Source organism: Persicobacter diffluens, assembly GCF_036244895.1.
In the GTDB taxonomy this organism is placed as follows: Bacteria; Bacteroidota; Bacteroidia; order Cytophagales; family Cyclobacteriaceae; genus Persicobacter; species Persicobacter diffluens.
Genome location: NZ_BQKE01000006.1, coordinates 172,758 through 230,428 on the forward strand (window position 1 = coordinate 172,758; position 57,671 = coordinate 230,428).

Consider the following 57,671-nt stretch of genomic DNA (forward strand, 5'->3'; position numbering starts at 1 on the left):
TGCCGAAATTGAAATTTGATCAACATTAACCCCCTTTTGATGAAGCTGATGGTCTTTAACGGCCTGAATAAAATCATAAGGTCTTTCCGCCTTAGAAGTAATCCCCCAGACTTCCATTGAATTACCCGCATTGAAGTAGTTCCGTCCTACATCAATAAGACCGAGGGCTGAATTTTCAAGCACCTTTTGAGAAATACTTTCTCTTTCAATCCGTTCTATTTCAGTAAAATCCCCTATCTCCTTAATACTTTTGGGGTTAAATCTTTTTTCTTGAGTAGAAATCCTGAAATCGGAATTATCCAAAAAATATTGCACATACCAAAAATTTGGACTATCCTTTGATCTTTCGAGTGTTTCACTCTCTTTTGACAAATTAAAACTACGCATATAATCCTCCAATTTTGTAATAAATTCGAATTTATCATGCACATATAAATCCCTGATTTCCAACCGCCCTTTACTTTCCTGTATCATCACATCAAATTTATCAAAAGAGGTATCAATCCCTTTCAAAATCACTTTATGCCCTGATTTAAGAGCCTCTTGCTGATCGTCTGTTAATTGAACTTTTCCGGTCTTTTGCTGATCTTCCACGGTATCTCTTATCCCTAAATCCTTAAAAAGTCCTTCTATAGCATGATTAATGCGATGGTCTATGATCATATTATCAGCATCGTTAATCACTGATAAGTATTGAAAATCAATTGGTCTGAAACTAGGATACCCTTTTCTGATCCCCTCCCCGTCCATGAAATAATCTTCCGGACTTTGAATATACACTCTCCCAAACTCTGTAAGCCTGGACGCAAACTTATTCGGCTCCAAAGGATTAATCTCGCTGAGAATAGTACCTGTTATTTTGGAGATCGAAGAATGTTGTAACTTCACATCCAGTTTTCCCAGGCTGGAATCAACACCTTTGACCCAAACACCCGAACCTGATAATAAAGCTTTTTTCTGAACTTCTGATAAAGCGACATTACCCACCTTTGTAACCCCCTTTACACGATCATTTGAACCCTTGAAATTAAATACCGGATCTATTCCGAGTTCATTACGAAGCTTTGGTACTACCGGAAATTCCGGATTGAAATAACTCCTGATGGTATCCTCAATCCTTGCAAATATGTTTTTTCGTTCTTCCATTTGATTAGTTTAAAAAGAGTTAAACATGGGTTCCTTTCAGGTAGCTAATTCAATGGTACTTTCAGCCCCACCAATCCCCCAACCCTCCAGGTATCATCATCCCAAAAGACCACCTCATTTTTTTGTCGAAGAAAGAGCACAATGCCCTGTTTGGTAGTATAGGAGAATTCAAAGCCTGCCGTAGCACCGGCAATAAATTGGTGAGTATTAGTCCCTAGGCTTGCCCCGGTTCTGAAGCTCAGCATCATATTCCGACTTCGGAATAACACAGGCTTATAGATTATTCCTCCTTTAAAGCTATTGACAATCTCTCTTCTCTCCCCTACAGTGGGTTCTCCTTCTTCTGTAGTCGGAGGAATAGTGAAAGTGGTCATCCGGTCACGGTGGGCATAGTCAAAGTTCACCTCCCACATGCGGTAATACTTCTGCCCAAACTCCAGGGACATTTCTCCGATCAACATTTCTGGGTGATAAAGTCCTCCGGCCATTGAGAAATAATTATATCCCTGCTGTGCAAAGCAGGGAAAAGACGCGAGCGTCAGCAATATGATGATCCAGCTTCTCATAGTGTGTCTGCATTAAGTACATCTGAATAGTCTACCCGTAGATTTACCGTCCTGCCGGAAATCTGATTCTCTGAAACCTCGATAGAGAACACCTTTTGATTCGGGAAAGTGAACTTCTCGAACACAAATACATTTCGATACTTCTTTTTGAAGCTCTTGGTATTAAAGAGGGCGAACTCCGGGTGCAGCTCAACCTGTTGAAAGTTAGTTGCCTTCTGTATCTTTTTATCTTCGATCTTAAATCGGATCTGATCAATATCGTATTTGATATTGGTCTTGTTGAATAAGGAGACGTCTACGAAGAAGTAGTTCCCGACCGTATAAATGTTATTTAAACGGGCTTCGAATTTATAATCCTGTGCTTTTACAATGTGGTACTTCGGCTTAGTATTCATCACCTTCATACCAATTTGTTCCAGTTCAGGACGAGCAATCTCAACATTAGGGACAATCAGGTCAATTCCTTCATTACGACCGATTAATAGGTTTTTGGTAGCCAATTTGGGTTGAGTAGGAAAAAGAAGGAACTGCGCCATATAGCTCTCACATATAACAGTGACCACTCCCAACTGATCGTTATTTTCTAAATCTTCAGGCAGTGGTTTCAGCTTCAATACATTTGCTGTTGCCATTTCTCCAGCCAAACGGTCGGTGGAAAAATCAACGGTCTGAATGTTTTCCGAAAAGACCAGGTGAGTGGTCACCTCCGGATTAATGTGCACCATGATCAGTTCACTTCCCTGAAGGTCCTTTTCAGGAATCTCCTGCGCCACGGCTATTGTCGACAGAAGATGGATTAATAATATTAGTAATCTTTTCATCTTATTGCTGTTTAGGATCGATGAGGTATACAATAGTGTTGTACTTCAGGCTGGCCTTATTCTTTTTGACCGCCTTTTGAAAGGCTCTGCTGGTAGTTGAGACCGCACTTTGCCCGATTTTATAGAAGAACTGACCGGAGCTTTCCGGGTCACCTGACATGGTCATTCCCTGTGTTGATTGACTTGCCAACTCTTTGGTAAAATCTCTGAATTGTGATTCCGGCACAAAAAGCCCTTCCATCCCATCATTGTCGTACAGGTTCAGTTTTACCGGGATGGGTTTGCCTTCATGCAGCAGGGAAGAGACCTCTATCTTCACTCGTTGAGAGGAAAAACCTTTGACGGTTCCAAAAAGGTATTGGCCTTTTCTGATCAGTGTTTCCCCAGCGTAAACATCCTCTAAAAGGCGAATTCTGACACGGCTATTGGAGGTCACTTTTAGTCCCTCATCCAGTATCGCGCTGATCATATTGTGCTCATTATTGCTGTTGAGCGTATTGAAATGGCCGCTTACCGTACTTTTACTTTTACTAATCGGTACTATGGCCGCTTCTTTAGCTTTCTCCTCTTCAGCCAAGTGCTTTTGAAACTCCTCCTGCTTTCGCTGATCCGGAGTTTTCATCATCGAATCAATTACCGCCAAACGCTTCTTAAACTCCTCAACCTCATCTTCCTGCCTTGGTGCGGGTGACGCCTTTGGTTGTGGTTTAGTTTTTTTAATGAGGGGCGGATTATTGTTTTCCGGTAGCAGGTATTCCTTTCCATTTTGCTGCACAAAAAGATCTATGCCACGCTTTGGTTGTTTGGATTGTAAGGCTTTTTCTACCTTTTCTTGCATGGTTGGTTGATCATCGAGGCTAAACATCAGGCTGTCTAACTCCTGTGAAGTTAGCTCTTGTTTCAGCTTTTCCTTCCCTTTCCGATTCACATCCAGCCCCCTGATTGCAGTGTGGTCCCCTTTCTTTTGGAAGCGGGACTTAAGCGCCTCCATCTTGGTTTCAATCTGCTTTTTGTTGAGATGGGGCTCGGGAATTGTAAAGTCTATCCCCTCAATTACCCTTACTTCTTCTTCCGGCTCTTTCGCCCATGAGACGGTATCTTTCACCAGATAAAAAAAGAAGAATGTGAAAGGATAAAGCAGAGCAGGTATCACATATTTGGGATGTCTCCAGTTAATCTGTCTCATTTTGAATCTCCTTTTCAATTTGTTTCAGTAATAAGGAATCCTCGGTGGTCAGGCTATCTTTTTCCAGTAGTCTGGTTAACTGTGATTCCAGTTTATGCCAGCGGTCGATCTCAGCGAAATCCTGTTGAGTCTGCATCACTTTTTCCTCCAAAGGAGCGAAGTCCGCCCGCACCTTAGGTCGTGTTCGATAATAAATTTCATTCGCAATAAAACTCAATACAAACAGCCCTGCGATTATCAATAGCGTGGCCACTTTATGCTTTTCGGTGTTTCGCTGAAGCCTGTCAAGAAATTCATTAGGCTTCTTATCCTTAGAATATTCGTTTGTTTTCATTGCGCACGGTTTTGTTGAGTAAAGTTTGATACTTGGTGATCATCACCCCGTGCGGATTATTATCCGTCCGGGGACCATCTTCAAGCAGACCAGTGGTTACGATTTGCCGGATAATCACACTTGTTTTCCGCTCTATCCGCTGCGTGCCGTAATAGATAAATTCATGGGAAGACGGATTAATCGTGATGGAGTCCGTTTCGATTGTACAGGTGGAAGAAGTGTTAATTACCTGGCCGTATAAGCCCTTTTCCTTAACATTAGTGTATTCAGCGTACACACTCTCGTCGCCCAGATACATTGCCTTTGCAATGTTTCTTTCAATCGTCTTATCATCCGGAGGAAGTGTCCAAAAAAGCAAATGGAACAGGTTTACGTGCGACTGGTACTCAACCACCCGGTTAGCTTCAACTCCTACCTGTTTGGCCAATATGGGAGTGGCTTCGTCCAGAACATAAATGTTCTTTCGTGTCTTGTCCAGCTGGATATTGGTAAACATCAGAATAAGGATCACAATCAAAATGCAGGAGACAAAGCTCCCACCACTTACCCATATGGCCAGTCTAATCTTATTTTCTATCTTTTGTAAAAACATAACTTTTAGTTTTCTGGTGAAGAAGTCAACTTATTCAATGCTGCTCCGGCTTTAACTGCTCCGGAAGAGCCCGCAGTTAATGCCAAATGCCCAGCTCTAATTACATTCCCTAATGCATTACCCAATCCGGAGGTACTGACAATCCAAGTGGAAACAGTCGGAACAGTAAACATCAATAAGGCACCGATGATAAACGACATTGCCGGCAGTGACATTGAAAAATTCATTTGATGCACATAAGAGATATAATGCTCTTCATTGTCTAAGATTTGTTGCAGAGCCGAGATATTAGATCGGTTCGCATAATCCATCATAAACATTGACATCAATGCAATGGTATAAGCCACAAAAGAGTACAAACTCACTGAAATGTATCGGGCTATCCACTGGATATAACTATCCGAAAAGCCCGGTAATATGGACATCGCAAAAGCATAAGGCCCTAACAAACCTAACATCACCAGGAACACCTGTTGAATGATCAGAATCAAATAAAAAGCAATCTGATAAAACGAATGCGCTAAATCAGTCCCTGCATCCCTGGCTGTTTGTTTAAGCAATGAGACAATTAAAATTCCCGCCCCTGAAATCATCTCACCAATACGGCTCAGGTCCACTCCCAATTTCTCAAAAAAGCCCTTCTCCTCCTTTTCTGAGCCCCCGTTTACTTCAAGAGTCCCCGTCAGAAGTTTCATCGATAATTCCACACTCAAATCCCGGACTAATTTATGGTCAGCCTTAATGGTTTCAATTTTCCTTTCAAATTGAACTTCACCCAAACGACTCAAGCCATTCAAAGGGCCATCCAAAATGATCAAAAAACTTCCCCAGTTTATAATCACCAAACCAATCGCAAAAGGGCGAAGCAGCGGCATAATCTCCCAGTCACGGTCACCCACAATCATTCCATAGCTTTTAACGGCCATAAAAAGCATCGTGAACACTCCGGCCAGATAACGACCATAACGGGCATGTTCCATTAATTCGGTATAACCGAAAATATTCCTGATTTCCCTTATGAATTTCAGGAATTCCAAATCAAATAATTCTGAAAAGCTGAACATATTATTACTGTTTTGATATGACCTGTTTGGCAAAATCCATCGGGCTTAAGCCAGAGGCTTTAAAATCTCTAACCAACGATTTTACGGCATCCTCAAAGCTGCCATGCATCTTCATGTAGAGCTTGATGGCTTCTTTTTCTACCCGCTCGGTTGAGAAAGTAAAATATTCCTCCGCACTTACTTCCACCCCGTAAACCTCTCCTGAAGAGCCTCTTTTAATGTACACTTCCTTGAAAGGCCCCCGGTCTTTGGTGTTATCCAAATTATTGATGGTGAATATCTTATTCTGCTCGGTTTCATTTAGTCCAAGTACATTGGCTATTTCTTCATAGCTATCTTTGAACTTGGACTGATCAAGCAGGCAAAAGATATCTGAATTCCCAATCACACTCTTTTTCAGGGTTGGAGAAGATATAATATCTTCTAATTCCTGCGTCACCAATACCGCCTCTCCGTACATCTTCCGGCAGGTTTTGTACAGATATTGAATATAACCCACCATCATCGGGCTGGCTATAGCCTTCCAGGCTTCTTCAATGATCAGGGCTTTGGGACCCTTCTTCTTTCTCATTTTTTGGAGAGAGATATCCATAATGATTAAGGTAAGGATAGGAAAAAGCACCGGATGATCTTTGACATTATCGATCTCAAAAACAATGAACTGCTCATCAAAAAGAGAAGAATCCATCGTGTTGTTTAGGAGGAAATCATATTGCCCTCCTTTATAGAAGGTTTTGAGGATATATAGATATTCATGCAAATCAAAATCGACCTGATTCTCTTCTTTGATCTGCTTAATTCGATCGCGGGAAAACTCATAAAAAGTGTTGAAGCACAGCTGATCAATGGTCTTTTCTTCAAAGTATGCCGTAAAATAGTCCCTTAGGGTTTCGGTTAAAATGGAATCCTCCAATTTCTTTAATGTTCCATCCGCCCCTTTCCAGAGAATACCGACCAAACTCACTAAACTCTGAAGCTTTTCTTCTTCTTTTAGATCCTCAGGAGTGATCAAAAAAGGGTTAACCGTGATCGGATTGTCTTCAGAATAAGTAATATAACGGCCTTTATAATAATCGCACAGGCCACTGTAACTGTGCCCCACATCAATCAACATGATATCCATCCCGTATTTATAGAACTGCCGTAGAAGGGCGTTCATAAAAAAGGATTTTCCTGATCCTGATGGTCCCAAAACAAACTTATTCCGGTTCGTGGTACGGCCAGAGGAACGCGGGTATTCATTGGTATCACAAACTACAGGTACTCCCTGACGGTCGGCAAAATAAATTTTGAAGTCAGTTGGGTCGTCCTGTGGCAATCTTTCCTTTGCCATTAAGCAGACCGCAGCATTGGCCGTAGTCAGAAAGCGGTCGTAATGCTTCAGGCTTCCGGCATTGCCGGAGATGTTCGCTTTAAATAGCTCAAACTGGTTATAAGCCGTTTCCGAAGCCTTAACCCCGATGTCTTTTAATTTACTGTCAATATGATTCAAAACGCCCTCCAGTTTAGCCTTGTGCGTTTTCACCAGAATTGAAAAATGGCTGTTAACCAGCGTTAAATTAGAGTTTTCCAACTCCTTTTGAAGCGCCTCAATATCCTGAACAGCATAATCATTAGCAGGGTCAGGAATGCCAATATGCTTTCTCTTCTTTGCCTCTAGCTTGGCTTTCGTCTTACTCCTGTTGACTACCTCAATAATTTGATTGTAGATAATAAGTTCATAATCAGGTACGGAATACAACAAGGACATCAAGTCTACCGGAAAGTCCCTTTCGTTGATGTTTTGGATTCTACAGGCCGAAAGCTGCGCGGGAAGATCAACATTGTCCGTATCGATCAGGCTTCTAACAGCAACTCTTCTGTCTTTGGCCAAGCCTATCCATTTCTCGGTAGCATGAAAATTTTCGATGCTTAAAACGGCTCTGTCAAAAGAAAAAGAAACTTCTCGTAAAACGGTTTGTCTAATCGAATCAGAGAGATAAAGATCTGGTTTAAATCCCGACGCCTTCAACTCCGAATAAACCTTTTGGATCGTCGCTTTGAAATCCTCAAAATTCTTCGGATCGAAACTATACAGTGCACTACGATTTACCTGGTGAGTAATCGTGAGTATAGTCTTGATTTCTGTATACCAGCGGCCTTCGAAATGATTGTGATAGCATTCCGAAAGGAAATCACTCTGAGGCTCCGCCTTATATTGCTTACGAATGAGGATATCCTGCTTTTGGAGAATATCCCCTTCCTTCAGGTTACCAATGATTTTGAGCATGGCAGAATGAAACAGCTCATAGGATTCCGCTGAGGCACAATATTGTTCCACCGTATTGGTGATTTCAAACATCGCTGAAAAATCGCCCTCATCTTGGTAAAAGATCGAATAGCCTTCAAATTGATCCATCCCGATGATGGGCAATTCAAAAGCCTGTTTCTTTAGTTTTGTCATAAGATTTAAGTCTTAAGCTCCGCGGGAGCATGATATGATAGTTCTTATCCTCAGGCTTGGTATGCAGTCCTTTTCGCTGCTTATAAGCAGTATACCCTATCCCTCCGCCCGTCAAAACAATGACCGTAAAGATTCCCGCCATCATACTAAAAGCCCCAACGGCCATTCCAATTACAAAGCCGCCTATTAGTGAGCCTCCAAACCAATAAATGTAGCGTCCCTTAGCAAACTTGAAAACAAGGGGCCGTTGCAGCCCCCTGAAAACCGGATGTCGCTTAAACATCGATTTATATGGAGAAAAAAGCCTTAATCACAGTCCCCACCAAGACCAGGAATAAACAAGAGCCAACCCAACCGGTGACAGCCTTGTTTACATCCTGATCTCCATTGTTCCACTTGTTGTACACCCGGATTCCTCCGATGAATCCTACCACCCCACCAATGGCAAGAATCAGATTTCCAAGTGGTTCAATGTAGGTCAGCAACTCCGTGGTAGCAGCATCGATACCTACAGAGCCCTGAGCAAAAGCAGAGACATTTGCCAACATCGTCAGCATTAAAACGATAAAAGCGGTACCACATTTACGCACTTTGTTTCCAATAGCCCCGAAAATTTGGGCAAAAGATTTCATGACAGTTTTCATAAGAAAATTGTTTTGTTGTGAATAATATGAATGAAAATGTATTCCTCTGAGTGAGGTAGATTAATTTACTTGCCCTAATCCTCGCTAACTTGCCACTTCGAAGACATTCTTTTTATTAAGCTCCTTCATGAACTCATCAGACCGGGCATAATATTCCTCCAGTTCAATGCCTTCATCGTGGATTTTTTTAAAGATCACCTCTTGATCCTCTTCATGCTTTGCTTGGGTTTCCTTCGGTTTAAAGTCTTCCATCTTCACCTGTTCAGGCGGAGCGCTATCCTCAGCGACCAACGCCCCCATGTCAAAGGTTAATCCAGAGGCATCACTATCTAAACTTTGTCGGCGATTTTTCAAGTATTCCATGAATATCACCACCCCAAAATAAATCCCAAAAATTCCGTTCACCAATAAAAAGAAATTACTCCAACTCATAATCGTTATCGTTTAATTGTTAGTGAGTTATTTGTTTTGATTAATCCAAAGTTGAGAAGAATTTTTGAGAACAGGCTGGAACTTTATACCTATTTTTTTGGGACTTTATACCTATTTTTTTACGCAACTTTTTGGCAAAATACGCATAAAATCAGCCTAAAATTAACGTATAAGCACATATTGATATGTTTTTATTTCTATGCGTAAGTTTTTACTAATTTTTTATTGAAGACTAACTTGACTTTTTCATTTGAAAAATTGGGGTTTCCTTTTGCGTTAATTGGTAGGCTTAGGTATTGAAAACATGCAAATCGTGTATCCTCTACGTTTATTGAACTTATTGTGCTAAAATATAAGCTCCTAAATAAGTAGTGAAGAGGACTGAAGGGGGAGAAAAATCAATTTTGGAAAGGAACACAAAACTCATGATCAAAATAAATATTTAATCTTTGGTAAAATTGCACATTTACAATGTAAACCAACCTCCATACAAGCCATTCAAAGGGCTATAAAATCGCCCTAGAAGTACCTAAAGCACTGATTTACATCTAATAACGGTATGAGTAAATTGTCATAATAATTATATTATTCGTATATTAAAGTAAGGAAAGAAACCGGTTCCCCATTCTGATCAAATTGATTTTCAGTCTTTAAAAATCAGCAAATATGAAACCTTACGAAAAGATTACAGATCAAATCATTGATTTGTTGGAGCAGGGCGTATGTCCTTGGAAACACTTCCTAAACTCTCCTTACGTTTTGCAAGCCCCTCAGAATTTCACCTCCAAGAAGGCTTATCAGGGATTCAATAATATGTGGCTTGGATTCTTCCAGAGCTTCAAAGGGTATGAGTCTAACGAATGGGTGACTTTTAAACAGGCTAAAGCGTTTAACGGATCGATCAAAAAAGGATCTAAAGGGGTTCCGGTTATTTACTATGACTGTGTTTTTGTAGATGAAAAAGGTAACAAAACAGACCAGGAAGTTGCAGTTGGAAAAATCCCTTTTATTAAAGTTTACACCGTCTTTAACATGACGCAAACCGAAGGAATTCCATTTAGTAAAATTGAACTGGAAGCCAAAGAAAACAATCCTATTGAATCAGCGGAAGTCATTGTGAATAATATGCCAAATGCCCCTGAAATCAATTTTGGAGGCGCCAGAGCATTTTATAGACCTTCTACTGATGCTGTACATATTCCAAAAATAGAGCACTGTAAAGGACCTGAACAGTATTATGCAACTCTTTTTCACGAACTGGTACATAGCACAGGCCATGAGTCCAGGCTAAACAGAAAAGAGGTGACCGGAGCCGTAAACTTTGGTAGTCAGGTTTACAGCAAAGAGGAATTAACCGCGGAGCTTGGAGCTGCTTTCCTTTGCGATCAGGCGGGTATTTCTGAACATGTCATTGAAAACCAAGCCGCTTATCTAAAAGGATGGCTAAAGGCGCTTAAAAACGATAAAAAGATGATTTTTGAAGCCTCAGCTAAAGCAGGTAAGGCAGCTCAATATATTATCGGGGATAATCTTTTTTGACAGGGGGAGCCCGCTCCCCCTCCCTTTCTCCTTCCATATTTTCCTACTCAAAATTTTACTGATATGTGTTTCAATGCGAATCAACAAAACATACAATTCGCCTACATTGGTGATGGTTTCAAAGCGCTTACTGGTATTTACAGAAAGTATGTGGCTCTAAATGATAAAAACAAAGTACTTGCATTAAAGGGGAAATCACAGCCCTTTACTCCCCGTGGTGGTATTTCTGAAATCCGCGAGTTTTTAAAAACCGCCCAGCCCGACGACTATCACTTTATAAACTATCAATTTTCCTGTAAGTATAGTCTCTTCTCACTCCAATTATAGGACAGAAGGTCGGTGCTATGGCGGCGGCCATACAGCAAAATCAACCAGCGCAAGCGCTGGTACAATCTCTCCAACCCTCAAATCTTACACTAATGATCAATTCAATTTCACTTATACCCCAAATGCTCGAAGTACTGGATTTTCGAATCATCCTTACTCCTACCATCAGGCAAAAATGTCAATCACTCAACCGGTATGACCAGCTGATCAAATACTATAAAGACCCTTATACAGGAACCATCATCGGGCTATTTGATGAATTCAAATTGCCTTTTATCAGCCCTGTAGATCCAGAGAGCGATTGTGCTTCCCTCCCTTATGTCATTGAAGGAAATATTTTTATCGAATTGTAATTATGAAAAATCTTGAAGTATATTTTATAGATCTGTTTTGCGGAGCTGGTGGAACAAGTTCAGGCGCACACTTAGCAGGAGCTAAAGTTTTAGCTTGTGTAAATCATAATGCTAATGCCATTAAAAGTCACACTTTAAATCATCCTGAAGCTGTGCATTTCACTGAGGATATCCGTGATTTCCGAGTAGTGGAAAAAATCAAATTATTAGTTGACCAAAAAAGGAGGGTAGAGCCGGAATGTATTATCATCCTTTGGGCCAGTTTGGAATGTACCAATTTTTCTAATGCCAAAGGCGGAATGCCTCGCGACGCTGATTCAAGAACCTTAGCTGAACATATGTACATGTACATAGAATCGCTTAATCCTGACATGTTTATGATTGAAAATGTCCGTGAGTTTATGGCTTGGGGACCACTAGACGAAAATGGTAAACCCGAGAAGCGAAAAAATGGAAGGGATTTTATCCGATGGAAAGAACAAATCGAAAACTACGGTTATAAATCTGATTACCGAATATTAAATTCGGCCGATTATGGTGCTTTTCAGGTTCGAAAAAGGCTTTTCATGCAATTTGTGAAAAGCGATTTTTCTATCAATTGGCCAACCCCAACCCATAGAGATCCAAATTTAAAAACCAGCGCACCCCTTTTTAATACTCCTGATTTGAAGCCATGGAATTCGGTAAGGGAGGTTTTGCGATTAGAGAAAAAAGGAAATTCCATTTTCAATCGAAAAAAACCGTTAGCCGAGAAAACACTGTCTCGAATCCTGATGGGACTGGAAAAATTTGTCGCTAATGGAGATGGTCAATACCTGACAGGATATTATGGACAAGGAAGAGCCCACAGCATCAATCAACCTTGTCCGACTATCACTACCAAGGATCGATATGCAGCCATTTCTGTAGAGTCCAATTTCTTTTTGGATGAACAGTATGGCAATAGTACTCCAAAATCCATCCATCGGCCAGCAAGCTGTATTACCACAGTTCCCAAGCTGAATCTTGTGGAAACAGAATTCTTACTGAACCCGCAGTACAATGACAAAGGACGCTCTTTGGACAGGCCTGCTTTTACACTCATTGCCAGCATGCACAAGTCTCCTCCTTATTTGGTATCCATAGAACAGGCCAAACAAGCGATAAGCATTGAAAAAGACGATTCTCCTGTGATGATGAAGATTAAAGAATTCATGATCACATATAATATCCGAGACATCAAAATGAGAATGTTGCTGATCTCAGAATTGAAGCAAATACAAGGATTTCCAAAAAACTATCAATTAGTCGGCACTCAGGGAGATCAAAAAAAGTTCATCGGAAATGCAGTTGAGGTCAATCAGGCTAAGGCGCTGATTAAAACGGTTCTTTCCGGAATTCAGGAATATCACAACCGAAGAATAGCTGCTTAATCAATTAGCCCTACTTCCAAGAAAGTAGGGCATTCACTCAAATGCTCAACCCTTTTTTTTCAAACAATGGGGTGGTCCAAATAAAAAAGTTCCTGAACGATCATTGGATGGAAAATCCTGTACAGAAATACCTGTCATTTTTAAACAACTAAATTATGAATACTCAAATGCAATTTACCCCGGCTCCGATCGACTCCGGAATAAGTCATGTTTTTGATAATGAATTTGTCAGATACCGCCTATTCATGAATTGGGCTGATTACTGCAAATCTCAGGGAATGAACTATGTCAATGCCCAGCAGATCGCAGATGAAATAAAAATGAAAATCGTTGACAACCTTATTTCCCTAATTGACCTAGGGGAAACCGGACGGCCGATAGCTGAAAAAATGTTCAATAATATCCTCTACAACTCAAGATAAATCCCCGAAAAATCCGGACTGTAACTAAACGAACAAATTATCATAATTCTTAAACTGAAAAGTCATGCCCGCACTGAATCCTTCACCAAACCAACAAAAGAAAAACTCAAATCCAATAGTTAGATCTCTATTGAGTAAATATTTTGAACCTACAATAGCTATTGCCTCAGCCGCTCTTTTTATTTATGTAATCTACAAATTCCTTAATGCTATGTCCCTGCAATACTCTCAGATTGAACTGGAGGCCAACAAGGAGATTATTGAAAACCTGCCAAAAATTGAGCCTATGGGACACATCAGTGGTTTTGCAATTGTTCTGCTATTGGCAATCCCTATCCTGGCATTTCTTTTCTGGAATCGATATGGTAGGGGACATATGCGGGTAGTATTCCTATTATTCCTTCTACCATATGGTATTGGATTAATTCTGATTGTCGCCTACATTATATACATAGAGAAGAAATATCGCAGAAGTGAACGAATTTTAGATAATTGGGCTTACGGAAAGGGAAAAAAGGGAGTCTAAAAAACTCCCCCTTCGCTTAAATTTTGACGAATTCACCGGGTTTACGGTGAATTAGAACTAATATATCCAAAGTTTCAAAATCAGATTTTATGAATACAAAAAACAGCAGCGCCCCCTTTATTATTAAATTATTACAATTAAAATTGTAAATTTTATCATTTATCGATACATTGTCGACATAATCACCTTGGATATGTCTCTATAAAAACCGATTAGCCGGAGGGCCTTATGAAAAATTAATTAAACCTACAATTAATTTTCTATGATTTTTTTTAACAATGAAAACCCACATAAAGTAAGACGGAAAATTTTAGAGATTGCATCTAACCATAATGTCGAAAGTCTATTCAAGCGATGCCATAAAAAATGCATCAAAAAGGCCACTACTGTTCATTTTTCGAGAAAATGGGATGGGTATGATTTCGTAGGAATTTCAAAAAAAATGAGTGGCGGAGCCACCGCCATATTATTTGTTAAGATTCCTACGACCTATGGGAAAAATTATTACATGTCTACTGAAGTAACATCACAACAGACTTCCTTCACCTGTGGGCATGTTATTGATAGGGTTACAACTAGATCAGAAAGACAAATAACGAAAATGATTGATATTGCTAAATTCCTCAATGATTGTGAAAATTCTACAGATATTACAATCGATGGAAATTCTTTCGAAGCAAATTTTATACGATTGACCAAGTATGGTGTTTTACTTGGTGACCGAGTTAATGGAAATCAAGGAATTTGTTCTAGTCGAGATATAATTCCCATTTTCAAAACATTTATTTCTGAAAAGATGCTCTTGCCTTTTCAGAAAGAAAAGATTGCTAAGTGGTTCAACCAACTACCTAAGGATGAAATTCTATGGGCAGAGGAAAACATTTTCATAAACTGGGAAAATAAACTGTACTAATCGTCATTGTCTCCAAAGGGATAAAGATTAATGTACTAACCGGAATGTATTGGGCCTTCGTATTACGATAAATCATATTCATCCTATTTTCTTCAATTAAAGGAAGATAATACTAACTTTACTCCAAATTCTATCTAAAAATCAATTTTCGGGAGCCCCTTCAGTAAATGTTGGGGTATTTTTTGATCTTATCCAGGTCTTTTTCAAGTGGGATATATCTAATTGCTTAACATGAAGGGGATTATTTTCCTGGCTTGAAAAAGCTAGAACAAGGCTAAATTATTTTTAGGGTATTGAAGTAGTTTTTTTATTGAGCTGAAAATGAAAAATAGGTATTTTCTATTACAATATGGATAAAAATAAAGCCCGGCTATTCAGACCGGGCTCTCAAAATTTTACTAAAATTGAAGATGGAAATATTCAATCGCTAATTGAACATTTCGCCCGCTTGCCTGCAAGCGAGCGCATTGTTCCCAAAGGCTATTTCAAATTTCCTTCCTGGTCCAAACTATAGATGGCCATTTTTCTATTGGCATTTTCGTTTTTGTTATCAAAGTTTACTGTTGCTAAAAATCCGGGGCCTGAGGAGCGTAAAAATAGTTTATTAGCTTCGTCCTGCCATTCGGATCCATAGGTCTGCTCCCAGATGAGGTTCATATTGGCATCTCGTTTTTGAAGTAGGCAATCGGTTTGGCGGGCATCAATTACCCGATTGCCAAGGATGAAATAGTTTCCCTGTGCATCCTGACAAACATCTGCGGCAAATTCAATCCCATTATTGGCAAGGTCTTTAGTGTTGATTAATTCTGCTTTTAGGCTAATTTCTCTGAACACCATTCTCCTATTGCTTCCTATTCCAACGGTGGCTAAAAATTTCACACTATTTTCTGTAATCTCAGCACTTACCGCTTCAATATTCTCTCCGGGATTTCCGAAAATTTTAGTGTAGACCACCTGTCCCAGGCCATTTATTGCGGCAATTCTCAAATATTTTTCTCCCTTGTTTTCTACATTACCAAAAAAATAAAATTGATCATTAATCTCAGCAGCTTCGATTAATTGTTCAAAAGGCTCCAGTTGATGATTTTGTGTTTCCCAAACCACTTCGCCAGCCGCATTTTGTCTTTGAAAGATCATGCCTTCGTAGCGTACGGTTTGTGAATAATCGGTGAAGTTTCCGGCTATGATTAAGCCTCCATCTGTTGTATTGAGTAATTTTTGACCGGAGCATTCCTGACTACTCGCGAGCGGGAGGTTATAATCGATGATCTTTCCGGAGGAGAGATCCATTTTCCAAATTGCCAGTTGGCTGATGCCCATTTGTTCGACCATCCCGGTTGCTAAAATCTGATTTTCTTTGAGCAGCCAGTCTGTCATTTTTTGGTTATCTTCTTCTTTCCAGTTGTGGTGCCATTCTTCAATTCCGTATTTATTCAGTTTGGACCAAAACAAAGCCCTATTGGTGTCTACTAAATTGAGATTGCCGGCCACCAAAATCCCGTCATCACTTAGGGTTTTTATGGCAACGGCCTGGTCTTGTCCGTTGTACCCCAATAGGCGTAGGAAATAGTCATTTTCTGCTATATCCAGGTTTTCACTGCAGGAAAAAAGCAGCAATAGGAGGCTGAATATAAAGGTGTTTTTTAAAGTCATTATTAATATATCATTTGGAAAAATGATCCGAAGGCCATCAGCCTTCGAATCTCGAAATCCATTTTACAATTCTTTAATGGGTAATCACTAATCGTTTATGGGTGATTAATTTCCCTTCTTTCATTAACATTAAAACATAGAGGCCATCGGCGAGACCGTCTACTGCTATCATTTGGGAGGTTTGCGATGGGAACTGAAAATCTCCCTTTGCTACTTTTACCCCTGCGGTAGAATAAATCGCCCAGGCGTCTGCTTTTCCTTCTCCCTGCCATTCCAGGGTAAATTTCCCCTGGTTTGGATTGGGGTACAACTGGAGCTGTTTAGCAAGCTTTTCGGCATCCAGCGGACGCTGCGGAATGAGTTCCGCAGGAATATCAAATACTCTGGCCTGATAAATGATATCCGTATCCCATCCCTGAACAGTTTGGATCATTTTCACATCCTCCGCATAAGCCCAGGAGTGATCAGGCTGCCATGGTATTTGCCCCTGAAAATGAATATATCCTTCTTCATCAAATTCCTCCGTTTTCACATTTAGCCCTGCGGCATCAGGTAACATTTCTTTAACCACATTTCGGAATACCTGACCTGTTTGAGGAAGTTCCAACTTGCCAGCCACCATATGAGTATGCAAAATCAATCGATGGTCTTCTTTTTCAACCGGAAGGCCCGCAACGGTTTCAAAACCCACATTTATGAAAGTCTTTCCCGTTTTTGGATCCAGGTTGTCCAGGAAGTCGCTTTCGGAAATATCATCGATAAATGCTCGGGCTTTCTCCAGTTTTTCCTGACTGATGGCTTTTTGCAGATAAGCACTTTCCGTCCATTTCTCCCGCTCGTAGATATGGCCGTCCACCATCACCCTGTTGGGCTCCGGAATGCTATAATGCAATGCCCGGGCACCTGCCGGCATCCAGCCTTCATCGAATAGGTGCTCAGTAGCCTGGCTTTTATCCTGATATCCATATTGCAAAATCACCAACTCATTTGGAGAAACTGATACCGCATCAAAAAGTGCATTTGCCTCTTTGGGGTCCGCATTTTCATGGGTGAAGTGTTCCGCCACCACCAGGCGGTTGCGGGCACTTATTGTGAATTCTTCCAACTTCACTCCTGAATAATCGGCCGTGGCGTCAACGGTGTTATTAGAGGCAAACCAAAGGCGAAAACGTACTTGTCCATCCCCCGGATTTTCTGCCCCTGTATTTGCGGTCATGGCATCCCTTTGAACCTCATCCAAAGGAATACGGGCAAATAGTTCCCCAGTCTTACCGGACCAGCCCTGAATTTTCCGGTCTACATTATCCTGAGGCAGACTTAGTACGGTTTCATTGGTAAACCAATCCAAACCTTCTCCAATATTGCCAACCGTATTCCAGGTTTTCCCTTCATTACAGGTATATCGCAAACTTATCCCATCCACTCCCGGAGTGGAATTTATATTGAGTTTCATCGATAGCATCGGAAGTTCCAATTGGGATAAATCAATAGTGGGACTTTCAATCCAGGAATTTTCTGCCGCATAATAGGTATTCTCCTTTGGGGCTTCTTTATCTCCATGATTTCCTGTATTTGTTTGCCAGCTGCCATCGGTCAAGCTCCAGGAGCTTAATGCATATTCGGTATCCCATTGGCCAGAGTGTAGCCAGCCGGCGTTCCCTTCGGAAAAATTAGTTTCATAGGCATTGTCTATTACCGGTGTTTTCAGGGGAAATATTGGAATACGATATTCAACGGTATCTTTACAACCCACTACTTCTGAGGTTAATATAAGTTTTACATTATACGTGCCATCATTCACATAATTGAAGTATTCAAATGGGTCTGAGGAATAATAAGTAACTTTTTCACCATTACCAAAGTCCCATTCCCATTTTTCAATTTTTCGATTGGTCAGGGAAGTTTCAATACTGGAGTGATCCTCAAAAGTAGTAGGGAAACCTAATGTGTAGGCTTTTGAATCAAAAGCAGCTTTAGGGTTTGCACCCAATTCTACCTTCATAGAAGTAGTATTCTCACAACCAAATTCAGAATAGGCCGTTAGCTCGACCTCGTATTCATTGGGATTGGTGTAAAAATGCTTGGGGTTTTCATAGGTACCGGAAGAATTGGTTTCCGAACCAGTATCTCCAATTTCATCTTTAATACTTTTTTCTACTAGGCCATTATCTACAAAAAATCCATTTCCAAAATACCAGGCATAACGGGTAATTTGGCCACCATGCTCCGGATTTAGTAAATCTTCCGGCATGGCAGAAGTATTAATAAACTCAAATGGTTTTTCGTCATTTTCACAAACAAAGGGTAAGTCGGAGGATGTTGTGAATGCAGGTTCAGGTAATGCTTTAATTTCAATATAGGTAGCAGCTTCACTTACACAACCATTATTATCGCGGACGTCATAACGAATATTGAAATGCCCAACGGTACTTTTCGAGAATGATTTTTTTTCTCTTCCATCTGACAAAAGGGCATTAGCGTCTTCTACTAAGCCGTCCACTTCCTCTGCAAAATACTCAACATGAGGAAAATCACTCCAGTTTAAGTTATTGCCTTGAAAATCCTGCACTACAGTATTAAGAAGTACACTTCCGGATCCGTTACAAGCCGGGTCGTCAAAAGTACCAATAGTGGCCACCGGATTATTAAAAATTTCAAAATCGAAATAAAGGTTACTTTCACAGCTTCCGCCTGTATCGCCATTTCGGGAGGAGAAATATTTCAGGTGTAAAGTGTATTTCCCCGTGATCCTTGGATCAATCCCAAGACGACCTTCTTCAATAACAAATAAATCCTGATTAAAAGACTCTCCTGCCTCATCCAAAAGATAATAATCAAACAGCGAAAGGTCATCGTAGCGGTCTCCTGCTTCTTCATTGTCAAGGTTCTGATTCAAAATCATGACGGGGTCGATCATCCAGTAATCAGTATCCAAACAAAGCTTCTCCTGAGGATTCTCGATAACAAAATCCATCTTGTCTTTTCGGATCCTAAGGGTTGCCGTTCGATAAGTGAAATTGTAATCTTCATTACTCAATACTATATAAACCAGATATTCACCGTGCTCACGTAATTCCAAATCCTCCCCTTCCTGTTCTTTAAATTCACTATCAGAAGGTTTTTGCACATGGTATTTGATATCCAGAGGAGTCGGATAAGGATTTCCATTTTTATCGGAAATGGTGATGAATTGAGCCAAATTAACCTCTTCATCTTTTTCACAGGCGTAGTGATAGGTAACCATTTCAAGTTTTGGCTTCCTGAAAACGATATCCTGAACCACATTACTATATATTTCACAAGAAATTGCCTGCTCGTCGACATTCCCGTCTTTATCATTAATATCCACATACACCAGCTGCAAATCATAAACACCGGATTCCGCAAATGGATATGCTTCAATATCGGCATGGTCATAAGATAAACGGGCAATTTCAGCCCCCTCGTGTTCGCTGATAATGAGTTGAACATAAGCGGGATCAAAAACCTCCAGATCTGGAAAAACTAAACCATCTATCCGCTCTTTATAATTGACCGTAATGGCTTCGTCATTTTCAAAATAATAACTTTTGGCCTCCCAGTTCATCTGTTTCTCCTCTAATGCCTCAACATCTAGCTTAATGACCGGTCGGTCTGCATCAAAATCATTTCCACAGCCGCCGCTAAACCTTACTTCCAGTGCTTTACCATCAATGGTATTAGGAAGAACGGCAAAATAATCATCTACGGGTATTTTTTCCCAATCACCGGTTCCAACCCTCCAAAGGCTTTCATAAGAAGCATTTCCTGCATGCATTAAAAGATTGTCTTCACCAGGGCAAAATTGCAATGGAATAACATTGGTATTGTGTTCACTCTCATAGCTACGACCATCAAAAGAGATAATAGGGCGAGGTACCCCATTGGTAATTTTAATGGATTTAGTAAAGAGACTGGAACAACCCGATTGTTTATAACTCAAGGTAAGGTCAATATTCACCTCATCCTTATCAACAAATAAAGGTTCTAGCGAATTGAAATTTACACGGTATCTGCTTACTCCTGATTCATCATCATCATCATCAACTGGTGTTGCTAAAACATAATTTGTATTAGGGTCCTCTTTTACCTTGGTACTAATGGAATTTATGGTTAAAAAGCGATGGAAAATCCATTCCAAGCCCTGGGTAGAACTACAGTATGCACCTCCAATTTGAGAAAAATCTACCCAATCAATATCTCCAATATATAAGTTGGAAGGAATGGTATTTCCTTCATGTATTAAATTAAAAGAAAATTCGAATGCTTTGATATAGGATTGTAAATTCAAATTCACCAATACTCTTCTGTAGGTCGCATCACTGGTTGGTGGACTGGTACTGGTGGTCCACCACCAGGTTTGAGCACCGGTAGCAATCTCTGTACGGATATAACCTCTAAAGTCGAGCGCTATTCGCTCTGCCAAAGCCTCCCTAAAGTCATGATGTTTAAAATGTAGTTCCCCATTTGAATTCAAAGAAAAATGATTGGCAATAAGAGATTGATAAACAGATGTGGATAATCCGGCCAGTTTACTGGAATAAGAGGATAGAATTAAATTTTTGCCTCTTACTACGTCGCTATTTGAAATGGCGTTTAATCCATAATTTAACCATGGATTAAATACATATTTATTAAAATTGACAGAAGAACTTAAAGGAACGTTTACATCCGATTCTCTGATAAGGGTATAAGAATCTCCAAAGCACAAAAAGTCATTTGCAAAGCGGTCAGCAACTACCCGGAAGTTTAAATATTGAGTAGTAGAACATCCTCCGGTAAGGCTAATGGCACTTACTTCAACCGTAATATCAGTTCCCTCATCAATATTAACCTGACTCGGGTCAAAATAGTATATATTGTTTTCAACAAAAACCCCTCTTCCACTAGCATGCAGAATAGCATCTTCTAAATCATTTGGATTATAATCATTGAAATACTGGCCGGAAAATATTTCAATCTTTTGGCTCGTAGCCCCATTAAAAGAAAACACCTCAGACTTAGGCTTTAATACCGGACCTAAATCAATTCTTAAGGGGTAAGGGGCGTTGTCTAACTTACAATTTTTGAACTTTGGAATTAACACATAGCTTCCGGCTTCCAGACCAGGCACTAATGCGGTTCCCTCGTCCAGACTCAGCGTATGCAAAGGACTGTCCTCTTCGTAATCAGCCTCTTCCGGAAAAACATTTACGGTATATCCGGTCCCCTCTCCTTTGCTATCTACCCGCACATTAATCCCTTCAAAATTACAGGCAGGATTGGGATTATAGGATATATAACAGTAAGGCGCGGCATAGGCAAGCAAAGGACTCTGGCTTAGATTTTTTGCATCACTGTCAATTTCCAGGGCCTGAATCATATTGGATGCGGGCTGATCATTTCCAATATTATTACCTGTGAATTTGACCTTTAAACCGCTAATCTCCATAACTTGTCCGTCAACGGAAGGCGTAACAGTTAACTCGGTATTGTTAGCGGATAAAGTAAAATTAGCATCAACGGAAGCAGTTAAATCATCCGTTTCGTTATCGAAGGCATAATTGTCTGCTAGCTTAAATTGGATTTCTTCTTGTGCGGCAAAATTCCCCGTTAATTTTAAAGCTCCCAGGCTTGTGGCATCACAGCCCACTACCGTATAAAGGCCGGCAGCATCATCTATTGTAATCTGATATCGGTCATCGGTCAGTGTGATTGTGTATTCCTTGGTTCTGATGTCACGGGCATCGACAGTATGATCAGCACTTTCGATGTCCAAAAAAGAGACCGACAGATTAAACTTTTCCCCGGAAACAACAGTACCGTTAGGGTAGCCCTGTAATTTTTGTTGGCCGGGAAGCCATTCCAGCCAGGTTGGGAGATTTTGGAATTGGTAATACACCGTTTTTGAGGTACCCGCAGGGTGAGTGACATCAAATTCGTAAGTTAAAAATTCTTGACTTTCGCCCGAAATCAGGCCGTTGTCATTGAGGTTGGGTTGGAAATGAGTTTGTATTTGGGCCTGAACACCTTCATTCACAGCTTCGCTAATAGCATTCCGGTAAAGGGCAATATCCAAAGCTCTGGGGTTTGGAGAGGGATAGTCCGTTCCGGTGAATGCATAGCCAATACTTTTGAAAATGTCCTCATATACCCCTTTAGGCGCATATCCGGTAACGGTTAGTGCACCGGGAGTATCGTCATTGTAGGTTAAATCGTAAATTGTCGAGGCTTCAGTATAAGTTAATTCATCGCCGCTCTGACCTCCTGCAATGGAAAAGGTCATTTGGTGGATGAGGGTGGTGGCTCCAGAAGCGGGGTTACCAATGGATAGTGAAGGAATGAAATCCACTGACTCGTTTCCATATTCAAAATTGAATGTAGGTGGGGTTTCTGGCCAATCCGCTCCACTAGATTGCTGTACATTAAAATTACCTCCAGTTCTCATTCTAACAGTAAAGGTGAATGGATCAGGTTTCCATTTTTCATTTTCAGTATACCGTAGTTTGAACTGGAAGCGAACCTGATTATTATTCTCAAAATCAGGCTGCCCTTCAGCAGAAAATGCCAAGCGCCCATCTTCTACATCCTGATGAGTCCATTGATAAACCGCATTTCCAGCTTCGAAATCAGGATTGTTTTCATCATAGGGTAGAATAGGTAGCCAATCATCACCCTTCAGAAGGTAAAGTTCCCCTTCAAGGGAAACTTCATCATTTGAATAGGTAGGGAGGGTTTGAAGCGTATAAATATATTTTTCCGGATCGGAGACATTATCACCTCCGGTAGTTAAATTAAAATTATCAGCAATTAGTATTGCTGTTGAAAAAAGATTGACATTCCGAGTTATTAAACTTAATTCTTGCCCGAATAAAAAATTGGGTAATTCTAAAAAGAATAAATAAAATATAAATATACGCCTCATTGAATGATTACTTTACTAGTCTAACAAATGCATCTCCAGGTTGTGAACCATAAACTGAGAGATTATCCGGTTTTACACTGATAATTCTCATTACACTTTGAGAATTATTAACCTCTGGAGTTAGCCAGATTTTGGTCACTTCTTTTAGATTAAAGATATCTATTTCAGGCCCACTTTCATCAATAGGGATTCCCGTTCCTAAAAAATTCAATCCCGAAGAATTAGTTCCCAAAAAGTCACCAGAGAAATTCCAAAATTGCACATCGCTACTTACAACATCATTTATAATATTGGAATAACTACCATACCATTCATCACTATCTTTTATCCCCCCTAAAGTTGTAAATAAAGTTCTGGCCTCTTCCACTGAAGGCACATGCCAACCAGATTGCTCCAAAGCGGTTTGTAATGAAATCATCTCCGTATCATATACATAGGAGTGTCCGTAAATTTCAGAGAAATTTTCAACTTCGCCTTCATCACCCATATACGGCCTATCCCCATTATTTTTTTTCTCCGTTCTCAAATTCTCCGCCATCCAGATTTGATCCCCAATTTTCACGGTTTTGTAGACATTATTGTCTTCGAAATCACCGAAAACGCCCAAAGTCATGGTTCCAAATTTTCCAATTTCAACCGTTGCCTCGCTGGAGGCATTAGGTTCTGCCGCTTCTGCATCAGTACTTTCCGCTTTAGCCGTTAGCTCATATACCTCTAGCATCTGGTCTTTGAAAAGTTCACTTAACTCTTCCGATACATAAGCATCTCCGCTTGCGACAAGGGTGATTTCAGTTGCTGTACCCTCCATATCCACGAATAACTGTGGGTCATCCATGTTCACATAGGTCTTCCCTTCTTCCTTTACCCAGTTCACCTCAAATTTCACGACATCACTTTCCGTGAAAAGATCTGCAATGCTTTCATCTCCCTCCGCATATATACGCTCATAATCTGTAGCAATGGTAATTGCCAAACCAGGAGTGAATTTTTCCTCCGGTACTTCAGGATCTGTGCCATTTCCAGGATCCGGATCATTTTTATCATCACCGCAAGAGGTTAAAAACAGGGCTGCTGTAGCCAAAGCTAATAATCCCTTTTTAAAGGGAAAATTCATGAATTCCATCTTCATAATTCTTAGTAAAATTAAATTTTAAGATTTTACTCCAATTTGTTTTATTACTTTACTAAGTAAATCTTACACAAATATCACATGCGCGCAAGCGTTCTTCTTGTTTTTTATGTAAAAAATCATGCCTTCTAAATTTATATGGCAAGGATATCGCTTTAATGCAAGCTGAGAGATAAAAACAAAAACCACTAAAATCTGGTTTAATGCCTATAAATCAGTGGTTAACAAAGTAAAACCATCTCCAATAATGAAATTTCAATTTTAATCAATTGAATAAATTTTCATAATCTAATTAAGCCATAAAACGTCTTTTTACTACAATTCCCCGGAGACATACTGCCGTTTACATCAAAGAAATAATCATTTGAAATCAATCAATTATTAGTTTATTTATATTTTATAAACGATTAACGGCTGATATAGTGCATTCCCCAAAAAGAGATTACCCCTAAAAATTAAATACCTGCATGTATTCTAATGATCCTTTTATTTTTTATGATCCATTTCCTTTTGGTGATAAGATTAGGATGAACAAAAGATCAATAGAGGGGTAAATGCTTTTGTATTGTAGGTTTATCAGACGGGTGGCCAAGTGGATTATTATGGGGTATGCATAATAATCAGCCGGGGTGATTATTGAAGTGGAGTCTGGGAACGGAAATTCCGTGGACTTAGTCGTAGTCGCCGCGGTGATTTCTACTGGACTATTTGATGCAGCGTGCGAAGACTACGACTAGTGGGGCGGGAAAAAGGTGCTGTATTAGCTCTGTTGAATATTTTCGATATTTCCGTCATTAAAACATGGAGTGTCGAAAAAATCGATTTTTTTCATCATAGGTTAAAAGAGTGGCGGAATTTTCAAATTTTTTCGACATGCTGTGTTTCTAGTGACGATTAGGAAGATTTTCCCTGATCCCTCCATTTCGCAATACTCACCCGGCTCACCCCAGTGAGTCGGTGAATCTCCGTAACCGACTTACCTGATTCCAAATGCGCCATCACACTATCGTACTGATGGTGCTTCCGGATGTTTTTCGAGCCAGGCTTTCTGCCCTTGAATTTCCCCTCGACCTTCGCCAGGGCGATACCCGCAAGGGTCTTCTCTTTGATTACCTCCCGCTCAAATTCCGCAAACTCAGCCAGTACCCCGATGATCATCCGGGTAGCAGGGGTCAGGGACCAACGATCATTGAAGCATACCAATCCCTGATTCTTAATAATCACCTGCACCTTCCTACGCCCAAACCAATTGATCGCTTGCTTCACATCCTCTGCCTTCCGACCGAAACGGTCCAGGCGGGTAACCTCCAACTCTGAGATCTTACCCGCTTCAATGGCGCGGGTAAGTTTCTTAACGGCTGGCCGCTCAAAAAACGGGATGGTGCCGGAGCACTTATCGATGAATTCTTTGCCTTCTCCTTTTTGGATCGCGATGTTCTGACCTTCGCTGGATACTCGGATGTAAATTGCCTTCATTTTGAAAAAATTTGAACGGGTAGGGTAGTGATTCTCGGTAAAGATCAAAAAAAATCAGAATACCAGCAAGTTATGATATTCTGATTTTGGATAGGGGTAGGGTATAATCTAAATTTAGCCAAATTTCAATTTAAGCCTCAATTTATAGCAGGGAGCTATGCCCAAAAGTGGTGTTCAGGAAGTCGAAGTTAAGCGGCCTGTTTGATCTCTTCGCCGTCTTTAAATTTAACTTCTCTGATTACTTTTTCAATGGTTTTATAGCCCCGTATTCGATTCCAGTTTTTCTCCGCACACATGCCGAGTTTGAATATCATATGGAGCATTCCGTCCCGATCCAAGCAACCCTTTGATCGCTTCGTACGATGTCTGATCGTCCCAAAAGCGGACTCTATCGGATTGGTGGTTCGGATGCTTTGCCAATGTTCGGCGGGAAAGTCGTAAAAATTCAGCAATTCATCACGGTCTTTTTGTAAACAAATTGCAGCTTTCGGATACTTTGCCTCATAAGTATCTATGAATAAGTCAAATGCTTTATCGGCTTCGTCTTTGGTTTCGGCCATCCATATTTGATGGATTTTGTCCTTAGCCTTTTGTTGAGCCGATTTGGGTAAGCAATTCAAAACATTGCCGGTTTTATGCATCCAGCAGCGTTGCGCCTTTGTTTTAGGGAATTCTTCATACAACTAGACATTTATTGATTTGGGGCAAATTTTCCGATCATGGCTTAAGAAGTGAATCAGGATATACTCGCCCCAATTTTCTATTCTGTAATCAGCTTCTGCGATGCATTCGACTCCTTTTCGAAAAACGGAAATGGATCTGTACCTTTTACCATTGGCATAAGTTTTCAGACTAACACTTTTGTACTTTTTCAACCCATGAGCTATGGATACCGAATATGCAAAAACGACAATAGCCATCATTAACCGGCATCTATCTGCTCCCTGAACATTCATTTTTTCAAGGTCAAAACCATTGGTCTTCAAATGTCTGAAACATGTCTCAATTTGCCATCGCTTCCGATAGTCCTCAGCTACTTTATATGCGTTTTTAGATAGATTTGTCAGAAGGAAAATCACAGGTTCCTTTTCCGCATCTTCACTTTTCTTGATGACCATCCAGCAATTGTCTCCGGCTTCAAACTTCATCTTAGCGGACATCGTTTTGCCCTTCACCTTACTATTTATGACTTTTGAAATCATTTGCGCTTTCGTCATAGATTTTTCATTCCACTGATTCTTAAAGTTGCATTCTTTTACCCGAAGCACATATTTAAAGCCGTTATCCTCAAGGTATTTGATGAATTTCTGTCCTGCGTATTCACGATCAGCCAAGAGAATTTTGCCTTCAAGATTGAATAACTTTGACGCCTCTTCAAGCAACTGAATTCTTTCTTCCTGATTACTGATGCCCTTCTTTTCCAGATTCATGAAATAGATCGGCACAGCTACTCCATTATACAAAATTGCCAAGGTCATGAAATGAAAAGTGCGATCCCCTTGCTTCCAACTGGTGCCATCCACCATCAAAAAATCCCCACCTTTATGCATATGCATGGCGGATAATTGCAATAGATCACTCCATAAATGGGTGTCAGAATATTCCGTAAATATGCGGGTTAAGCGTTTGTAATGACCAGAGGCGGAAGTACTCTGATTTTCTAAAATGCTACCTATGCAATCTTTCACTTTATTAAGACATACGGTTCCTTTTCGGATGATACCTAAACTTAAAGCGAGTACATTTTTCCAGCAAGCTTTACCCCATTTTGGAAATTCTTGCGTAAGTTTGCTGTGAAGCGAATTGAACATAGATCTTTGTTGGTGTGGGAACCCAAAGTTACTATTGTTGATTCGCTTTTTACGTTTTTAGGCAAAAATGTCTAGCTGTATGCGAAAATAGGTGGACAAATAAATACCCCCTTTTTACTTTTTATCCGGCACCTAATCAACTGTTACTTAACTGCTTTAGCTTCATGGTGCCATGTAGCCAACCCGCCGAATGAGGGATCCATTCCTCATCGGTGAACGATTGTGGCCGGTCATTTTTTTTGGTTGCCATTACATCCAATACGAAAGGTGCACCCACTGAAAAACCGCTGGTGATAACGCCTCTCGACTGGAACCAAGTACCGAAAGTACGGTTACCAATTCCGCAAATCATCCCTACTGGAATAGCCGTATTTTTAGGTTGGTCGGTGCTGCAAACCACACAACCCACGTCTTGTGCCTCCTGTGTCAAACCGGAGTTTAGCCCTGCAATCCACTGCAAATTACCATAGGCAATCTGCTCAAATTCATCTTCTTGATAATGTTTGCTCAAGGCAAAACAGGTCTCTGCTAAATACCCGTAAATGCTGTTCATCCCGTGGAACGGTCCGGCAAACCATACGCAATCCCCATTCAGTTTGACGGTATTTGGCAACAAAGAGAACGGATTTTGTCGCGCCGCAGGAATCAGGAATCCATAGGCAAAATCATGGATAATGTCTTCAGCCAATTGTTTATCTTCTTCACTGAAATCCCCATTGACAATCTGTAGTAAGTCCAAAATACGTGGTGGAATCAATCCGCCCGAATCTACGCCATAAACATGGTCAAGGATCGAATGCACCCACATGCTTTCAAGGTGATCGGTAGTATCAAATTCTTTGAATACCCCATAAATTCCCTGTACCGCATTTTCCGCTTTGAGCTGTCGGTCACGCAATTGTTTCAGATAAGTACTGACTCCCTGCTTGGAGATTAACTTATTTTTGTCCCCCTCAACAATAATCGCCACGAAATTGAACAATTCCCGTGTTGGCCACTCCCCTTCTGGTGGAAGAATATCAGCATCAATACCTCTTTGAACCGTACTGAACCCAAACTGAGGAGACGTTGTGCTGCGCAGATATTCCCATCCTTTCAAAATGTAAGACTTAAGATTTTTCTTCTCTGCATAGTCGGGCAATGCCTGATAAGTCTGAATCAATGACAAAACCGCTTTGGAGGCATCATTAGGCAATACGACCTTTTTGTTTTCCAGTAAATCGTGTACAAAACTCCCTGTTGCATATCCTTTTGCTGCGGCATAATCGGCGGTAGCAACCATATAATTGGCTCCAACAATAATTTGCTCTTCCAATGATTTTTTGAACTGCTCATCATAAAGTTCACCGCCGTTGAGGTACATGTTCAGCAAGCCCATCAACATAGAAGACTGCGCTGGAGACTCGGCCCATTTGGTCCCTGCATCCTGCCAACCCATTTGCAATCCTGTAAAGTGAAAACGACGCTGAAGCATATCTACCGAACAGTAGTTGTAAGTGTCGTCCCACAAAATGTCTTTTTTAACCGTGCATCGCCCATCGCGGATCATCACTTCTGCACCTAATCGGTGCTCCACATGGTAATTCCCTTCGGCAACGCCTTTAAAAGTGGCGATCCACCACTGCGCCCCCCATACATTTCCCCATTTGACCCAGTTTTGTTCATAAGCTGTATCAGATTGCTCGCCGACCAAATGACAGCTCCCCTGTTCAAATTCATAGGCTGCCGGCAAGCGTAAAATAACTTTGATCGGGCGGTCAGGATGATAACCAATCTGAGAAAACAGCAATCCAAAAACCTCTTCTTGGGAGGTTGCAGTTGCTGCTAATTTATTGATGTATTGATATAGGCTACTGTTCAAAACGATTCAGGTTTATGTGAAAAATCTTCAATCTCTTGTTGTGTCGGGATAGAACTTTGCGCGCCCAATCGCTGGACCGTAATCCCCGCTGCTGCATTGGCAAAGACAATCGCCTCCGGAATGGACGTACCATCAACAATCGCCTTGGCGAAACATCCGCAGAAGGTATCCCCTGCTGCAGTGGTGTCCTCAACCTTTACTTTATTGGCCGGCACAAAACCCGCCCCTTCTGCATTGGCATAAGCAACGCCGTCACCACCCATGGTGATGATCGCACATTTAACACCCAGCTTCAACAGGGCCATCATGGCTTGCTGAGCATTTTCCGGCGAGATCTCAGCAATTTCGGTGATAAAGGCCGCTTCCACTTCATTGACAATCAGATAGTCAATGCCCTGAAAAATCTTTTTGTCCTTCGGGATCGCCGGCGCATAATTCCAGACAATTGGCGTCTTGTGTGCCACCGCTTCCGAGATGATCAACTCGTTGGTTTGCTCAGGGATTTCATTTTGCAAAACCACCACGGAGGCATCATGAATCAGTGCCTCATTTTTTGAAACAGCAGTGGGGGCCAACTTTTGGTTTGAGCCCGAGTCCACTGCCAAATAATTATGCCCTTCTTCACCAACCATCACAAAGGCGCATCCGCTGTTGACTCCATCAATATACTCGACATGATCGCAATTGATCTGATCGTTCTCAAAATTGCTGATCATCTCCGCAGTATAATTATCCTGCTTCCCCACTGCGGTAATGAAAGTAACCTCCCCACCCGAACGGGCGGCTGCCACGGCCTGATTTGCTCCCTTGCCCCCAAAATACTGGTGGAAATTTGCATTCGTAACGGTCTCACCGACTTGAGGCAATCGTGGCATTTTCATTACCAAATCCACGTTGGATGAACCAATAACCAATATATTCTTCATAGTTAAAAATGATGTGTGGCTGATAAAAAATAGGTGCCTTCAGGCTTAGTCAGCTAACTGAGCCATCGCTTCTTCTAACATATCGATTGTTGCTGTCGCTCCTGCGCGGTGGCAACCAATTTCTTTGACTTCCAAAAGTCTTTTCAGGCTACGGATACCGCCTGAAGCTTTGATTTTTACGTTCGGTCCAACGCTCGCTTTCATCAATTTAAGCACCTGATCAGTAGCACCTTCATAGCTGAAACGGCCATCATCACCTTTAACAAATCCAAAACCGGTGGAAGTCTTTACGTAATCCGCTTCTACCTCTGTACAGATCTGACACAACTTAACGATTGACGCCTCTTCCGTGATATAATCCGTCTCAAAAATCACTTTCAAAGATGCTCCACGCTCATGACAAGCGTCTGCCAAAGCCTTGATCTCTTCTTTCAAATAAGCCCAGTCTTTTTGCATCGCCTTGCCGATGTTGATGACCATATCGATCTCCTGTGCACCATCCTTGATCGCTTGTACCGTTTCGTAAACTTTTACATCGATTGATGAAATTCCGCCAGGGAAACCTACCACACAACCTACTTTAACGGCTGTTCCTGCCAATAATTTTTTGGCTTGGTCCACTGCGAAAGGCTTCACACAAACGGAAGCAACATTGTATTTGGCCGCTACCTGGCAGCCAATTTCCAAATCTTTGTCCGTTAATTGTGGGTGAAGGATCGTATGATCGATCATGGATGCTAATTCTTGCACATTGCTCATAGTTGTAAATTTATTTTTGCTCAATTAATTCATTATCGAGCTGGTTTTGGATTAATAATATTCTAATTAAGAGGACTCAATGAAGACCACCTCCATTATCAGTCGTTTCCTTTATTTTGTTCCGATAGAGTTCCCTCTTAAAAAGTTGATCTTATTGTTGATGTATTCTCCTCCATATTCCTGCTTGTCATAGAGCTTTAGTGATTGTATGACTTTTTTGATGGAAGCATTGTTGATCTGATTCACTTCGATACAGTTCATCACCCTCAGGGCCACGAAAGGATTTTGATGTTGTAGGAGTTGCTCAATCTTCGCTAAAGCATCGGCCGTAAAGCCGTGCGTGTAAAGTACCTCTGCAGTACTCGCTTGCACTGCCGCATTGGTATCATCGAGCATATCTTTGAGTTGATCAACGATATGCGGTGGCAATTTCTTTTGTAACATACACCCATTCACTCCCCAAAACCGGACAGCATCCACTTCACTTTGCATCAGTTTACTCAAAACAGAAAAGTCATCTGTGGAAGTTGCATCCCATGCCGCTGCTCTGATTACTTTCATGGGCTGTGTCTTAGCATATAAAGTGTATGGGATTTTTTGTTTTTGACAATGAGCATAAAAATCAGCCTCAGGAATAAACCCAATGTCATTGGTTCGTTCCATTTCCTGTTTCAACGCTTTACGGAATCGGTTCAGTATTCTTTTGAAAGAAGGGTCAGCAGCAAGGTTATGAATGTTTTCAGGGTCTGCATCGCAGTCGTACAGCTCTTCTATTGTCCGTGGCTCAAAAAATGCCGACGAAAATTCATCCGTCTGCTGATTATTAAATGCTTTTTCCCAAGCCTTGACGCCTTCGGCTTTCCAAAGAAAATTAATGTGAATCCCGTTTGGATGCTGTGGATAAAAATTACGGACATATCGATATTGCTTATCGCGCAGGCTTCTTACCAAGTCAAGACTTTCATCCATCCGCCCACGGAAGCCATAGCTGTATCGATCCTCCTGCTTGCCAAAAATATCATGCCCCTGATAGGATTTCGGAGGGTTAACGCCCCCCATAGACAGGATAGTGGCTGGCATATCGATTAGACTGACTAATTGCTGTTCGATATTTTTGAGTTCCTTACCCCGGAACTTCGGAGGAATATAAATAATCAGTGGTATTTTAAGCCCAGACTCAAAGGTAAATCGCTTGCTTCTTCCCTGCACCCCACCATGATCACTTGAATAAATGATGATCGTATTGTCGAGCTCACCGATTTTTTCAAGATAATCCATCACATATTTATATTCCAAATCCATCATCGCCATGAATTCATAATAGGAGGCAAAGTCATTTCGGACTTCAGGAATATCCGGCAAATATTTAGGGATTTTTACCTGCTCAGGCTGGATATGGGTAAGGTTGCTTATCCACCCTTCGACCTCAGTACTGTCGATATACTCGAAACTGTCCCGAAAATATTTATAGCGGTCTTTTTGTGGGTGAAGACGTGTCTCATGACTGATCCACGTATTGTAAAATATAAAGAAGGGTTGTTTTTCCTTTCGCCCTTCCAAAGACTCATTGATGTCCCAAAAATCATCCTTGTCCCAGACATTTTTTGGACAGGAAGCATTATAATCTTTCTTAAATCTTAGCGTGGTGAAATATCCGTTTTCCCTTAAAAGTGCAGGAAAGTAAACAATGGAAGAATCCATCTCCACCTTACATCGCATATGCTCCGTACCAATAGAAGTGGGCAAAACTCCCGTGATAATCGAAGAGCGCGAAGGCGCACAAACCGGTGCATTGGCAAAAGCATTCTGAAAAGTGATGCCCTGCTTTGCCAGGCGGTCAAGGTTAGGGGTCACCGCAAGTGAATCACCATAGGCCCCGATAAATGGGCTATTATCCTCACTCATGAACCATACAATATTTGGGAGCCGGGAGCTATCATCCCCTTCCGTGAAATAATCTGTTAAAAAATTTAAGCCCACTATATTAAAAAATATTAGCAAATGCTTCATAGCAAACAAGTATTGATAAAGCACGAATTAAGCTTGCGGGGCGGAAAGGAAAGAGTATAAAAATTTATTTTATGTAGGTGAATACCCATCATCCCTTTAAACTAAAGGAAGGATTATTCAACCATTTAGGAAGCCAGCAGAAGGTATGGATCTCCAAAAAAAGGAGAAAAATCACCAATACGACGACAAAAGAGTAAATATATTCTTTGGAATGTTTACTTTAAGTATGTCATCCGAGCTACTAAGATGGAATAAACGGGAAACATTGCTCCATAAAACAAGAGGACTGCATAAAAATTGAAGCGGAATGCCGCTCTATTTCAATCAGGGCCTCGTTTTAGCGATTTGTCTCCTATTTCCAGAATTAGATTGAATTTGGATGAATAACAATGTATATTTTTTATCCTTTCGACTTTTTAATCTCAGTACAATGAAACACCTTTTTTCCTGTTTCCTGCTGTTAATAGTAGTGACTTCGACCAGAATCACCCTCGCTGAAAATATAAATTTTGAAACATTTACCCGAAAAGAGGGGCTTTCGCATTCTCTTATTACCAATACCACTCAGGATAAAACCGGCTATATGTGGTTTGGCACGCAAGATGGTCTGCTTCGCTACGATGGCTATCATTTCAAAGTTTTTAAGCCTAATAAAGAAGACCCTAAAAGTATTCAAAGTTCGTGGATTTCCGAATTATTAGTGGACTCCCGTAATCAACTCTGGATTCGATTTAAGAATGGGGGGATCAGCGTATATGATCCCAACACGGAAGATTTTTACAACTTTGTGCATACTGCCGGAGATTCTTCTACCATTTCCCATGTGTTATCCTCCTATCAAATTCACACCGATCAGCGCAGCATGCAGGAAACTCCTGACGGGCACCTATGGGTGTGCACTATGAATGGCCTAAATCGCATCAATATTGAAAGCAAAGAGGTTAAACGCTATTATAAAGAAACCCACGGACTAAATGGGAACATCATCACAGCGCTATTTCTGGAAGGGGAAAACCTCCTCTGGATAGGCACCAATGCCGGCCTCAACCTTTTGGACCTCAAAACCGAGACTTTCCGCTCTCTGGGTGGGCCATTAACCAACAAACAAATTGTAATTTTAACCAAGGATGCGATGGGCACCTATTGGGCAGGGACTAAATCCAATGGCCTCTACCGCTTTGAGTTAAAAGAAGACTATACCTTTTCCTCGGTAAAGGGTATTTTGACTGGAAGTGACCAAATAGAACACATTCGAAATCAGGGCGTCCTGAGTTTATTGGTGGCGGGTAATTTTGATCTTTACCTGGGAATGCATCAAGGATTTTTTCGATTAGATCAACAAGGCAATGTGGTAGAGAATATCACAAAAAATTATCCAATGCCCACGATAGGACGGCTAATTCAGGATGACCAGGGTAATATTTGGGCGGGTGGATTAGAAGATCACATAGGCTTATTTAAATACCACCCTGCCACCGGTGAGTTAATAGAGTACAATGAAAGTCAATTGACCTCCAATGGGTATTCTTTCAACAAAATCACCTCCATTCACCAAAGTGAGGACCAAGTGCTTTGGATAGGCACCAGTAAAGGAGGCTTGATGAAATGTAACCTCAATAGGAAACCTTTCGAACATTTTGGACCTACCCACTTTCCCAAATCGGACCATATGATCCATTCCATTTGCCGAAAAGGCAACAAAATTTATGTGGGTACACAATTGTCTTTTTATATTTTCGACCAGCATTTTAATCTACTTAAACATTATAAACGAGGCGACGGCCCCAATGCCATCCCCTCCAGCGTAGTGGGCGTAATGGGAAAACCTACCGCCCAGGATAAATTATGGGTAGGCTTTTTCGAAGGAAAGGTGTCTGAATTTGACTTAAAAACCGAGACTTTTAAACATTACCATCAGCATTTGCCTGAGGACAGTACAGAGTTCCACTCCTGGTCTCCTCGTTCCATCCTCACAGTCACCAATGGGGATACCTATTTTGCCTCCATCACCGGCGGCATCAAGGTAAAAAAGAGGGGAGAATCGTTTTTTCGTAACCTTTCCGACCTGGTAAAAAATCCGGAAATGCTTAAATCTTCCAATTATGCCCTAATGGAATCTAAGGAAGGCCATATCTGGATAGGATCCGTGAAAGAAGGTATTTATATTTATAATCCTACCACAGCAACCATTAACGCCTTTCATGCAAATCAGGCCTTATCAAGCCTGGAGATTAAGGAAATATATCAGGCGCGGAATGGGGAGATCTGGATCGCCACTCGTTATGGATTGAACCGCTTTAACCCTATAAACAAAGCCCTGCAAACCTATTTGGTGAAGGATGGTTTGCCTTCCAATATTTTACACGGTATACTGGAAGATGATGCCGGAAATATATGGGTGAGCACCAATTATGGTATCAGCCGATTGGAGGTGACCACCGATAAATTCACTAATTATTTACAGCAGGATGGCCTTCTCTCCAATGAATTTAACGAACGCGCTTTTTTTAAAGATGAGCAGGGGATTTTCTATTTCGGAGATCGTAAAGGTATCGTGAAATTTCACCCTGAAGAAATGGCCATTGATCCCTCCAGACCTCAGGTGATCCTTTCCAGCTTGGAAATTGGCGGGGATAAAAATACTACCGAAGCTCCTAAATTCCGGGAGCAATTATTGCTTCAGCTCAAAACACAACATGAAATCAATTTGGCCTACAGGACCAATAGTTTCTCCGCAACGCTTTCTACGCTGGACTTCCGTACTCCAAAAAAGATAAAATACAAATATCGCCTTAGTGGGCTGGAAAAAACGTGGAATTATACCGCCTTCGGTGAGAACGAGATCAACTACCCTTTCCTCTCGCCGGGACAGTATACTTTAGAAATCATGGCCGCCAATACTGATGGCGTATGGTCCAATAAGCTTTCTAAAACCAAGATACAAATCGCTCCGCCCTGGTATCAATCCGCCTGGTTCAAAAGCTTACTCTTTTTACTCGCTCTGGGAGCTTTAAGTACCTTTGTGATTATTTACATTCACTTGATCAATAAAAGTAAAAAAATTCTAGCCAAAACCGTAGAGGAACGAACCGCCGAACTGAAAGCCGTTAATGTGGAACTGCGTTCTGTTAATGAGGAGCTGCAGGCGCAACAAGAAGTAGTGGTCAATCAGAATAAGGAACTACAAAACCGACAGCATGAATTAAGTCAACAAAAGCTGAATATTGAATTAATGGCGGAAATGGGACGGAAAATCACCTCCAATGTAGAGCTTAATCGCGTATTCGGGGAAATTTATTCGAATATTTCCGAACTGGTGGACATCGATGAAATGATGATTGGTCAGGTCAATGAAAAAACCGGCCAGCTCGCCTTATGGGGAATCCATGGCAATGTGCAGGAGATGATCAAGGATCAAATTGATCTAAGGTCTGAAAGCCGCCTATCTGCTTATGTGGTGCGTCATAATCAGGCCATTATCAGTCATGATCTGCGGGTGGATACCGAGAAGTTCTTAAAGTTTCCGGATCGCAAATACCAGGACAAAACCTCCTCAGGGGTATATCTTCCCCTGAATTTCCGGGGAAAAAAAACATTGGGTGTACTGGTGGCCATCTCCTATAAACTCAATGCCTTTACGCAAACGGATTTAAGTTTACTCTCTAACCTGGCCTCTTATGCCTCCATCGCTATCACCAATGCCAGTGCCTATGAAAAATTATATGATCAATCCGAAAAACTTAAAAACCTAGACAAAATCAAATCGGATTTTTATACGAATGTTTCCCATGAATTCAGAACTCCATTAACTTTAATTCAGGGGCCGGTAAAAGAACTCCTGAAATCTACTACCATAACTTTAGCGGATAAAAAATTGATCCAGATTGTAGGCAGAAACTCAAAACTGCTGCTCAATTTAGTAGAGCAAATAATGGAGCTTTCTCGTATTGATGGAGGAGCCATTAAATTTAAAGAAGCCCCCCATCACCTGGGCAAGCACTTCGAAACGATATACGATGCATTTAAACATTTGGCCCTACAAAAAAATATTGAAATTATTTTTCAATCTGAACTCGACCATGTCATTGCACAATATGATTTAGATGTATTAAATAAAATTATTTATAATTTATTAAATAACAGTATTAAATACACCAAAGATGGAGGCCTAATCCTGTTTAATGCCCAATTGAAAGCCGAGGGGCTGGAAGTAAGAATATCAGACAACGGAGCGGGTATTCCAGAAGAAAAAATCGACCAAATTTTTAACCGCTATTATCGCCTTTCAGAGCATGCAGACGCTACCACCGGTTCCGGAATCGGGCTGTCTATTGTCAAGCAATTAATTGATAAGTTAGGAGGAAATATTTCGGTAGAAAGTAAATATAAGGACCAATTTGAGGATCACGGCACCACTTTTACTATTAACATTCCCTTAACCATCATTAAAAAAGATCCCGCGGAAGACTCCCCGAAAACCTATGCTATTAACAGTCAATCCTCGCAAAATGAGATCCTCAAAATCGCCGATAAGATCATCAAGCCCAAGATCATGATCGTGGAAGATAATGCTGATTTACGCTACTTGTTATACCAACAACTAGAGCAACTATACAATATAATGGAAGCAAGCAATGGACAGGAGGCTTTAGCACTGATAGAAAAGGAACAACCCCACCTTATATTATCAGATATCATGATGCCGGAGATGGATGGCCTGACGATGTGTAGAAAAATAAAATCCAATGATAAAATTTGCCATATTCCAATCATATTGATCACTGCCAAAGATGCGGAAAGGGATAAACTTGAAGGGCTGGAAGCAGGCGCCTCTGATTACATCACCAAGCCTTTTGTGGCAGAGGAGCTTTTTCTGAAAGTAAAAAACTGGTTGCAGCAGCGCAATAGCATGATCGAGCATTCCAGCAACAGCATTTGGGGCGAAGGTATTCATAAATTGAATGACGACAACCCACAGGATCAGGAATTTATCAATAAAATCAAAAATCTAATTGAAGATAATATTGAAAATTCAGCCATGGATATTGAATTCTTTTGTGAAAACCTTGGCGTCAGCCGCTCGTGGCTATACAGCAAAATGAAATCACTCCTGGGTGTTTCGATGAATGAATTTGTCAGACAGTGCCGCCTGAATTTAGCCGCCAAAATGTTGGTCAGACAAAAATTATCAACCGCACAGGTCGCCTACTCGGTAGGATTCAATGACCCTAAATATTTCGCACGATGTTTCAAGAAAGAGTTTGGCATTGGCCCCAAACAATACCTGGCCTCAAAACTGGAGGTACAGGCCTAGGTTAAGCCAAATTATTCTTTCTTAAATCCTCTTTTTGCTGTTAGGCGGGAAAATGACGGAATAGCTTCCTATTTCGAGTTTATTCCAACGAAACAAATGAAAGAGGAGAAAGCAAGCTTGCTCTACAATGGGCTATCATTAAATCAGCAAACCAATCTTATTAAGTTGAAAAGAAGCAATTTTATAAAGGTTTCTAAATTTATCGGTGAATAATTCGGGATAAGAAAGTAAAATCAAAAAGCCACTATACATAATTGTACGGTGGCTTTCTTTCTATTATAGTGTGTTTAAAAGCCAAAGTTCGCAGCGAAAATTTGAATTCAGGGCCGGCTGGTGCATTTTTAAACATGCTCTAGACTCAAAATATCTTAGACACTGACCAAACTCAATTTTTAATTTTGCCAATGCCAATTGGTATAGGAAGCCTTAACAAAAAAGCAGATTTGTCCGACAAAAAGACCTATCCATAACCCTTTTTTAGGCCGTCGATTTGAACATTGATCAAAAAAGAAAATCTCATGAATCAACTGTTTACTATTGACAATAAAACCGCTGTTATTTCTGGCGGTGCAGGCGTTTTGGGTTTGGAAATTGCTGGCTATTTACTCAAAGAAGGGGTAAAAGTTTTTATTCTTGATTACAATGAAACGCTACTTACCAAGGCGGTCAGCAAACTGGAAGCTTACGGTGATGTGCATGGTTTTTTATGTAACGTCTTGGAGGAAGATGACTTGCTCAGCACCAAGAGTGCCATCATGGAACAGGTCGATCAAATTGATATTTTAATCAATGCTGCAGGTGGCAACAGAAAAGGCGCCAACATTTCACCTGACTCGAATATCTTCAAGATGGATCGTCAGGACTTTAAAATGGTGAATGACCTAAACTTTTTGGGGACTGTTTACCCTACCCTTGTTTTCGGCGAGGCGATGGCCAATAATGGGAAAGGATCGATCATCAATTTCTCCTCCATGGCAACGGTTCAATCGATCAGCCGAGTAATGGGCTATAGCGCTGCCAAAGCGGCTGTTGATAATTTCACCAAGTGGATGGCTCAAGAGCTCGCAAGCAAGTTTGGCGATCAGATTCGGGTTAATGCCATTGCTCCCGGTTTTTTTGTTACCCATCAAAATCGGGCAATTTTAATTAATGAAGACGGCAGCCTGACGAAGCGATCGGAATTGGTCATGCAAAAAACACCGATGAACCGCTTCGGCAAGCCCGAAGAACTTTGCGGCGCCATTCATTTCCTTTGTGCAGAAGCGTCTTCGTTTATCACGGGCACCATCATTCCTATCGACGGTGGTTTTTCATCATTTTCAGGGGTATAAATGAAAACATCCAATATCATTACCTCAGCAGGTTGCTCTTATTTTTCAGAGAAAATTAGGTATAAAAGCTTGCCGCACATCCTATATGTGCACCACTATCAAAAGATAGTATTCAATTAGAACATTCAATTGATTGTAGTCAATCCCGCGCTCAGCAACCATATGATCAGCTTTGATCCTTAAGGGCCAATTGTTCATTCTCACATGAAGAACAATTACGGTTTTATGACTCCTAAGCAATGTAGTAGGAATTTTATCTATAAATATGAATACGAATAAGAACATTTATTTTTTACAGCTGTTGCTGTTCATCCTCTTAATGATTTCCTGCTCGGAGCCAGCACAGGTTAATCAAAGACAAAATCTTTACTGGCCCGGAGATTTTGAAAACGCTATCTATGGCGGGAACTTTAGTCGGGCTGTGAATGTTACGGTCGATAATTCCAATAATTACACTAAAGGAGGCAACAAAGCCTGGCACTTGATTCAGGATAAATACCAACACCTTGAAATTCTGACCACTGAGTTGGGCGAATGGAAGATAAGTTTTATGGCCAAATCCGAAAATGACCTCAAGGTTATCATTAAACCCGTCTTCAGAGACGAACAAAATAAACAGGCAACCCATGAACATGAAATTGACATTCTTGGAGATAACAAGTGGCACCCTTATGAACTCTCTTTTAAGGTAGAAAACCCCTATCCTGGACCAATGACAGGAGAACTGTTGGTGGCTTGCTACAACGACAGCCAAGGAGAGGCCTGGATTGATAATCTCGCTTTAGAACCGATGACTGGTCAGCTCGAAGCTTCTTTCAAAACACCTCAACCTGCTCTGCTGACCGACCTATTACAGAACAACAGTTTTGAGGAAGGCACTGCCCATTGGGAATCTACGGATGAACATGTGGCTTTTAAGCCTTCCTCCATAAGAGAAATTACCCTCAATGGGAAAAAAAGTCCGGCGGTCGTGCTTGCAGTGCAACCACAAAAAGGAGCAACAAAATCTATTGGGCAAAAGATTGACGCTTCATCACTTGCCGGAAAAAGTATCCGTGTTTCGGCTGAAGTGAGCTTTCTTACCCTGAATGGAAAGGGATTCTCCTGGCATGGATTTTTGCTCGATGTGCACGAAGGGGACCATAAGGATGGAAAAATAATTCCCTGTGATCCAAGTCCCAATTGGCTACCGATGGGGCTTGCTGCTCCCGTAGGAGAGTCCAAGCGATCCTATGGGGTGTATCAAATTCCTGCAGGCACCAAATTTTTGTATATCGAACTGAAGACATTGCCGAAGATGGCTGACAATCTGGTAGCGATCAATAATGTTTCCATCGAGGTGCTGTAGTGTATCGCCCTGAAATATTTTTGAACAAATGTCCGTTTTTCTTTAGCATTAATGGATTTTTTTCTTTTTGTACTTTAGTCATAATGCTTGAAATCAATGAATTACATTATTGGTGTCAAGTAATTTTAGGACGCTACACACCTTCACAAGAAGAACAATTATGTAAAATAAAATATTAGCGAAATCAATATAAACCCATTCACCACAAACCCTCTTTCTAAAATAAAAGCGTGTTCAAAAGCCAAAATTCGGAGCGAGAATTTGAACATTGCAGAAGCGATACCCTTTGATTTTGAAAGAATAGCAGCCCTATTGTTGAAAAATCATCCTAAATCGTTTCCAGTAGTTCAATTTTGCAGCCGGATGGTGTGCTTTTAATCACGCTCTTAATATCAATGCTTTTTCCATTAGCAGCCTTGATAACCTTATATCCTATTTCCTCATTCAATGTCAATTGGGTCGTGTCAAAAGATTGGAAATAAACAAATCTCTATAAAACAATTTGCTGTTATCATTTCATAAGTGCCTACTTATGTAAGCCCCAACCTTTTAAACCGTTCTTGCATTATTTCCAGATACTGCCCTTTCTTTTCCTCGTCCAAAAAGCTTTCTGCGACGAATTCTTCGGCTTTTGTTGCTAGTTTGGAAAACCGCTTAAAGGTATTCACTATTTGCTTTTCCTTGAGGCCAATTTTCAATCCAAACATTTCAAAATCGGATTTTTTCAACTTTCGTTTTTTACCATTGAGCATCAAGGCCATCTCTTCCAAATCCTGAGGCATGGCTAATTTTGTATTCACCAAATCATAAGCAGGAGCCAGTAATTGCATTTCCTTATTCGAATATAGGAGTGAGAAATTTTTACGATGCATATCCGCATTTCCAGTCAGAAAACAGAAAACCGTCAATTCAAAAAAGGACAACAGATCATAACCGGAGCGACTGGAAAATGCCTGAATCACCTGAGCCAATTGTTCTATGGAGCCCTTATATTTGTCTTCGGTTAAGCGTTCGCTCAACTGACAAAAATCCTCCATATGAATCATTCCGCCGGTCGTTCTGTCGACTCTTTTACAAATATAAGCCAGTTCACCGGACTTCATCCGAATCAGACCATGGGGCACCGTGGGGATTTTAAATAAACGGGCAAGATGCATGGTCAAATCTTCATTTTCCGGTAATTGAGGATAAGTTTCAAATGGAGGTTTCAAAATATAATTCCCCCATAATCCCACGATGGTGAAACGATCCTTAGCTTCTATATCTTCACTTGAAGTAATGGCCAGGGACAATTTTGGCTGGACCCCCGTGATGGTAATATGTTCATTTACCACCTGTTGAGCCAAGTCGTCTAATTCCTCAATGGTAAAATCTAATTCCGGCACTTCTTTTTGCTGGTAAAAAGTTTTTACACATCTTGGATGATAATCGACCTCCCCAACCTTCAAGGGCTTATAGCATAGTAAACAATTACTCATATGGCATTACACTTACGGCTCCAATACAATCCTGACAACAATGTAGTAAGAGGCCCATTCGGTCTCTTCCGTTGAGCTTCCAGTTGCGCTCGGCAAAACTCAATAGCCATCCTTCCGGAATTAAACCATCAAAAAAGGGGAATAATATATTGGATATAAATGGCTTTTCCTGAAGAGGTAATGTTTTGCTAATCGCCCCAAAATGAGGTGATTCAAGGTATTCTTTTCGATATAAAAAAGCATACCCCTCCTCTACTTCTTCTAAAAGACCAACTTCCTTTCCGTGATATAATATTTTCGCTTTTCTATTCATGGTTTTCTAACTTTTTGGGCACGGGCGCTAATTGATGATCAAATAAGGCAAGTACTTCGTTGACCTTATCCATGCGTAAAGTCTTTTTCCCCTGTTCTAATTCACGGACAAAGCGGAGGCCCACTCCTGCTTTCAGAGCCAACTCTTCCTGCGTAATGCCGTATTCCTTTCGCATCGATTTCACAAAGCTTATTAAATCCATAACTATACCCGATCAGGTGTATATATCTCCTAAAACATTAATTTAATCCCTTGCGGGTATAAAACAAAAGAAAAGCCATGAAATATACCCTAAAAGGTATAATCCATGACTTAAGCCGAATTATTCACCGCTAAATTCATCAACTAAGTGCAAGCGCTTAATTTCAGCCCATAATAATTTGTTTTCATATTTATATTGGCCCAAATTTGGCTATGCTTAAAGCTGGTTTAAATCGCATATTCCATTAATCTTATCCACTCTAACTTTCCTTTTCATAATATTATACAAATCAATAGTTTAGTATATGATGTAGACTTATTTTAGCTTATTTCAAAAAAAAATTTAATTGCTTATATGTAAACTAGTTAGAAATAGTCCTCTTTAGAATGAACTAGATTAGGGCAAAAAAAAAAACAACATTTGCTGAAGGGGCTCACGAAAAATAGATCTTTGGATAGAATTTGGAGTAAAGTTAGTAATATCTCTGGTTTGGAGCGAAAAAACAGAGCCTAACTCCTTTAGGTTAAAGTATCATATCTTATTTTTAATGGACTCCTAAGTGGTACCCATCCAACTGGAGATTACTTCATTGAATGCGTCCTCTAACACAAGAACTAAAACATTTGATTTAGAACCTACATACTGCATTTCCTGCAATCAGAACATCTCATTCTAATAGAGAAATTGGCTCAGTCCGAATTTAGGGGGCCAGGACCTACCCAAACACTTTCGTAATTCTGGAAATCATATAAGGTAAATCAGAAACACCCCTTAAATCTTTCCTGAAATTCTTCAATTTTGCATTAAAGGATTCCGACGCAGCATTAGAGCTCCGGAACTTGAAATAGTTCACGATCTTTTCAGAGCTTTCATAAAAAGTGGCCTTCAATGATTCAAAGGATTTGAAGGATTTGAAGCCACTCTTATCGGCTTTCTCATACCATTGGGCCAGTTTTGTTCTGGCGACTCCAGGTGTTATTTTCAGTTCAAATATAGCCCTTAATCCCATACTCAAGTTGTATGCCTTTTTTATGTCAGGATATTAGGAGAACAAAATTTTAGTCCTCTCTTTTTGGGTGGCAGTCCACTTGCTGCAGGGTTTGAATAATAAGTGTCGCGCTCGGGTAAGTAGTTGTTTTCTTGTATCACCATTGGAGTAGAGCTCTGCTTTGTGTTTTTCCCCACTTTCACGCGCTTCTTTTATCGCCTCAGCCTCTTGTTCAATAGCCTCCCAGCGATGAATTATTCGGATCTTTTGCACTGCCTCTGAGGCTAATTGCTGAATGTGAAATCGATCCAATGTGGTGTCTGCATTTGCAAAACACTTTTGAATAATCAGATTCATGCTTGGTGATAATAGGGCAAACGCATCAGGAGATGATGGATATAAGGTAGTTATGATCCATTGAAGCCTTGTATCTCCTCTTTTTCTTACTGAGTTTATCATCCATTCTAGAAATTCTCTGCAGTGCGATTTTTCGGAGGATATTTAAGTTTTCAGCGGAATGATCCTTTCTGGCTCTACAAGCATCCTCATTAAATGTCACATCCAAATGCCAGTGCAGTTGATTCTCTATGCTCCAATGTCCTCTTGCCAATAAATTGTAGTATTTTGGATCTGAAATTTCTTCAGAACTCATGTAGAATCTAACCTGCTTACTTTCCTTCCCTTTAACATTTCGATTACTCTCAATCTTAACAATAGTTTTTAGCCCTTCCCAACCAGTTAATTGCTCCTCTTCCGGCAAAGATGCCATTGAAATTATAGTGCATTTACGTTCTTCTTTTCTTCCATGCCCATCTTCAATCATTAAGTCAAATTTGCTAGGATTGTGGAAGCGGAATGCATCTTCAACAATCTGATAACTGTTCCTCTGGTTTTTTTTAAGCGAAAGAAAGTATTGAGCATCACAATCTTGTGTTATTTTTTGAGCAATCTCCCTTTGACACCCTATCGCATCAATACTCACCGTAGCGCCGGCCAATTCTATGCTATCAAGTAATTCAGGAATGGCTGTAATTTCGTTGCTTTTATTTTTAACCTTTTGTTGGCCTATGCAAATATTATTTTCACCAACCCAAGCACTTAATATGTATAAACCTTTATTCCCTTTTTGATTTGGAGAAACTCCCCTTAATTTTTTCCCATCTAAAATCACCTGCTTTTCATTTACAACGTCCAGTAATTGTTGCCCATCTTCTTTGAGACTATTCAGCAATGAGTCTGGTCGTAATCTTTGTAGAACTCGATTAAAGGTATCATGAGATGGGATACCATTCGATAAATCAAGGCACTCGGCTAGCCATTCATAATTTTGCTCTCCGAAAATTACCATATCTTCAAAATCTTCGCCATTACAAATCATTGTTGCTAAGGCGATAAAAAGGATATTTTCTAATGGATGAAGACATCTCCACTCTTGGCGAGGGTCTTCTACTCCTGAAAAAATAGTCGTGGGTGTATTCATAGGGCAAAAATAAACCAATTTCTCAATAGTTTTTAACTTGATGCGTTTGCCCTATGGTGATAAGTCCGAAGTAACCTCTTTTACCCCGTCTCGCAATGCTTTAGGAATCTGTCGGACGGCCTGAATAATATCTTCCGATTTAGTGCCTTTGATGATGGCCACAATACTGCCTTTTCGCCCTCTAGCCGATTTATTAAGCAATATGGTAAAAGTTCCCCATTACTTAGACAGACCTCATCTATCCCCATGTAGGCGGAAATATTTTTAGCAAAAATAACGCCCTCCTCGGCCTCTTTCTTATCCTCTTTATCCCAAGTGCGATATTCACTTAAATGCTTTTTATAGGTATGATTGAAATTCTTAGAGGATACACCATGATGAAGCTCAAGGCTCGAAAAAGTAATCGGGTGGTTATCGACCAAGTTCTTTTAAAAAAGCCGCGAATTCCGCGGTTAATCTACTGCCCTTGGCAATCATATCCCAATTCCGACTAACCTTCTTATCACTCCCTTTTTCGGACCAACGGCGGCGGCGAATACTAAGCTGTACTTTTCTACCCCGAATAGGAAAGTCCTGCAATTTCCGAGCGGCATAAAACCCTCTATCCTGAAGATCCAGCCCTTCATATTCTTTAGGAATTATCGCTTTTTCATCCAAATGAATGATGATGATGCCACCTTCTTCACTAAGGTTAACAATATCGAAAAACTCCAAAATACCCTCGGGTAAAAATATACTAAATACTGACTTATTAATCTCCATTTCACTCATGCCGCAATTTGCACATTTTTACCGAAATGCCCCAAATTTCGGAGTGATACGAATTAGGGCTGTCTGCTTGCTCCGGATGAATCTTCAGAATTTGAAGCCGGTGGGAGTGTCAGCTTAGGCCGGCATATCCGTCGTTTACCAGTGAGGTGGTAAAAAATGAAGGAATAGTTCCCTATTTCATGTTTTAGCCAACGAAGCAGATAAATGAGGACTTAATTATAATTCGGATTAAGGACGTATGGATATACCAAAAAGTTAGAATTAAAACTAGCAACCTGAATCCACTAAGAAAATTTTGAAAAAACGACTTTGAAAATAATACTGTGTCATCATTAGTTATGTATCCAAAGAAATGTAAAAGACACCACTACATTATGTTAAATATGTCTCTAGAATTAACAATTTACCGGACATATTCTCAAAACCCGACAATCAATAACTGACTTATAATCAATAAATTAATTCGTAGACGAAAATTTGGCTATTTCATCACTTCCTCCCCTCCTATTCAGCACTTCATTAACTGTAAAATTTCCCATATTTTTCATTATTAAAAATCACACAAAATTGGCCTATCACTTATGAGAATTTTTGGCCCAATTCCCCCACCATTTTTTCAGTATTATCAATTGATTAGCCCCTCTCCTACCTGAACCTGTAACCTCCAACCAAATGGGTACCACCCTTCCAACCGAAAAGGATCCCAAAAAAGTAAAACTAATGGGCCAAAAGCCCATGGTTGTTTTCAATAAATTATGCCTGTTGTGTAAGATTCATTGTCTCACTTAATCGATAAGACGCTCCATCCATATTGATCAAACGAGCTTTGTGAGTCAACCAGTCGGCTAGTGATACTACTTGCACAGGGTCAAGGAATATTTAATACCATTTTTTAAAGTCTAGATTGGTGATGATAATTATTGATTCCTTTTGGACAGTTGATCAACAAGCCAAGACTATTTCTTTACATCAATAAAGCAAGAAATACAAATAAGCGGAATCCAATAAAACATAAATTCATTTGACAAAGGAATTAGGAGTGTCAATATCACCGGAATATCCAATCTGACAAGAATACGAATTAAGCCCATCTTTTCCACCTAGGAGTCTGTCAGATTTAACTAACTCCTAAAAAAGTTGTAAATCAAAGCATGATAAAGTTTCGGGGAGGAGATAGAAAACAATACAATTTGATGCCTCATGATGTCAATGAATGATTACCTGAAAATCATTTGGCAAGATTTGTCGTCGAAATAATAGATCAGCTCAATCTTTCATCTGCCTATGCCAGCAATAAAGGCTATGGAAAAGATCCATACGACCCAAGGCTATTGCTTGGGTTAATCTTCTATAGCTATTGTACAGGCATTTTTAGTTCTCGCAAAATTGAAGCAGCCACTAACGACACAGTCGCTTTTCGGTTTATCGCTGGTAATCTTCACCCTGATCACGACACGATTGCAAATTTCAGAAAGACCCATCTTGATAAAATTGAAGATTAGTTTGTTGAGATTTTGATGATTGGCTCCCAAATGGGTTTGGTCAGGATGGGAAATGTATTTGTTGATGGCACTAAGATTCAGGCAAATGCTTCAAAACACAAAGCAATGAGGTATAAACGTGCTTTAGAGCTTGAAAAAAAACTAAAAGCGGAAATAGCAACGCTATAAAAGGCCGTTGAGCTGGACGAAGAAGAGGTATCGGTCAATATTCCGGAGGAGATAGCGCGACGTAAAGAGCGGTTAAAGAAAATTCAGGAAGTCAAAGCCACCACAGAATCCAGAAGAAAAGAAGCATATGATGACGAACTTAAGGATTCCGAAGAGAAGGTAAAGAAGAGAGAAGAAAAAGCTCGTAAAACCGGCCAAAAGCCAAGACGAGGGTCTCCCGGAAAGCCTTCAGAAACTCCGCAGGATAAAGACCAGGTCAATTTTACAGATAAGGAGTCTCGCATAATGAAATCCAAAAATGGTTTTGAACAATGCTATAATGGACAGGCGGTTGCTAATGAGGACATGATAATTGTGGGGCAATATTGTAATAATCACGCCAATGATAAAAGGGAGTTTTTACCAGCCATTGATAGTGTACCAGAAGCATTGAAGAAAGGAATAAAGGTAGTTGCCGCTGATTGGGGATATTATTCAGATGATAATATTAAAGGTTGTCCGGAAGGGATAAAGCCCATAGTACCAAAGTCAAAGGCGGAAACACAATAAGAACTTGAAGAAAGATTAAACAACCGAACAACAACAGAGGAGGAGATTTATCGGAAACGAAAGTACAAAATTGAACCAATATTTGGCATCATTAAAGAAGCTCTTGGGTTCAGGAGATTTTCATTTAGGGGAGAAAAGAAGGTAAGCCATGAATGGGGATTGGTGTGTTTATGCTATAATATAAGACGGTTACTTAAGCTAAAACTAACCTGAAAAGGCAATTAAATAACCTAAATGAACTGTAATATTCATCAATAGAGATGGATTTCGAAATATAAGAAGTGAGGTATCGATTTTTAAGGCAAATTTTGCCCCGAAATAGAAAAACCGCAGATATTCAAATTTTTGTGGTTACAGTGGGGTGAAAATGTGGGGTAATCCGATAGGCTCCTAGATGTAAGGTATTGAAAAGTAATCGTTAATTTAATAATCTACGAAGTTCGATCTTCGCTACTTGATGAGTTGAGTCCGTATCCAATATCTCTCTATACAGAAATATAGCTTTATCTTTCATATCCCTTGCTTCATATTCTTTTGCTAATAAATATTTAGAAAAATTATCTCCTTTTTTTGCACCAATCTTATAATAGTTTAATGCCTCAGTTTCTTCTCCTAATAAGCTGCTCAAACGACCTATTTTAGCATATGCATTGATTTCATTAGGGTCTAGTTCAATTAAATGTATAAGACTATCCCTTTCTGATATCCAGTTTTTTTCCTTTTCAGCATATAACCTCTTAGACTCTTTAGAAGGAAAAAATAGTTCCCCATTCCACGGATATTGAACTCCCCGCCAAATAGTTACTGATAAAATAAGCCACATAATAGGAAGGGTGAATATGATATTAATGATTATTATATTTTTAGCCTTTTTCCTATTTATGATCAAGGTGATCAAATAAGAAAAAAAAATAATCAAAATTATTGGGATAAAAATAATATCTCCTAATCCCAGTCCAACTGTGATGTTACCCGCTAGAAAATTATAGGAAAGAAATACAACGATCGCTAAAAGAACGTAGGAATAAAATCTGTTAATCTTATGTTTCATAGTCAATATTCTTTACCCTATATTTTTTCGGGTAGTAAATGCTTTAAAAATTATAAGATTGTTAATCTGTTATTGAGTGTAAACTCAAACCAAATGGATACCACCCTTCCAATCGAAAAGGGTACCATTAAAAGTAAAATAAATAGGCCAAAAGCCCATAGTTGCTTTTAATAAATTATTTCAGTTTTTCAAGATTCGTTGTCTCTCTTAATCAATAAGACTCCAAACCCATATTGAACGAATGAGCTTTCCGAGTCAACCGATCAATCAGAACTGCTTAGAACAGGCTTTAGGAATACTTCATACCACTTTCAAAGTCTAGATTGATGGTAGTTGATTCCCTTACGGAGATTGAGCACCAAGCCAATACGATTTTTTTACATTGAAAATTCAAGCAATACAGATAGGCCAAATCAAATGAAACATAGATTCCTTCCTCCAAAGTATTTGGAGATGTCAACTGACTCCAGCAAAATCTTCAGCCTTGGAAGCTGACCCGAATACGAATCTAGACAATCTTTTCCACCCAGTCCAACCTAGCCTAAAAGGCTGCTTGGAACATTGTATACCTTCATTCAAAAGCTTTTTATGACGTCCTGAAAAGGCAATAACCCATCTATTACAATAGACACACCGCATCAAATCTGCTCTATTAACAGCCTTTTTAGTAAGCGGTATTACGACTAATCAAAAAGTTAATCACATAAAGAGTAGTGAATTAAAAAATTTGATCTACTGATAAAACCTATGTTCCTTTGCCAAGAATGTTGATTACAGGGTAAATCTCCAAGCTTAAAGTCTTCCACTTCAACTTTTGGCCTTGATCAATTGGCGAAAAGCCATTGGTGTTGCTACCGAAAGGGAAGGCATCACAGCGTTATTTCCACCAGCTCTATTTAGATTTCAGCATTAATCAAATAACGCCTTGATGGATTCCGGTAGCAGTTTCAAGGGCTCGCCTGAATTGATCTCAGCCTTGATTTTTTGCTTCGTTTTTTATCAAGAAAAAATGAAAAGGAGAGACAGAAAGTTAAAGCTAAAAGCAGCAAGTCTTACCTGAATAATGATTGATCAGCCATAGAAATGATAGGAATTTGTGCTGGAAGGTTTTTCACTATCAAAATCATTGGGGCTTCCCAAACCCCTTAATTGGGACAAAGCACCTCCCGGTTCTACCAATTCCGATATTCATAACTCTAGACAATTGATCAGCGACTCAAGACCATTCCTTTACATTTATAATGCAAGAAATACCGGTAAGCGGAATCCAATGAAACATAAATTCATTTCACAAAGGAATTAGGGGAAGCAACATACTACAGCAAAAATTGTAGCGCTTGATGAAGGCTGTTGTCTAAAGAGGTCTAGACCTCATCACTAGGTCTTAATTCCCGCAAAAGGAATCTTCATTTGGTAGAAAAGTAACTACCCACACCACTTATCTGGATTTTGGAAGAAAACATAACAAATCACTAATTACAGCATGGGTTGAACACTTAATCCGAATTATTCAGTCCTAAGTTTAGAGCCTGTATAAATGCATAACATCCGGCTTCGAATTCGAATTATTGGAAGCAATTTCGGATAATTTCTTTACAATAGCGCTGCTTTTCTCTCAAAATAATCGGGGATAACTTCTACAAGAATCAAATTTTCAATGCAAATTTTGGCTTTTAAACGCACTTCTAGTAGTGTATTTTAAATGTTCTATTGTCAAAACAATAAGGTAGTGTTCGCTAATATAATAATAACCTAAATTTGGGCAAGTTAGCTTTCTCCTCATTCATCGGATTCGTTAGAAAAAAATGAAATAAGAAAAATCCCTTCATTTTCCCGCCTTGTAGCTAAACGAAGATTTAAGAATGAATAAACCATCTCAACTCAAAAGTTCCTTTATTCAAAATTAAAAAGGGGAGAGGAATAAAGGTTAGGAATTTTACAGAGAAGCCCATTCAAATTTCAATTAAGGGCTTTAACCTAATTTCTGACTGTATATAGAAACTATTTCCTTGGAGGCAAAATTCCTCCTGGGTTTGTAATAATAATAGCAATTTAATCATGAATGTATCCCGACTTATTCCGAAGGAAATTTTTTGAAGGTTTAATCCGCAGAAACAAAAGGGTAGGTCTTGGGAAGATTTATTATTAAAATTAGTAGAAAAAAATCCTAATGGAGGTATTTGAAAGAAAATGAACATAGTTTATGGAGTAATTCTGGCACAAGAAAAAACCCACCACAAAAAGTTTGATCACGACTAAAGGCCGATTACAAATGCTTAAATACGCGCTGAGCTGCAAGGCGTGAACCACCAAGGGGCAGTGCACTTTTTCAACTTTTATCTAAGGAAGTAAATGAATAAGGTGAAATTCAGCACCGAAATTAAGGCAATTTAAAGCCCAAAAATACATCGAGCTCCTGTTGGAAATTAGCTTGCAAGATGGTTTTATTGCACAGGGTAGTACCTGATTGATGTTAAAAACGATCGTTAATAAATGCCCTGCGCCTCTAAAAAAAAAAATCTCCTGAAGGATTCTATCAAGAAAACCTCAGGAGACTTTTCAAAATTCAGTAGGGAAGTGGCTTCCTACAAAGCCTTGATATATTCTTCCAACAATTCCTTTTGCGCTTGCAGCTTATCTTTAAAAGCAGCTTTTTCTTCCGCAGCTAATTGTTCATATTCCGCCCGGAACTTATTGGATTGAAACTGCTTATTCCAACTATCAAAAGATTTACCTAGTTTCTCAAATTTGGAGAAATTGGCGGAAGGTTTTTGAGCAACTGTCGCCTTGGGTTCCTTGGGGAAAACAGGAATGGTGTCAAAAGAATCCAGCCATTCCAGTAAATTCACTTCACCTTCCTTAAGCTCCTCCGACAGAGCCGTTAGGTCTGACTTTCTCAATTTTGAAAGCAACACATATTCACGCTCAGGTTCTTCGGGTAACTCTGGATGAATCAGAAAATTATACCAATCATTTTTCTCTTTTCCGATGTATTCTAATGCGATGAAAATAGCACGATCATTATGCAAGGTTTTCCGGCTAACAGCAAACTGCTGCGTCAATTTTTCTATGGCATTGCCACTGCCACTTTCCACCTCCTGAGCATATTTACGACCTCTCAGAAAGGATGCCATCAATGGAGTAATATTTCTTCTCCCCAACTGATTGGTCAGCATCCACTCCAATACATCCTCTCGACTGTCCAGATTTTCAATTTCAAATACAGGAACGGTTTCCAACTTCAATTCCTGCGCCACTCTGTAACGATGATGGCCATCGATCACAAATTTATCACCATCCACATTCCATACTTTTATGGGATCGTAAATCCCATGAGCCTGCACAGACGTTTTCAGGGTATCAAATTCATTATCGGATAGGGGGGCAATGAAATTCTTCAATTCAGGCAAAACCTGTAAGGTCGCTGGATTTACGAATAAATTTTTCTGAACCAACTTTGAATCAAAAACACCAGAGACCACGCTTTTGGACTGAGGAGCACCGGTGTTTTCATTTCTATTTTTTCGAATCAAAGGTTTCTTAGCCATAATTCAATACTGTTTTCATTTCTGTGAAAAAATCCATGAAATCCTGATAAGCATCCAAACAGGTTTTCGCTTCATTCTTCAAATTCTCTTTACCTTCATTAATCCGATAACCAAAACTTACCGGATCATAATTATTTCTAATCGCCTTCTTCACCCCTGATAGATCTCGAATATAACTTTCAAATGTAAAAATCCCGTAATCATCCAATAATGCTACCGTATCCTGAATACTGTCTTTATCCTCTTTTTTAGCAATCTGGACTTTATTAAAAAACGCTCCCTCTATCCGCAACTTTGGATTATCTGATTGAATGGACTGCAAATAGGGGATGGACTTATTCAATCCACTTAAAGCATATTTACCTGCATCCAATGGTAAAAAGACATGCTCAGAACCCAATAGTGGAGCATAAGAAAATATGGTTCCCAAATCCGGACGCATGTCCAAAATGATTAAATCGTATTGTCTATTAACCGACTCAATCAAATTTTTAAAGCAGTACAATTTTTGAACTGGCGACAAATTCGCATTATCATCCGCCAAATGAACCAAGTCTCCCCAGTTTGGTAAAATATGATAGCCTTCCAATTCATCAATAGGCTGCACTACCGCGTCTTCAAATAGGGAAGGGTCCACCAGGGTGTCCATCAACCCTAAGGTATCCTCTCCGAAATCTTCTTTATTCAAACCATAGGTGGTCATGGCATTATTCTGATAATCGGCATCGATCAATAATACCTTTTTTCCCATATAAGCAAAAGCACTGGCCATAGAAACAGCGGTAGTGGTTTTTCCAACACCTCCCTTTTGATTCCAAAAAGTAATCACCTTAGCGGGGGGATTGATTAAATCCAACAATTTCTCTTCTGTGATGCCGTAGTTTTCCTGAAAAAAAGGAAGTAGCTTCTGATAGATTGCTGGAGAGATATCTGACTCCTCATTCAAAATTCGGTGCATCGTCATTCGACTCACACCTGTTTCCGCTTCAATAGCTGAAATATTCAGGATCTTTTTCTTGCTGATAATCCACTTTAATAAAGCATTGGATAATTTTTCCATGAGGTTGAAGATTAATAGTGATGTGTAAATTTTACACATGATGTTACTTAACTGTAACAAAGTAACATGATAAAAATGAGAATAACAAAGTTGCGTTACAATTTAGTAACTATAACCAAAAAATAATGATAGAATTCAGTGAAATAGGGGAAAGGCGGTCACTATATCTCAATAAGATAATAAAATTTATTGTAAAATTTAAAATATTATTGCTTTTACCAGGCCCTTTTAAAAAACCAGCATAAACCCTCGGTGCCCCCTCAACTTCCATTATCTGATTAAGCACTTCATAAATAATAAGTGACTTTGGATAGAATTAAAAACAATAGCAATGCCAGGCACACAGGTATTCCGGTTAGCCGATTATAGTAATTAAATTTTCAGGAGGACAAATGCCCTAAAACACCTTTTTACGTTACTTCCCTACAAAAAACACTATTTATTGATGCCCCAAAAAAGCTGAACGTATCTTTAGTTCAATGATAACATTAGTTCTATCAAGCACCAAAATAACTGCATCGACCCAGTATATTGACAGGATTTGCAAATAAGAGCCGGACTTGAACAGCTTTTTCAACGTTACTTTTCTACAAGACCAACAATTTTTTAGGTAACGGAAAATAGCTTATAAAATCCCTGAGACATCGCATGTGCCCATAATAATTCCGAAAACGAACTATCGTTCCAAAAACTCAACTATAAGTTATTGAGCATGTTTACAAGTATCCGGCTGCAATTTCAAATTATTGGAAACGATTTTAGGTAATTTCTCAACAATAGCGATGCTATTCCCTCAAAATAACCGGCTATCGCTTCTGAAATAATCAAATTTTAGTTTTAGCTGTGAATTTTGGCTTTAAACACGTACTCACTCAAAGTATTTTATTACGTTACTTTACTACAAGCACCATATTTTTCAAAGCAGTAGCAAAGTAACGCATTAAATCAAACCGCTATTAATGCCCGCCTAGCACAAATGGAAAAAAAGGAATAATGCGCTCTTCCAAAATTTTTCCAAATAAGCAGATGAATAAGGAGAATGCCAGCTTACACAAAGCTGACCTATTGAATCAAAATAAACCTGAAATAAAGCAGTTTAGTAAGATCAATTTATCAGGTAAGGGCCTAATTCGATAAAAATTAACAAGTCAAAAGCATAAGAAACTATTTAAGACTTTTATTACGTTGTAATACTACTACAAAACATCCTTTTGAACGTTTTGAAAGTCCGAAATAATTATAACCACCAAAGGGCGTGTTGAAAAGCACACCATCCGGCTGCAAATTCAAATTATTGGAAGCGATTTGGATAATTTCCAAAATCGCGCTGCTATTCTCGCAAAACAATCGGATATCGCTTCTGAATAATCAAATTTTCGCTGCGAAATTAGACTTTTCATCACGCTCAAAAGCGTAAATGGTTTCTTGCCAGATTATTCATGCTTAAACTTTCTTTTAGCTGCATAGTGGAAAAAGGAGGGAATCCTTTGCTGTAATAAGGTTATTCCAGAGCAGAAGGAGTAGGGGGGAAGCAAACGTAACCAAATTTGGGCCATTAGTAAAACAGTGAAATCAATACCAACGAACTGAAATATAGCTCCTTATCGTAATTATAAACTTTGCCGTGAGCTTATTCGGCTTAATTAAGCCGAAATAATTCCTAAGAGGAAAATCGAAATTAGAAAACAGTTATGTTTACCGAATATTTATCAAGATAATGGCACTCTTCAATATCCTAAAACTCCTCACCTCCCGCTAGTCAAACAATTGACAGCATATTTCGAAACAGTAGCAAAATAACGTAAACATGCATTCTATCACTGCTTACTTGCCTTAATACGTTACAATCCTACGGGGCAAAAACGATAAAACACATTAATTTAAAGATTTTATTCATTATGCGGATAGTTTCCTGGCATTTTTTACGTTACTTCTCTACAACCAATAAAAGTGGAAGTAGCTTATTTACTAAAAATGCCCGATTTTTAGTCCTTTTGACGTTACAAAACACCATATTAGGAGGTTGGATAAACTTTGAATGCATAGTAACTGCCCATTATTACGTTACAATACTACATTTAGTAATTTTATTTTGGACGAAAAAGCCTAGTTTTTACGTTACTTAACTACAATCATGGGCCAATTTTCAAATAGAATCCTGCAAAAATAAAAATATTGATTAAAATCTCTATTTACGTTACACAACAACTATCAAAATAAAAAATTACAACAACCTGTAGCCTTTTAACAAGTAGTTATTATTTATATAGTTATTTGTTGTACGCTATTAAGTAATTCTTTTACAGCATATTAAGTTGATGTTGTGGTAGTGAAGTAACGTATTAGAGGTAGTATTGTAACGCGAATTAGGTAGTAAAATAACGTTTAATATGTAAACAAATAACGCCCGGATTGTAGTGAAATAACGTAATTTTGTAGGAAAGTAACGCATTTTGTAGTGTTATAACGTTTTGAAAAATCTTCCTTTCTTTTATATTTGTAGAGTTGTAACGTAATCCTGCAATAATTTTTATGGATATAGAAAATTCGGTTTTAAACTTTCGCGTTCAGAAAAGTAATAAGCTTATCAACAGTAAGCAAGAGGGGCTCACGGCGACTCAAAATAAAATTCTTTTGATTGCAGCGAACAGGTATGTGATGGCGCAAAATGGAGAGCTAGACTTACCTACAGACGAAAGAGGCCGACAATATGTACCACTCTTTCCGAGAGATTTTTTTGGTGGCGAAAAAGTAAACGGTCGGGCGTTGCAGCAGATTAAAGAACAATTGGGCGATTTAACAGGTATCAGTGTCTTTCTTCGCATTCAAACCGAGGAAATGGAAGAAGAGCGTAGGATTCCAATAGCTTCTGCCGTTCGTGGATACCGAGATCGAAAGACCAAGAAGACTGTTGAGGGTAAGGAAATGCAGGTGAGTTTATCTCCTGAAATTGTGGAGATGTTTATAAAGCAGTGGGATAAAGGAAATTTCACCCAATACTTGTATGAAAAGGTGCGTGATTTTAGGGTTGGAAGTGCTTTTAAATTGTATGAGGTTTTATTGCAGCACTTAACCAAAAATCGCTTGCAGCATGGGCAGGTGAAGTTTTCAGTGGAAATGCTGGGGGAAATGCTGGCCAGAGGCTCTTATAGAAATAAGAAAAATGGTAATCTGATCTATAGCGAGTTTAAGCGAAATGTGTTGGCCAAATCTATCAACGATATTAATTCGAACGACCGTTGTGATTTGGAGGTCACCAGTTTGGAAGAAAAACGCCTCGGTAGAAAGGTGCAGGATGTCT

42 protein-coding genes and 3 pseudogenes (2 of these 45 cut by a window edge) are annotated in these 57,671 nt (G+C 39.8%); 15 read left to right on the forward strand and 30 right to left on the reverse strand.

From position 1 onward, the window contains the following. The 10 genes from AAA970_RS25540 to AAA970_RS25585 all read right to left on the reverse strand — a co-directional run. On the reverse strand, positions 1-1,146 hold the 5' portion of the coding sequence (locus AAA970_RS25540) for a DUF3945 domain-containing protein (RefSeq protein WP_338239762.1). The gene continues 540 nt to the left of window position 1, outside the view; only the first 1,146 of its 1,686 coding nucleotides appear in the window; its start codon is at positions 1,144-1,146; its stop codon lies off the left edge, out of view. Positions 1,147-1,190: 44 nt separating this feature from the next. Then, positions 1,191-1,712: a hypothetical protein gene (locus AAA970_RS25545; RefSeq protein WP_338239763.1), complete on the reverse strand. Its 522-nt coding sequence runs from the start codon at positions 1,710-1,712 to the stop codon at positions 1,191-1,193. Next, positions 1,709-2,533, reverse strand: a complete 825-nt coding sequence (gene traN / locus AAA970_RS25550) for a conjugative transposon protein TraN (protein ID WP_338239583.1) — start codon at positions 2,531-2,533, stop codon at positions 1,709-1,711. The genes AAA970_RS25545 and traN overlap by 4 nt, the downstream gene beginning before the upstream one ends. 1 nt (position 2,534) lies before the next feature. Beyond that, a complete protein-coding gene (traM, locus tag AAA970_RS25555; protein WP_338239764.1) occupies positions 2,535-3,719 on the reverse strand; it encodes a conjugative transposon protein TraM in 1,185 nt (394 codons plus the stop codon). Then, positions 3,706-4,053, reverse strand: coding sequence for a hypothetical protein (locus AAA970_RS25560; RefSeq protein ID WP_338239586.1), 348 nt, complete (start codon positions 4,051-4,053; stop codon positions 3,706-3,708). The genes traM and AAA970_RS25560 overlap by 14 nt, the downstream gene beginning before the upstream one ends. Further along, positions 4,031-4,645 carry a conjugative transposon protein TraK gene (traK, locus tag AAA970_RS25565; protein ID WP_338239765.1) on the reverse strand — a complete coding sequence of 205 codons (615 nt, stop codon included), beginning with the start codon at positions 4,643-4,645 and terminating at the stop codon, positions 4,031-4,033. The genes AAA970_RS25560 and traK overlap by 23 nt, the downstream gene beginning before the upstream one ends. Before the next feature lie 5 nt (positions 4,646-4,650). Continuing rightward, positions 4,651-5,709, reverse strand: a complete 1,059-nt coding sequence (locus AAA970_RS25570) for a TraJ family protein (RefSeq protein ID WP_338239766.1) — start codon at positions 5,707-5,709, stop codon at positions 4,651-4,653. Between the two features lie 4 nt (positions 5,710-5,713). Continuing rightward, positions 5,714-8,152: a TraG family conjugative transposon ATPase gene (locus AAA970_RS25575; protein ID WP_338239592.1), complete on the reverse strand. Its 2,439-nt coding sequence runs from the start codon at positions 8,150-8,152 to the stop codon at positions 5,714-5,716. A gap of 287 nt (positions 8,153-8,439) precedes the next feature. Then, positions 8,440-8,796, reverse strand: coding sequence for a DUF4134 domain-containing protein (locus AAA970_RS25580; protein WP_338239593.1), 357 nt, complete (start codon positions 8,794-8,796; stop codon positions 8,440-8,442). A gap of 84 nt (positions 8,797-8,880) precedes the next feature. Beyond that, positions 8,881-9,228 carry a hypothetical protein gene (locus AAA970_RS25585; RefSeq protein WP_338239594.1) on the reverse strand — a complete coding sequence of 116 codons (348 nt, stop codon included), beginning with the start codon at positions 9,226-9,228 and terminating at the stop codon, positions 8,881-8,883. A gap of 666 nt (positions 9,229-9,894) precedes the next feature. Here AAA970_RS25585 and AAA970_RS25590 point away from each other — a divergent pair. The 7 genes from AAA970_RS25590 (at position 9,895) to AAA970_RS25620 (ending at position 14,720) form a co-directional block, all read left to right on the forward strand. Continuing rightward, positions 9,895-10,767 carry an ArdC family protein gene (locus AAA970_RS25590; protein WP_338239768.1) on the forward strand — a complete coding sequence of 291 codons (873 nt, stop codon included), beginning with the start codon at positions 9,895-9,897 and terminating at the stop codon, positions 10,765-10,767. Positions 10,768-10,830: 63 nt separating this feature from the next. Then, positions 10,831-11,094: a hypothetical protein gene (locus AAA970_RS25595; protein ID WP_338239596.1), complete on the forward strand. Its 264-nt coding sequence runs from the start codon at positions 10,831-10,833 to the stop codon at positions 11,092-11,094. Between the two features lie 92 nt (positions 11,095-11,186). After that, positions 11,187-11,447 carry a hypothetical protein gene (locus tag AAA970_RS25600; protein WP_338239597.1) on the forward strand — a complete coding sequence of 87 codons (261 nt, stop codon included), beginning with the start codon at positions 11,187-11,189 and terminating at the stop codon, positions 11,445-11,447. Positions 11,448-11,449: 2 nt separating this feature from the next. Further along, positions 11,450-12,859, forward strand: a complete 1,410-nt coding sequence (locus tag AAA970_RS25605) for a DNA cytosine methyltransferase (RefSeq protein ID WP_338239769.1) — start codon at positions 11,450-11,452, stop codon at positions 12,857-12,859. A 155-nt stretch (positions 12,860-13,014) separates the two neighbouring features. Next, complete coding sequence (locus AAA970_RS25610; protein WP_338239770.1) at positions 13,015-13,281, forward strand: hypothetical protein; 267 nt, start codon at positions 13,015-13,017, stop codon at positions 13,279-13,281. 211 nt (positions 13,282-13,492) lie between these two features. Continuing rightward, a complete protein-coding gene (locus AAA970_RS25615) occupies positions 13,493-13,807 on the forward strand; it encodes a hypothetical protein (protein WP_338239771.1) in 315 nt (104 codons plus the stop codon). A gap of 262 nt (positions 13,808-14,069) precedes the next feature. Further along, on the forward strand, positions 14,070-14,720 hold the full coding sequence (locus AAA970_RS25620; protein ID WP_338239772.1) for a hypothetical protein: 651 nt from the start codon (positions 14,070-14,072) through the stop codon (positions 14,718-14,720). Between the two features lie 480 nt (positions 14,721-15,200). Here AAA970_RS25620 and AAA970_RS25625 read toward each other — a convergent pair whose 3' ends face one another. From AAA970_RS25625 to AAA970_RS25670, 10 genes and pseudogenes are all read right to left on the reverse strand, one after another. Next, on the reverse strand, positions 15,201-16,373 hold the full coding sequence (locus tag AAA970_RS25625; protein ID WP_338239773.1) for a hypothetical protein: 1,173 nt from the start codon (positions 16,371-16,373) through the stop codon (positions 15,201-15,203). Between the two features lie 73 nt (positions 16,374-16,446). Next, positions 16,447-23,295, reverse strand: coding sequence for a T9SS type A sorting domain-containing protein (locus AAA970_RS25630; protein WP_338239774.1), 6,849 nt, complete (start codon positions 23,293-23,295; stop codon positions 16,447-16,449). Positions 23,296-23,302: 7 nt separating this feature from the next. Continuing rightward, positions 23,303-24,424 carry an FISUMP domain-containing protein gene (locus AAA970_RS25635; protein ID WP_338239775.1) on the reverse strand — a complete coding sequence of 374 codons (1,122 nt, stop codon included), beginning with the start codon at positions 24,422-24,424 and terminating at the stop codon, positions 23,303-23,305. 894 nt (positions 24,425-25,318) lie between these two features. Next, the gene (locus AAA970_RS25640; RefSeq protein WP_338239776.1) at positions 25,319-25,900 is read right to left on the reverse strand and encodes a recombinase family protein; all 582 of its coding nucleotides are present in this window, start codon (positions 25,898-25,900) and stop codon (positions 25,319-25,321) included. Positions 25,901-26,088: 188 nt separating this feature from the next. Further along, positions 26,089-26,583 (reverse strand): annotated as a pseudogene (locus tag AAA970_RS25645) (transposase); the annotation flags it as partial. Beyond that, entirely contained in the window at positions 26,584-27,711 is a 1,128-nt protein-coding gene (locus AAA970_RS25650; protein ID WP_338239777.1) for a transposase, read from the reverse strand. A 136-nt stretch (positions 27,712-27,847) separates the two neighbouring features. After that, positions 27,848-29,572 (reverse strand): early set domain-containing protein, encoded by a 1,725-nt coding sequence (locus AAA970_RS25655; RefSeq protein WP_338239778.1) that lies wholly within the window; start codon positions 29,570-29,572, stop codon positions 27,848-27,850. Beyond that, entirely contained in the window at positions 29,569-30,498 is a 930-nt protein-coding gene (gene rbsK / locus AAA970_RS25660; RefSeq protein WP_338239779.1) for a ribokinase, read from the reverse strand. The genes AAA970_RS25655 and rbsK overlap by 4 nt, the downstream gene beginning before the upstream one ends. Positions 30,499-30,543: 45 nt before the next feature. Further along, positions 30,544-31,257, reverse strand: coding sequence for a deoxyribose-phosphate aldolase (gene deoC, locus AAA970_RS25665; protein ID WP_338239781.1), 714 nt, complete (start codon positions 31,255-31,257; stop codon positions 30,544-30,546). 111 nt (positions 31,258-31,368) lie between these two features. Beyond that, positions 31,369-33,267, reverse strand: coding sequence for a sulfatase-like hydrolase/transferase (locus AAA970_RS25670; RefSeq protein WP_338239782.1), 1,899 nt, complete (start codon positions 33,265-33,267; stop codon positions 31,369-31,371). A 430-nt stretch (positions 33,268-33,697) separates the two neighbouring features. Between AAA970_RS25670 and AAA970_RS25675 the strand changes: the two genes are divergently transcribed. From AAA970_RS25675 to AAA970_RS25685, 3 genes are all read left to right on the forward strand, one after another. Next, positions 33,698-38,581: a hybrid sensor histidine kinase/response regulator transcription factor gene (locus tag AAA970_RS25675; RefSeq protein ID WP_338239783.1), complete on the forward strand. Its 4,884-nt coding sequence runs from the start codon at positions 33,698-33,700 to the stop codon at positions 38,579-38,581. A gap of 497 nt (positions 38,582-39,078) precedes the next feature. Then, positions 39,079-39,912, forward strand: a complete 834-nt coding sequence (locus AAA970_RS25680) for an SDR family oxidoreductase (RefSeq protein WP_338239784.1) — start codon at positions 39,079-39,081, stop codon at positions 39,910-39,912. Positions 39,913-40,177: 265 nt separating this feature from the next. After that, a complete protein-coding gene (locus AAA970_RS25685) occupies positions 40,178-41,260 on the forward strand; it encodes a hypothetical protein (RefSeq protein WP_338239785.1) in 1,083 nt (360 codons plus the stop codon). 530 nt (positions 41,261-41,790) lie between these two features. On the opposite strand, the gene AAA970_RS25690 is transcribed toward AAA970_RS25685, so the two are convergent. The 7 genes and pseudogenes from AAA970_RS25690 to AAA970_RS25720 form a co-directional block, all read right to left on the reverse strand. Beyond that, positions 41,791-42,738: a HipA domain-containing protein gene (locus AAA970_RS25690; protein ID WP_338239786.1), complete on the reverse strand. Its 948-nt coding sequence runs from the start codon at positions 42,736-42,738 to the stop codon at positions 41,791-41,793. Then, positions 42,731-43,051, reverse strand: coding sequence for a HipA N-terminal domain-containing protein (locus AAA970_RS25695; protein WP_060690243.1), 321 nt, complete (start codon positions 43,049-43,051; stop codon positions 42,731-42,733). The genes AAA970_RS25690 and AAA970_RS25695 overlap by 8 nt, the downstream gene beginning before the upstream one ends. Beyond that, positions 43,044-43,253 (reverse strand): helix-turn-helix transcriptional regulator, encoded by a 210-nt coding sequence (locus AAA970_RS25700; RefSeq protein ID WP_338239788.1) that lies wholly within the window; start codon positions 43,251-43,253, stop codon positions 43,044-43,046. The genes AAA970_RS25695 and AAA970_RS25700 overlap by 8 nt, the downstream gene beginning before the upstream one ends. 715 nt (positions 43,254-43,968) lie before the next feature. Continuing rightward, a pseudogene (locus AAA970_RS25705) lies at positions 43,969-44,700 on the reverse strand (ISAon1 family transposase). Then, positions 44,624-45,721: an ISAs1 family transposase gene (locus tag AAA970_RS25710; RefSeq protein WP_338239789.1), complete on the reverse strand. Its 1,098-nt coding sequence runs from the start codon at positions 45,719-45,721 to the stop codon at positions 44,624-44,626. The pseudogene AAA970_RS25705 and the gene AAA970_RS25710 overlap by 77 nt, the downstream one beginning before the upstream one ends. 51 nt (positions 45,722-45,772) lie before the next feature. Beyond that, the gene (locus AAA970_RS25715) at positions 45,773-45,922 is read right to left on the reverse strand and encodes a hypothetical protein (protein ID WP_338239791.1); all 150 of its coding nucleotides are present in this window, start codon (positions 45,920-45,922) and stop codon (positions 45,773-45,775) included. A gap of 210 nt (positions 45,923-46,132) precedes the next feature. Further along, a complete protein-coding gene (locus AAA970_RS25720; protein ID WP_338239792.1) occupies positions 46,133-46,492 on the reverse strand; it encodes an ISAon1 family transposase N-terminal region protein in 360 nt (119 codons plus the stop codon). A 1,232-nt stretch (positions 46,493-47,724) separates the two neighbouring features. Between AAA970_RS25720 and AAA970_RS25725 the strand changes: the two genes are divergently transcribed. The 4 genes and pseudogenes from AAA970_RS25725 to AAA970_RS27885 form a co-directional block, all read left to right on the forward strand. Continuing rightward, positions 47,725-47,994, forward strand: a complete 270-nt coding sequence (locus tag AAA970_RS25725; RefSeq protein WP_338239793.1) for a transposase — start codon at positions 47,725-47,727, stop codon at positions 47,992-47,994. A gap of 45 nt (positions 47,995-48,039) precedes the next feature. After that, entirely contained in the window at positions 48,040-48,162 is a 123-nt protein-coding gene (locus tag AAA970_RS25730; RefSeq protein ID WP_338239794.1) for a hypothetical protein, read from the forward strand. Positions 48,163-48,447: 285 nt separating this feature from the next. Beyond that, positions 48,448-48,711 (forward strand): hypothetical protein, encoded by a 264-nt coding sequence (locus AAA970_RS25735; RefSeq protein ID WP_338239795.1) that lies wholly within the window; start codon positions 48,448-48,450, stop codon positions 48,709-48,711. Positions 48,712-48,735: 24 nt separating this feature from the next. Further along, a pseudogene (locus tag AAA970_RS27885) lies at positions 48,736-48,924 on the forward strand (transposase); the annotation flags it as partial. Positions 48,925-49,129: 205 nt separating this feature from the next. Here the strand turns inward: AAA970_RS27885 and AAA970_RS25740 are convergent. The 3 genes from AAA970_RS25740 to AAA970_RS25750 form a co-directional block, all read right to left on the reverse strand. Then, positions 49,130-49,762, reverse strand: coding sequence for a tetratricopeptide repeat protein (locus tag AAA970_RS25740; protein WP_338239796.1), 633 nt, complete (start codon positions 49,760-49,762; stop codon positions 49,130-49,132). Between the two features lie 2,585 nt (positions 49,763-52,347). Then, the gene (locus tag AAA970_RS25745; RefSeq protein ID WP_338239797.1) at positions 52,348-53,310 is read right to left on the reverse strand and encodes a ParB N-terminal domain-containing protein; all 963 of its coding nucleotides are present in this window, start codon (positions 53,308-53,310) and stop codon (positions 52,348-52,350) included. After that, a complete protein-coding gene (locus tag AAA970_RS25750; RefSeq protein WP_060690168.1) occupies positions 53,303-54,370 on the reverse strand; it encodes an AAA family ATPase in 1,068 nt (355 codons plus the stop codon). The genes AAA970_RS25745 and AAA970_RS25750 overlap by 8 nt, the downstream gene beginning before the upstream one ends. 2,532 nt (positions 54,371-56,902) lie before the next feature. Here AAA970_RS25750 and AAA970_RS25755 point away from each other — a divergent pair. Continuing rightward, positions 56,903-57,671 carry the 5' portion of a RepB family plasmid replication initiator protein gene (locus AAA970_RS25755; RefSeq protein ID WP_060690166.1) on the forward strand. 704 nt of this gene lie beyond the right edge of the window, so 769 of the gene's 1,473 nt are visible here — the first part of the coding sequence; it begins with the start codon at positions 56,903-56,905; its stop codon lies off the right edge, out of view.

Excerpts from the sequence above, each read along its gene's own strand:
- AAA970_RS25700 (WP_338239788.1), bottom strand. The coding sequence starts at position 43,253 with ATGGATTTAATAAGCTTTGTGAAATCGATGCGAAAGGAATACGGCATT.
- AAA970_RS25545 (WP_338239763.1), bottom strand. The coding sequence starts at position 1,712 with ATGAGAAGCTGGATCATCATATTGCTGACGCTCGCGTCTTTTCCCTGC.
- AAA970_RS25570 (WP_338239766.1), bottom strand. The coding sequence starts at position 5,709 with ATGTTCAGCTTTTCAGAATTATTTGATTTGGAATTCCTGAAATTCATA.
- AAA970_RS25595 (WP_338239596.1), top strand. The coding sequence starts at position 10,831 with ATGTGTTTCAATGCGAATCAACAAAACATACAATTCGCCTACATTGGT.
- AAA970_RS25750 (WP_060690168.1), bottom strand. The coding sequence starts at position 54,370 with ATGGAAAAATTATCCAATGCTTTATTAAAGTGGATTATCAGCAAGAAA.
- AAA970_RS25590 (WP_338239768.1), top strand. The coding sequence starts at position 9,895 with ATGAAACCTTACGAAAAGATTACAGATCAAATCATTGATTTGTTGGAG.
- AAA970_RS25720 (WP_338239792.1), bottom strand. The coding sequence starts at position 46,492 with ATGAGTGAAATGGAGATTAATAAGTCAGTATTTAGTATATTTTTACCC.
- traK (WP_338239765.1), bottom strand. The coding sequence starts at position 4,645 with ATGTTTTTACAAAAGATAGAAAATAAGATTAGACTGGCCATATGGGTA.
- AAA970_RS25610 (WP_338239770.1), top strand. The coding sequence starts at position 13,015 with ATGAATACTCAAATGCAATTTACCCCGGCTCCGATCGACTCCGGAATA.
- AAA970_RS25575 (WP_338239592.1), bottom strand. The coding sequence starts at position 8,152 with ATGACAAAACTAAAGAAACAGGCTTTTGAATTGCCCATCATCGGGATG.
- AAA970_RS25640 (WP_338239776.1), bottom strand. The coding sequence starts at position 25,900 with ATGAAGGCAATTTACATCCGAGTATCCAGCGAAGGTCAGAACATCGCG.
- AAA970_RS25625 (WP_338239773.1), bottom strand. The coding sequence starts at position 16,373 with ATGACTTTAAAAAACACCTTTATATTCAGCCTCCTATTGCTGCTTTTT.
- AAA970_RS25620 (WP_338239772.1), top strand. The coding sequence starts at position 14,070 with ATGATTTTTTTTAACAATGAAAACCCACATAAAGTAAGACGGAAAATT.
- AAA970_RS25675 (WP_338239783.1), top strand. The coding sequence starts at position 33,698 with ATGAAACACCTTTTTTCCTGTTTCCTGCTGTTAATAGTAGTGACTTCG.
- AAA970_RS25735 (WP_338239795.1), top strand. The coding sequence starts at position 48,448 with ATGAAATCCAAAAATGGTTTTGAACAATGCTATAATGGACAGGCGGTT.
- AAA970_RS25730 (WP_338239794.1), top strand. The coding sequence starts at position 48,040 with ATGGGAAATGTATTTGTTGATGGCACTAAGATTCAGGCAAATGCTTCA.
- AAA970_RS25710 (WP_338239789.1), bottom strand. The coding sequence starts at position 45,721 with ATGAATACACCCACGACTATTTTTTCAGGAGTAGAAGACCCTCGCCAA.
- AAA970_RS25605 (WP_338239769.1), top strand. The coding sequence starts at position 11,450 with ATGAAAAATCTTGAAGTATATTTTATAGATCTGTTTTGCGGAGCTGGT.
- traM (WP_338239764.1), bottom strand. The coding sequence starts at position 3,719 with ATGAGACAGATTAACTGGAGACATCCCAAATATGTGATACCTGCTCTG.
- AAA970_RS25630 (WP_338239774.1), bottom strand. The coding sequence starts at position 23,295 with ATGAGGCGTATATTTATATTTTATTTATTCTTTTTAGAATTACCCAAT.
- AAA970_RS25670 (WP_338239782.1), bottom strand. The coding sequence starts at position 33,267 with ATGAAGCATTTGCTAATATTTTTTAATATAGTGGGCTTAAATTTTTTA.
- AAA970_RS25690 (WP_338239786.1), bottom strand. The coding sequence starts at position 42,738 with ATGAGTAATTGTTTACTATGCTATAAGCCCTTGAAGGTTGGGGAGGTC.
- AAA970_RS25635 (WP_338239775.1), bottom strand. The coding sequence starts at position 24,424 with ATGAAGATGGAATTCATGAATTTTCCCTTTAAAAAGGGATTATTAGCT.
- rbsK (WP_338239779.1), bottom strand. The coding sequence starts at position 30,498 with ATGAAGAATATATTGGTTATTGGTTCATCCAACGTGGATTTGGTAATG.
- AAA970_RS25600 (WP_338239597.1), top strand. The coding sequence starts at position 11,187 with ATGATCAATTCAATTTCACTTATACCCCAAATGCTCGAAGTACTGGAT.
- AAA970_RS25580 (WP_338239593.1), bottom strand. The coding sequence starts at position 8,796 with ATGAAAACTGTCATGAAATCTTTTGCCCAAATTTTCGGGGCTATTGGA.
- AAA970_RS25650 (WP_338239777.1), bottom strand. The coding sequence starts at position 27,711 with ATGTTCAATTCGCTTCACAGCAAACTTACGCAAGAATTTCCAAAATGG.
- AAA970_RS25740 (WP_338239796.1), bottom strand. The coding sequence starts at position 49,762 with ATGAAACATAAGATTAACAGATTTTATTCCTACGTTCTTTTAGCGATC.
- deoC (WP_338239781.1), bottom strand. The coding sequence starts at position 31,257 with ATGAGCAATGTGCAAGAATTAGCATCCATGATCGATCATACGATCCTT.
- AAA970_RS25560 (WP_338239586.1), bottom strand. The coding sequence starts at position 4,053 with ATGAAAACAAACGAATATTCTAAGGATAAGAAGCCTAATGAATTTCTT.
- traN (WP_338239583.1), bottom strand. The coding sequence starts at position 2,533 with ATGAAAAGATTACTAATATTATTAATCCATCTTCTGTCGACAATAGCC.
- AAA970_RS25685 (WP_338239785.1), top strand. The coding sequence starts at position 40,178 with ATGAATACGAATAAGAACATTTATTTTTTACAGCTGTTGCTGTTCATC.
- AAA970_RS25585 (WP_338239594.1), bottom strand. The coding sequence starts at position 9,228 with ATGAGTTGGAGTAATTTCTTTTTATTGGTGAACGGAATTTTTGGGATT.
- AAA970_RS25695 (WP_060690243.1), bottom strand. The coding sequence starts at position 43,051 with ATGAATAGAAAAGCGAAAATATTATATCACGGAAAGGAAGTTGGTCTT.
- AAA970_RS25615 (WP_338239771.1), top strand. The coding sequence starts at position 13,493 with ATGTCCCTGCAATACTCTCAGATTGAACTGGAGGCCAACAAGGAGATT.
- AAA970_RS25745 (WP_338239797.1), bottom strand. The coding sequence starts at position 53,310 with ATGGCTAAGAAACCTTTGATTCGAAAAAATAGAAATGAAAACACCGGT.